Annotated in this window: 47 protein-coding genes (1 of these 47 running past the window's edge); 26 read left to right on the top strand and 21 right to left on the bottom strand. The window is 69.1% G+C overall.

What is annotated here, in order from left to right:
• The 5 genes from ACGFIV_RS30340 to ACGFIV_RS30320 form a co-directional block, all read right to left on the bottom strand.
• A protein-coding gene (locus ACGFIV_RS30340; protein ID WP_358552213.1) for a DUF3037 domain-containing protein crosses the window boundary here: on the bottom strand, positions 1-644 show its 5' portion. 232 nt of this gene lie to the left of the window's left edge; 644 of the gene's 876 nt are visible here — the first part of the coding sequence; its start codon is at positions 642-644; its stop codon lies beyond the left edge, outside the window.
• Positions 645-753: 109 nt separating this feature from the next.
• Positions 754-1,014, bottom strand: a complete 261-nt coding sequence (locus tag ACGFIV_RS30335; RefSeq protein ID WP_392838354.1) for a hypothetical protein — start codon at positions 1,012-1,014, stop codon at positions 754-756.
• Entirely contained in the window at positions 912-1,496 is a 585-nt protein-coding gene (locus ACGFIV_RS30330) for a HipA family kinase (protein WP_392838343.1), read from the bottom strand. Before ACGFIV_RS30330 ends, ACGFIV_RS30335 begins: the two co-directional genes overlap by 103 nt.
• Before the next feature lie 183 nt (positions 1,497-1,679).
• A complete protein-coding gene (locus ACGFIV_RS30325) occupies positions 1,680-2,327 on the bottom strand; it encodes an HAD family hydrolase (RefSeq protein WP_392838342.1) in 648 nt (215 codons plus the stop codon).
• Between the two features lie 119 nt (positions 2,328-2,446).
• The gene (locus tag ACGFIV_RS30320) at positions 2,447-2,917 is read right to left on the bottom strand and encodes an ATP-binding protein (protein ID WP_392838341.1); all 471 of its coding nucleotides are present in this window, start codon (positions 2,915-2,917) and stop codon (positions 2,447-2,449) included.
• Positions 2,918-3,121: 204 nt separating this feature from the next.
• Between ACGFIV_RS30320 and ACGFIV_RS30315 the strand changes: the two genes are divergently transcribed.
• Positions 3,122-3,988, top strand: a complete 867-nt coding sequence (locus ACGFIV_RS30315) for a helix-turn-helix domain-containing protein (RefSeq protein WP_392838340.1) — start codon at positions 3,122-3,124, stop codon at positions 3,986-3,988.
• Entirely contained in the window at positions 3,985-4,206 is a 222-nt protein-coding gene (locus ACGFIV_RS30310) for a DUF397 domain-containing protein (protein ID WP_392838339.1), read from the top strand. The genes ACGFIV_RS30315 and ACGFIV_RS30310 overlap by 4 nt, the downstream gene beginning before the upstream one ends.
• Positions 4,207-4,482: 276 nt before the next feature.
• On the opposite strand, the gene ACGFIV_RS30305 is transcribed toward ACGFIV_RS30310, so the two are convergent.
• The 3 genes from ACGFIV_RS30305 to ACGFIV_RS30295 all read right to left on the bottom strand — a co-directional run bounded on the left by ACGFIV_RS30305 (position 4,483) and on the right by ACGFIV_RS30295 (position 6,792).
• Positions 4,483-5,379: an HNH endonuclease gene (locus ACGFIV_RS30305; RefSeq protein WP_392838338.1), complete on the bottom strand. Its 897-nt coding sequence runs from the start codon at positions 5,377-5,379 to the stop codon at positions 4,483-4,485.
• A 524-nt stretch (positions 5,380-5,903) separates the two neighbouring features.
• A complete protein-coding gene (locus tag ACGFIV_RS30300) occupies positions 5,904-6,446 on the bottom strand; it encodes a DUF6879 family protein (RefSeq protein WP_392838337.1) in 543 nt (180 codons plus the stop codon).
• Positions 6,415-6,792: a hypothetical protein gene (locus tag ACGFIV_RS30295; RefSeq protein WP_392838336.1), complete on the bottom strand. Its 378-nt coding sequence runs from the start codon at positions 6,790-6,792 to the stop codon at positions 6,415-6,417. The genes ACGFIV_RS30300 and ACGFIV_RS30295 overlap by 32 nt, the downstream gene beginning before the upstream one ends.
• 365 nt (positions 6,793-7,157) lie before the next feature.
• On the opposite strand from ACGFIV_RS30295, the gene tgmA reads away from it, so the two are divergent.
• From tgmA to ACGFIV_RS30265, 6 genes are all read left to right on the top strand, one after another.
• Complete coding sequence (gene tgmA / locus ACGFIV_RS30290) at positions 7,158-7,421, top strand: putative ATP-grasp-modified RiPP (protein WP_392838335.1); 264 nt, start codon at positions 7,158-7,160, stop codon at positions 7,419-7,421.
• Positions 7,422-7,432: 11 nt separating this feature from the next.
• Positions 7,433-8,368, top strand: coding sequence for an ATP-grasp ribosomal peptide maturase (tgmB, locus tag ACGFIV_RS30285; protein WP_392838334.1), 936 nt, complete (start codon positions 7,433-7,435; stop codon positions 8,366-8,368).
• The gene (gene tgmC, locus ACGFIV_RS30280) at positions 8,365-9,513 is read left to right on the top strand and encodes an ATP-grasp peptide maturase system methyltransferase (RefSeq protein WP_392838333.1); all 1,149 of its coding nucleotides are present in this window, start codon (positions 8,365-8,367) and stop codon (positions 9,511-9,513) included. The genes tgmB and tgmC overlap by 4 nt, the downstream gene beginning before the upstream one ends.
• A gap of 150 nt (positions 9,514-9,663) precedes the next feature.
• On the top strand, positions 9,664-10,026 hold the full coding sequence (locus tag ACGFIV_RS30275; protein ID WP_392838332.1) for an ASCH domain-containing protein: 363 nt from the start codon (positions 9,664-9,666) through the stop codon (positions 10,024-10,026).
• A 529-nt stretch (positions 10,027-10,555) separates the two neighbouring features.
• Entirely contained in the window at positions 10,556-12,388 is a 1,833-nt protein-coding gene (locus ACGFIV_RS30270) for a Xaa-Pro dipeptidyl-peptidase (protein ID WP_392838331.1), read from the top strand.
• Positions 12,389-12,731: 343 nt separating this feature from the next.
• Positions 12,732-13,526, top strand: coding sequence for an NPP1 family protein (locus ACGFIV_RS30265; RefSeq protein ID WP_392838330.1), 795 nt, complete (start codon positions 12,732-12,734; stop codon positions 13,524-13,526).
• A gap of 100 nt (positions 13,527-13,626) precedes the next feature.
• Here the strand turns inward: ACGFIV_RS30265 and ACGFIV_RS30260 are convergent, their stop codons facing one another.
• From ACGFIV_RS30260 to ACGFIV_RS30245, 4 genes are all read right to left on the bottom strand, one after another.
• Entirely contained in the window at positions 13,627-15,495 is a 1,869-nt protein-coding gene (locus ACGFIV_RS30260) for a potassium transporter TrkA (RefSeq protein ID WP_392838329.1), read from the bottom strand.
• 271 nt (positions 15,496-15,766) lie between these two features.
• The gene (locus ACGFIV_RS30255; protein WP_358558862.1) at positions 15,767-16,192 is read right to left on the bottom strand and encodes a histone-like nucleoid-structuring protein Lsr2; all 426 of its coding nucleotides are present in this window, start codon (positions 16,190-16,192) and stop codon (positions 15,767-15,769) included.
• Positions 16,193-16,430: 238 nt separating this feature from the next.
• Positions 16,431-18,338: an adenylyl cyclase gene (locus tag ACGFIV_RS30250; protein ID WP_392838328.1), complete on the bottom strand. Its 1,908-nt coding sequence runs from the start codon at positions 18,336-18,338 to the stop codon at positions 16,431-16,433.
• 335 nt (positions 18,339-18,673) lie between these two features.
• Positions 18,674-19,117: a hypothetical protein gene (locus ACGFIV_RS30245; protein WP_392838327.1), complete on the bottom strand. Its 444-nt coding sequence runs from the start codon at positions 19,115-19,117 to the stop codon at positions 18,674-18,676.
• A 1,016-nt stretch (positions 19,118-20,133) separates the two neighbouring features.
• Between ACGFIV_RS30245 and ACGFIV_RS30240 the strand changes: the two genes are divergently transcribed.
• Together ACGFIV_RS30240 and ACGFIV_RS30235 are read left to right on the top strand one after the other, a co-directional pair.
• Positions 20,134-25,866: a ThuA domain-containing protein gene (locus tag ACGFIV_RS30240; protein WP_392838326.1), complete on the top strand. Its 5,733-nt coding sequence runs from the start codon at positions 20,134-20,136 to the stop codon at positions 25,864-25,866.
• 161 nt (positions 25,867-26,027) lie between these two features.
• Positions 26,028-26,570, top strand: coding sequence for a hypothetical protein (locus ACGFIV_RS30235; RefSeq protein ID WP_392838325.1), 543 nt, complete (start codon positions 26,028-26,030; stop codon positions 26,568-26,570).
• Here ACGFIV_RS30235 and ACGFIV_RS30230 read toward each other — a convergent pair.
• Together ACGFIV_RS30230 and ACGFIV_RS30225 are read right to left on the bottom strand one after the other, a co-directional pair.
• Complete coding sequence (locus ACGFIV_RS30230) at positions 26,567-27,655, bottom strand: BMP family protein (RefSeq protein ID WP_392838324.1); 1,089 nt, start codon at positions 27,653-27,655, stop codon at positions 26,567-26,569. The genes ACGFIV_RS30235 and ACGFIV_RS30230 overlap by 4 nt on opposite strands.
• 132 nt (positions 27,656-27,787) lie before the next feature.
• Positions 27,788-28,204: a DUF6157 family protein gene (locus ACGFIV_RS30225; RefSeq protein WP_392838323.1), complete on the bottom strand. Its 417-nt coding sequence runs from the start codon at positions 28,202-28,204 to the stop codon at positions 27,788-27,790.
• Positions 28,205-28,661: 457 nt separating this feature from the next.
• Here ACGFIV_RS30225 and ACGFIV_RS30220 point away from each other — a divergent pair, with 457 nt between their 5' ends.
• The 3 genes from ACGFIV_RS30220 to pgi are packed head-to-tail and all read left to right on the top strand — an operon-like array spanning position 28,662 to position 33,462.
• Positions 28,662-29,402 (top strand): beta-phosphoglucomutase family hydrolase, encoded by a 741-nt coding sequence (locus ACGFIV_RS30220; protein WP_358554633.1) that lies wholly within the window; start codon positions 28,662-28,664, stop codon positions 29,400-29,402.
• Positions 29,402-31,786: a glycosyl hydrolase family 65 protein gene (locus tag ACGFIV_RS30215; RefSeq protein ID WP_358554630.1), complete on the top strand. Its 2,385-nt coding sequence runs from the start codon at positions 29,402-29,404 to the stop codon at positions 31,784-31,786. Before ACGFIV_RS30220 ends, ACGFIV_RS30215 begins: the two co-directional genes overlap by 1 nt.
• A gap of 44 nt (positions 31,787-31,830) precedes the next feature.
• Complete coding sequence (gene pgi / locus ACGFIV_RS30210; protein WP_358554627.1) at positions 31,831-33,462, top strand: glucose-6-phosphate isomerase; 1,632 nt, start codon at positions 31,831-31,833, stop codon at positions 33,460-33,462.
• Between the two features lie 40 nt (positions 33,463-33,502).
• On the opposite strand, the gene ACGFIV_RS30205 is transcribed toward pgi, so the two are convergent.
• Complete coding sequence (locus tag ACGFIV_RS30205) at positions 33,503-36,394, bottom strand: AAA family ATPase (protein ID WP_358554624.1); 2,892 nt, start codon at positions 36,392-36,394, stop codon at positions 33,503-33,505.
• 127 nt (positions 36,395-36,521) lie between these two features.
• On the opposite strand from ACGFIV_RS30205, the gene ACGFIV_RS30200 reads away from it, so the two are divergent.
• The 4 genes from ACGFIV_RS30200 (at position 36,522) to ACGFIV_RS30185 (ending at position 40,044) form a co-directional block, all read left to right on the top strand.
• Positions 36,522-36,983: a PPOX class F420-dependent oxidoreductase gene (locus ACGFIV_RS30200; protein WP_358554621.1), complete on the top strand. Its 462-nt coding sequence runs from the start codon at positions 36,522-36,524 to the stop codon at positions 36,981-36,983.
• A gap of 188 nt (positions 36,984-37,171) precedes the next feature.
• Positions 37,172-38,473, top strand: coding sequence for a glycoside hydrolase family 18 protein (locus ACGFIV_RS30195; RefSeq protein ID WP_358554618.1), 1,302 nt, complete (start codon positions 37,172-37,174; stop codon positions 38,471-38,473).
• 160 nt (positions 38,474-38,633) lie between these two features.
• Complete coding sequence (locus tag ACGFIV_RS30190; RefSeq protein WP_358554615.1) at positions 38,634-39,116, top strand: HIT family protein; 483 nt, start codon at positions 38,634-38,636, stop codon at positions 39,114-39,116.
• A gap of 61 nt (positions 39,117-39,177) precedes the next feature.
• Complete coding sequence (locus ACGFIV_RS30185) at positions 39,178-40,044, top strand: NAD(P)-dependent oxidoreductase (RefSeq protein ID WP_358554612.1); 867 nt, start codon at positions 39,178-39,180, stop codon at positions 40,042-40,044.
• A gap of 16 nt (positions 40,045-40,060) precedes the next feature.
• Here the strand turns inward: ACGFIV_RS30185 and ACGFIV_RS30180 are convergent, their stop codons facing one another.
• Complete coding sequence (locus tag ACGFIV_RS30180; RefSeq protein ID WP_358554609.1) at positions 40,061-41,077, bottom strand: zinc-binding alcohol dehydrogenase family protein; 1,017 nt, start codon at positions 41,075-41,077, stop codon at positions 40,061-40,063.
• Between the two features lie 190 nt (positions 41,078-41,267).
• On the opposite strand from ACGFIV_RS30180, the gene ACGFIV_RS30175 reads away from it, so the two are divergent.
• The 5 genes from ACGFIV_RS30175 (at position 41,268) to ACGFIV_RS30155 (ending at position 47,905) form a co-directional block, all read left to right on the top strand.
• Positions 41,268-42,047: a DeoR/GlpR family DNA-binding transcription regulator gene (locus ACGFIV_RS30175; RefSeq protein WP_358554606.1), complete on the top strand. Its 780-nt coding sequence runs from the start codon at positions 41,268-41,270 to the stop codon at positions 42,045-42,047.
• Positions 42,048-42,148: 101 nt separating this feature from the next.
• Positions 42,149-43,687, top strand: a complete 1,539-nt coding sequence (locus ACGFIV_RS30170) for an amino acid permease (RefSeq protein WP_358554603.1) — start codon at positions 42,149-42,151, stop codon at positions 43,685-43,687.
• A complete protein-coding gene (locus ACGFIV_RS30165) occupies positions 43,684-45,135 on the top strand; it encodes an FGGY family carbohydrate kinase (protein WP_358554600.1) in 1,452 nt (483 codons plus the stop codon). The genes ACGFIV_RS30170 and ACGFIV_RS30165 overlap by 4 nt, the downstream gene beginning before the upstream one ends.
• The gene (locus ACGFIV_RS30160; protein WP_392838322.1) at positions 45,132-46,637 is read left to right on the top strand and encodes an NAD(P)/FAD-dependent oxidoreductase; all 1,506 of its coding nucleotides are present in this window, start codon (positions 45,132-45,134) and stop codon (positions 46,635-46,637) included. Before ACGFIV_RS30165 ends, ACGFIV_RS30160 begins: the two co-directional genes overlap by 4 nt.
• Positions 46,634-47,905 carry an FAD-dependent oxidoreductase gene (locus tag ACGFIV_RS30155; RefSeq protein ID WP_358560270.1) on the top strand — a complete coding sequence of 424 codons (1,272 nt, stop codon included), beginning with the start codon at positions 46,634-46,636 and terminating at the stop codon, positions 47,903-47,905. Before ACGFIV_RS30160 ends, ACGFIV_RS30155 begins: the two co-directional genes overlap by 4 nt.
• Here ACGFIV_RS30155 and ACGFIV_RS30150 read toward each other — a convergent pair.
• Positions 47,898-48,830, bottom strand: coding sequence for an acetate/propionate family kinase (locus tag ACGFIV_RS30150; RefSeq protein ID WP_392838321.1), 933 nt, complete (start codon positions 48,828-48,830; stop codon positions 47,898-47,900). The two genes, ACGFIV_RS30155 and ACGFIV_RS30150, sit on opposite strands and share 8 nt — an antisense overlap.
• A gap of 265 nt (positions 48,831-49,095) precedes the next feature.
• Here ACGFIV_RS30150 and ACGFIV_RS30145 point away from each other — a divergent pair, with 265 nt between their 5' ends.
• Positions 49,096-49,569, top strand: a complete 474-nt coding sequence (locus tag ACGFIV_RS30145; RefSeq protein WP_358560274.1) for a hemerythrin domain-containing protein — start codon at positions 49,096-49,098, stop codon at positions 49,567-49,569.
• A gap of 67 nt (positions 49,570-49,636) precedes the next feature.
• Here the strand turns inward: ACGFIV_RS30145 and ACGFIV_RS30140 are convergent, their stop codons facing one another.
• On the bottom strand, positions 49,637-50,551 hold the full coding sequence (locus ACGFIV_RS30140) for an aldose 1-epimerase family protein (RefSeq protein WP_358560276.1): 915 nt from the start codon (positions 50,549-50,551) through the stop codon (positions 49,637-49,639).
• Positions 50,552-50,641: 90 nt separating this feature from the next.
• Positions 50,642-51,931, bottom strand: coding sequence for an aspartate--tRNA(Asn) ligase (gene aspS, locus ACGFIV_RS30135; protein WP_358560278.1), 1,290 nt, complete (start codon positions 51,929-51,931; stop codon positions 50,642-50,644).
• A gap of 456 nt (positions 51,932-52,387) precedes the next feature.
• On the opposite strand from aspS, the gene ACGFIV_RS30130 reads away from it, so the two are divergent.
• Together ACGFIV_RS30130 and recQ are read left to right on the top strand one after the other, a co-directional pair.
• Positions 52,388-52,693 carry a hypothetical protein gene (locus tag ACGFIV_RS30130; RefSeq protein WP_358560280.1) on the top strand — a complete coding sequence of 102 codons (306 nt, stop codon included), beginning with the start codon at positions 52,388-52,390 and terminating at the stop codon, positions 52,691-52,693.
• A gap of 110 nt (positions 52,694-52,803) precedes the next feature.
• Entirely contained in the window at positions 52,804-54,642 is a 1,839-nt protein-coding gene (gene recQ, locus ACGFIV_RS30125) for a DNA helicase RecQ (protein WP_358560282.1), read from the top strand.
• A 17-nt stretch (positions 54,643-54,659) separates the two neighbouring features.
• Here the strand turns inward: recQ and ACGFIV_RS30120 are convergent, their stop codons facing one another.
• On the bottom strand, positions 54,660-55,643 hold the full coding sequence (locus ACGFIV_RS30120; protein WP_392838320.1) for a sulfite exporter TauE/SafE family protein: 984 nt from the start codon (positions 55,641-55,643) through the stop codon (positions 54,660-54,662).
• Between the two features lie 104 nt (positions 55,644-55,747).
• The gene (locus ACGFIV_RS30115) at positions 55,748-56,734 is read right to left on the bottom strand and encodes an alpha/beta fold hydrolase (protein WP_392838319.1); all 987 of its coding nucleotides are present in this window, start codon (positions 56,732-56,734) and stop codon (positions 55,748-55,750) included.
• Between the two features lie 476 nt (positions 56,735-57,210).
• Here ACGFIV_RS30115 and ACGFIV_RS30110 point away from each other — a divergent pair, with 476 nt between their 5' ends.
• Positions 57,211-57,585 (top strand): hypothetical protein, encoded by a 375-nt coding sequence (locus ACGFIV_RS30110; protein WP_358562202.1) that lies wholly within the window; start codon positions 57,211-57,213, stop codon positions 57,583-57,585.
• The last annotated feature ends 86 nt before the right edge of the window (positions 57,586-57,671 follow it).

The raw sequence follows: 57,671 nt of genomic DNA, 5'->3' as shown, positions 1-57,671 counted from the left end.
CGTTCGAGTGCGAAACCCCAGGCTTTCACCTGCGTGAGGAGTCTCTCCACCCCGGCGACTCGGAAGGACCAGCCTTGTGCCAGTTGTACGGCTTTGCCGTTGGCGATGGCTATGTCGATGGTGGAGTGCAGCTTGTCGCCGATGAATACGTCAGATTTAGGTCTTAGAAGGTGTGCTGGTATATCAGCCTGCTGATAGGCCTTTCGGAGATCCTGCACGACTCGATCTTTGCCGACGGTGACCTGCCGTGGTTGCGTCGCAGGATCGATGATCATTCGGTCGAAGATGACATCCAGGGCTGCTTCCGCGTGCCCAGCGACGATGGTGGCCGGTGGACTGAGCTGCACGATATTTCGATGATCATGATGGAGTTGGAGCAGCCAGTCATCGGCGAAAGGGTGGCTACCCTCCGTTTCCAGCACCTCGCGCGCCTCAGCCACTTCACTGCTCAGCCGGACCAAGAATCGGTCGGTAACGTCGATGGCCGTAGGTAGCGCGAACCTTTTGATCCGTTCAGTGTTGCTCAGGCGCCGGACGGCCCAGTCGCCCGTGTTCGGGTCACCGGCAATAGCACCGACGTTCACAAACTCCCCAGTGCGCGGATCAGGGAGACAGCGAACGATCGAGTAGATGTATCTGCTCACTGGTTTTTCACACTCCCTTCAGACCAGCGCTCGAAGACGATGTGCCACAGCAGGTGCTCGATATCTCCAGGAACCAACCGAGCGTCGCCAAAGCTTCGTCGCTCACAGGTCACGATGCTGGCACGGCACGCAGGATGTTGACGAGAGCATCACGATCTATCGTCTCAAAGGCCTTGGCAACAGCCTCAACCGCCTCTGGAGCCAACCCCTCCGGCGCATCCGGCAGCACGTTCGGTTCGTCAGCGGACAGTTTGAGAATCTCGTCGTCTATGACGCCGTGGCTGGGAGGGAAGTACAGGGCATGATCATGCGAGTAGATCGATCGGTCATCGTCGAGGTCATACAGCCACTGGGCGTCATCCCATAGCACCAGTCGTGCAGAGCGTACAGCCCGACGTGCCGGACGTGATTGTGATCCTGGTCGCGGTATGCGAGGTGATGGCGCTGCTCGTCAGCGTGCTCCAGGGCCTTGCTGGCGTGGGCGATGCCCGGAATAAGAGGGATGCCGGGACGGATTTCGTCGCCCGTGAACTCCTCGGGTATTCGGATCAAGGTGCTGTCACACACCGGTGCCCCGACCAGCTTGCCTACTTTGCCCACGATGTACTCGATGGCGATTGATCCCCGCGCCCAGTCTCGTCGGCAGGACTCCAAGGTCTTGACGAAGTAGTCATTCCCGTCGTCGGCGACGGCTCGGAAGGGGCTGGCCCAGCTTTGCCCGCCAGGGGTAACGACTGCGACCAAGCGAAGGGCATCGTAGTCGTCGGTGCGTCCGCGTACCAGGCCGCGCCAGTCAGCAAGTTCGACCAAGACCGCCTCCGTTCGCTCCCCGCTCGTCCACGGCGGCAGCATAACGGGCCATGAGCGCGTACGGCGGCTGGTTGTTTTCCAAGAAGAATGATTCTGAAATTTATGCCTAAATGTGCAATTTGCCGTCACGAAAGGGTGCAACTGGAACGGCGATCCACAAGAGAGCTTCGAGGAAGATCGTGAATCCCCCTCACGCCGTAGCGGGTGCATCCTTGGAAAGAGCAATCAGCCCAGCTGGGCGAGAAGCATGGAGAGCTCGGTGAGCGAGTCGATCCGCCAGTCTGCCGCATCACGGACCGTGGGGTCCTCGGCCCACAGATGTCCCCAGGGGCCTCGGCGGATGAAGGCGGTCCGCAGGCCGGCAGCCTTCGCCGGGATGATGTCGTTGTCGCGGTGATCACCCACGTACACGATTTCGCCCGGCTCGCCCGGAGCTATCTCGATGACGCGGGCGAAGAAGCCAGGATCCGGCTTCGCGACCCCCCACTCCGCGGAGGTAGCGATCTGGTCGACGGGCAGTTCAAGGTCCCGCAGCAGCTTCGCCGCCCGTGCGGTCTGGTTCCCCGCGATCCCTATCCATAGCCCGGCCTCGCGCAGTGTGGACAACGCGGGGCGCGCGTCCGGATAGAGATCCTCCTCCTCAATCTGCTCGCCCTGCCCGGCTTCCTCGCGAAGCGCGCGTTCAAGGTGCAGGTCGAACCCGGGGCGGAAGTACTCGAAGGTCTCCGCGTTGTTCCGCCCCTCCGCCGTGACCGCTCCCAGGACCGCGGAGAAGGTATGCCTGGGCACGCCGATCCAGTCTGCCCACGCGCCGAACTCCCGGCTGTCGTCCAGCAGCGTCTCCCCGACGTCGAAGACCACAGACACGATCATGTCGCCAGCCTACGCAGTTGGCGCGTCGCCATTGAAGTGCCCATTCGTCTGCTCGGCTGAACCGCATGATCGAGCTCTGGTCACGAACGGCTCGTCGTGTGGCGGGAGTTGGCGTGATCTCATCCGGCGATTCTGATCCGTACGGCCTCGGGTGCGGGGAGGAGGCATCTGACCTGCTTGCCGATGGGGGTGAGGGCGACGTCCCAGCCGGGGGCGAGCGCGTCGAGCAGCCACAGGCCGCGCCCGGACTCGGCCTGGTCGTCGTCGGGAGCGGTGTTCGAGCGGACGGGCAGGCGGGCCGGGTTGGGGTCATGGACCTTGACCCAGATGCCCTTGTCGTCCTGCTCGACCTCGACGACGACCGGCGCCCAGTTCCCGCAGGCCCGTACGGCGTTGCCGATCAGCTCGGACGCGATCAGCCGGGCCGATTCGGCGGTCTCGGTATCGACCCCGACAGCGGCCAGGACCTTGAGCGTCACCTCCCGCACGGCCCGCAGGTTCTCCTCACACACATTCATGTGCACGACGAACCCACCCGGCCTGACCGCCAGATAGAACCCCAACGCCGCTGTCGCCTGCTCGTCCGTCATGGTGGCCCTCCTGTACGCGGGCGCGGCTCCGCGAATCATCCGATTGTGTCACTTAGTGCAGCAAGGTTGCTACTGAGTGTGACATTGGCTTTCCGTAGATGATGAAGGCTTTCCTGTCATGGGCGCAAGCTTTCGACCTAACTCGGTGTCAATATTCGATGAAGGGGCCCATCCCGCTGGGTGATGGGGTGCCAGACTGCGCACATGCCCAACACGCCTATGGTTCCGACTGTCCGGAGACGTCGCCTCGGCTCGACGCTGAGACACCTCCGCAACCAGGCCGGCCTGACCCTGGACGAAGCGGCCGCCGCTATGGGCTGGAAGGCCCCAAAGATGTCCAAGATCGAGAACGCGTCCGCGACCATCCGCCCGCCGGAGGTCGCCGCCTTGCTCAAGGCGTACGGCGTGAGCGATCCCGAAGTCTTCGCTGCCCTGGAAAGTCTGGCCAGGGACGCTGGCAAGAAGGGATGGTGGCAGACCTACACCGGCGTAGTCTCGTCCGCCTACGCGGACTACATCTCCCTTGAATCCGACGCCGAGCGGATCTGCGAATGGTCGCCACTGTTGATCCCCGGCCTGCTACAGACCGCGGCGTACGCCCGTGAGAACATCGCGGGCATCACGCACTTCCGCACCCCGGACGAGATCGCCGCACTCGTCGAGGTGCGTCAAGCACGGCAGTCCGTCCTCAGCCGTCCCGGCAACGCAGTGGAACTCTGGGCGATCATCCACGAGGCGGCTCTGCACCAACGCTTCGCTGTACGTCCCGCCACCATGCGCGAGCAACTCCGACGCCTACTTGATGTTGCCGACCTGCCCAATGTGACCGTTCAGATCATGCCGTTGGACTCCACGGCCCATCCGGGCATCTTGGGCGGCTTCAGCCTCGTCACCTTCCCGGGACCGATCCCAGACCTCGTGCTATTTGAGAACCTCAGCGGCGCGACCTACGTCGAAGGCCACGACACGACAACCTTCGCAAAAGCTGTTGAACGCATACGTGCCTCCGCGCTATCAGTAGAGGACTCCCTCGCACGTATCGCGAAACTGGAAGAAGGCAGCAAGAGATGAACGGATACAACGCCGATCTCTACGCGTACGACCTCTCCACCGCTACCTGGCGCAAGTCCTCCGCCAGCGGCGCAGAGCACAACTGCGTCGAGATCGCCAACCTCCCCAACGGCGCCAAGGCTATACGCGACTCGAAGAACCTCAACCGCGAGCTCTTAAGGTTCACTTCTTCTGAGTGGGCCGTTTTCCGCCTCGGTGTGCTAGCTGGAGAAATCTGACCAGGTCGACCGCGCCACCTTTTGACTGGTGGTGGTTTCGCGAAGGCAGGATCATGTGAGCAAGACCCTGCTGGCGGCGGCCCTGCCAGCTGTGAGACTTAGCCTCGGCATCCATCAGTGATAAAATGCATGCGCTTGCTAAAATTGGACAACGCAAGAACAAACTTCTCAGTACCTCGCACCTGAGCTTAGGGCAGGAGAGTGGTGATGACGTGATCGCCACGATGAAGATCGCAGTCAAATGTCTCGGTGGGTGGCGTTTGCGTGCATGATTGGCTACGCGGCGGTGCGATGCATGCTCCAGTGCTCACTAAGCCACTTGAGGTGGGCAGGGGTGAGCGCTACGTAGAGCGGCTTGCCATGCATTCGCGCATAATTTGGGTAGTCAGTGAGTTCGGTGGACACGTCTAGCGTCTTCGTTGCAGTGTCGACAGCGATGAGCCCCAAATCGAACAATCGGTGGAGGTCACGACGCAACAACAGGCCTCCGCTCTTGTAGTGCCGGCCATTGGCGGCGTAACTGTATAAGTGGGCGGCTTCTAGAGCCTGTTCCGGTACTGGGCCGGTAAACGCACACGTCGCACCGAAAGTGCCCAGCAGGTGCCTGCGGAAGTCTGGCTGCCCGACGCGAGCCCGCACGGTGGTGCGGCGATGCCCGCCGGCGATGACCTCTTGCGTACTATCGACGAGGCCGAGCGGGGTTCTCGCCGCACCCTTTTCGATCCTCACTCGGAAGTCATCCCACCGCAGTGGCCTGAGGCTCAGTTGCGACTTCGGCTTCTCGCACAACTGGCGTAGCTCAGCGGCCGACAAGCTGCCGCGCAGGTCAATCCATCCGGCTTCGTGACGGCTGCGATAGGTCCTGACCGTCACCCGCTTGGTAGCTGGCTGGTCGAACTCCTTGTTGCACTTCCAGCACACATACTCGGGCGTCATCGTCTTGCGTGAGGCGACATCTGCCCGACCACAGAATGGACAGAACTTAACGTCCTTGTCCCCTTCACCGGTTTCGATGTATTCGATGACCGACAACCCGATCAGATCTACCCTGTCCCACAACACGATCACGTCGCCGACTGCAATTTTTGAGTGGTTCGGAACCTTGTTATCCCAGCTGTAGTGGCGAGATGGATCGTCGTCGTACCCGTCGCCAGCGCGCTTGCGCTTGTCCACGGCGATCACCAACCAAGCTGCCATCTGACCGCCTCGCCTCGCGAGCCCTCATCTGCCTACGTATGTCATGGAACGACACACCTAGGATCATGATATCGGGCATTGCTGACAATTCTGGTCGCATGGCGCATGTGCCACGAGACTCGTTTGTCAATGAAGTGCTGTCTGGGGGCGTGGGAGGGGTGTCAGCGCAAGGTCGTGGCTCGCCTGCCCTCGATTCTTCAGTTCGTGAGTGGCTATTTTTTGTCCGGTTGATGCCCGTTCGTCCCCTGGTAAGGGGGGAGTCTTCGCGTGTAGTGCGGCTGCATCCGGTTCCACGGCCGGAAGGTCTGGGTCCTTTCGTGTTGTCTGGGTGGGGGTCAGCCTGGCAGGCGGGTTGAGGTGGAACCACTGTCAGGCGGTCCCACCAGTTCAGGACGCAGGGGTTCACCCCGCTTCTCGCGTGGGCCCAGGGCCTATTTGGCTTGGAGGTCGGCGTGTGACGGTGAGGGCATGATGCTGCTCACCGGGGTGCCGACAGGGGATCAGGCGGGCGTGTAGTCGCTGTGGTTGATTCCTGCTGCCCACACCGCGTTGAACGCCCCCGCGCACAGTTTCACCACGTCGGGATCTTCGCACCACTCCACTCCAGCCCAGGCGCCGTCTCCGGTGAAGTGGTTGAACTGCACCGTCTCTCGGTCCAGTAGCCAGAAGTCGTTGCCGGGCAGTGCGATCCCGGACGCCAGGCGGCGAGGAAGCCACCGTCCCTGTTCGCCAGCCATGAGGTTGGTGAAGGAGATGTCGTACTCGAAGCGGATGTACTCGGTCACCGGCTCCGACACGATCCGGGCCCGCTTGACCTCCACGCCTCTACCGGTCGTCTCCCGCATCAGGCTCAGCCACGGCCGCCACCACGACGCCTCATCAGTCGGGTCGTAGCGGTGGCCCGCCTTCCACGCCGAGAACATCGGGTCCTCGGCGGATACGGCGTACAGGTCGCGCATCTCCAGGTGGACCGCCGACCGCTCGCACGAGCGGAACAACGCGGTCCACTGGTCAAACGTCGGCGCTTCGGCGCTCCAGCCCACTGGTCACCTCCAGTGCGGTCTTCGGGATCTCGATCACTGTCTCATGGCTGGGCATGTCCAGCTGTGAGAGCACAGCCGGATTGGTGATGAGCGGCCCTCGGAACACATACGTTTCATCGCGATCGAGCACCAGGGGCGACTCCGTCGGGACGGCCACGCCCTCCGGCAGGAACGCCATCAGCTCCTTCGGCACCTCGACGAGGGTCTCGTGGTCAGCGAGGACGACCTGGCCGAGCACGGTCGGATCGGTAACGATCCATCCTTGGAGCACGTATCTGTCGCCGTCCTCGAACAGCGTAGGCGAACCGCCGTCAATGGTGTCCTTGCCTAGGAAACGTAGCGCCACGGGGCTTCTCCTCCGATCGGGGAGCGGATGACTACGCCACCGAGTTTGTGTGCTGTGTGTTACCGCCTCAAGGAGTTTGCGCGAGTTTGCACGGCGTGCCGCGGCCGGTACCCGCCGCGCGGGCTGTTCCGCAAAGGCGCTCAAACTTGTTGAGCCGCAGGTAGAGGCTTTCTAACGTCAGGGCAGGCGCTCCCGCCCCTCCATCTGTCCGGGCGCTTTGCACTTCACTGCCAGTAACGTGCCTGATTCCATGAATGCCTGCGTGGCTACAACAGCCACTGTTACTCCGAAATCGGAGATAGCGCGTGGTTCGGGCGAATATGACCCTCCAACTCCTGGGACGTTCCTGAGAAAGGGACACAGCCATGAACAACTTGTCAGGGCAACCGTGGGGCCTCACCCGATCAGCCCCGTTCACGTCCCCGACTGCCGCGCCGTACAGCGTCGAACTCGACCCGGTCACCCAGACCGGGCTCTACCGCGACACGACGACCGGTCAGGTCGTCGAGGCCGGCAAGCACGGTACGAACAAGCAGACCAGCAAAACGCAGCGGACGGGCGGCAGCGGAGATGGGAAGGACCCTCAGCCTTCGGACCAGACCACGGTCACCGACTACGACAACGACTGACGGACGTCCCCGTGATCCTTGTGCTCACCTGCCTGGACGATCCGACAGCGGACATGGTCATCAAGCACCTGAACGAGCGTGAAGCACACGTTGCGCGGTTCGATCCCGGCGCCGACTTCCCCACCGACGCCGAGTTGTCGGCATGGTTCGGAGAGGTCCTCCCGCGCGGTGTGCTGACCACACGCTCACGGCGGATCGTCCTGGAGCAGGTGCGGGCCGTCTACTACCGGCGGCCGACGCCTTACCTGTCCGACCGCCCGTCGCAGGTCGAGCGGTTCGTCGGGACACAGTCCCGCTTCGGGGTCGGCGGAATCCTCGCGGCCCTGCCTTGCTCATACGTCAGCCACCCGTGGGCGGTCATGGCGGCCGAGTACAAGCCGCTCCAGCTCGCCACCGCGCGCCGGATCGGATTCGAGGTGCCCGCGACTCTGATCACCAACCGGCTGGACGACGCCCGCGTGTTCGCGGCCGAGCACGGTCCCATCGTCTACAAGCCACTGCGAGCCACCCCCTACACCGGTCCCAACGGGGAGCCCACCACCATCTGGACGGCTCAGGTCCAGTCCGGTGACCTGGACGACAGCATCGGTGGTGCCGCGCACCTGTTCCAAGCCCGTGTCGACAAGGCGGCCGACCTTCGGGTGACCGTTGTGGGGGAGCGGGTGTTCTGTGTCCGGCTCGATTCCGACCTGCTTGACTGGCGGCGGGACTACGACCGGCTCTCATACACGGTGATCGAGCCTCCTCCCCGTCTCGCCGAAGGTTGTCTCGCCTACCTCGGCGCGCTCGGTCTGCGCTTCGGCGCATTTGATTTCGCGCTCACCGGCGACGGTGTTCCGGTATTCCTGGAGTGCAATCCCAACGGGCAGTGGGCCTGGCTGGAGGATGCCACCGGATTGCCCATCGCCGCCGCCATCGCCGACATGCTCCTGGAGGAGCCGACGTGACTGCTCATGGAGCCGTACGGCTCCGCCGTGCCCTCGCCGACCAGCTTGCCCAGGCCGGATCCCTTGGCGGCCCAGAGTGGCGGGATGCGGTCGAGTCCGTGCCGAGGGAACGCTTTCTCGGCTCGGCGATCGCCGGGGCCACCGGGTACGGCGACCGATGGAAGGTGATCCATCGCGATGAGGTCACCGAAGACGAGTGGTTGGAGCTGGCGAACCGGAACGAGACCTGGGTGACGCAGGTCGACGGGAACTCGGTCGAGAATGCGCGCGGCACCATCGCGGGAGCGCCCACCTCCTCTTCCACGCTGCCCGGCCTGGTGGTGCTGATGCTGGAGGCCTCGCAGATCTCCGAAGGCGACAAGGTGCTGGAGGTCGGCACCGGCACCGGCTACTCGACTGCGCTGATGTGTCACCGGCTCGGCGACAAGGCCGTGACCTCGATCGAGTACGACCCGGCCGTGGCCGACCGGGCCCGTGACGCGCTCACCGCCGCCGGCTACACGCCCATGCTCGTGACCGGTGATGGTCTCGCGGGCTATGACAAGAACGCCGAGTACGACCGGCTGATCGCCACCTGCTCGGTGCGCTACGTTCCGATGCCGTGGATGTGGCAGGTCCGCGACGGTGGCACGATCACCGCTCCGCTGACCGGGTGGATGCGCGGAGCCGCGTTCGCGCATCTCACACTCGGTGACGACGGTACGGCGAGCGGGCGGTTCCTTAAGGACGACATCTACTTCATGACCGCCCGCCCCCACGGCCCGCCGCCGGTGGCCTCTCCCTACCTGGCGAGCGGGGAGGTGAGGGAGAGCCGGGTGGATCCGCAGGTCCTGGACAGTCCGGCCGGGCTGTTCGTGGCACAGCTCGCCGCGCCGTCGGCGATGCGGCTGGGCGGTGGCGACGAGGTCATCCTGTGGGATGTCGCCACCGGTTCGCAGGCCGTCACCGGGCCCGATCCGGCAGGCGGCTGGACGGTCCGCCAGCGCGGGCCGCTGCGGCTGTGGGACGCGGTTGAAGACGCCATCCTGGTCTGGCAGAGCGCCGGCTCTCCGCACCAGTCCGCGTACGGGCTCACCGTCACCGGGGACAGTCAGTACGTCTGGCTGGGCGAACCCGACGGGCCAAGATGGGAGCTGCCCGTCTGAGTGAGGTGGAAAACTCGGTGCGCGGAAGCGGACAGGCTCCGACCTGGAGGTAGGTCAGCTGCGTGTCGAAGTTGCTGATCAGGGGCTGGCCGATCCGAATCATTTCTGTCGCGGCTACACCACACCCGGACAATGACCAGGAGGCCCGCGATGACCCCAGGGATGCGCGCCCGCGAGATGAACCTCTACCGCCGCTACTTCGATCTGGTCGCCGCCGGCCGCAAGACCATCGAGGTCCGCGTCCAATACCCGAACTTGCGCACCCTCGCGGCAGGTGATCACATCCGGTTCGTCTGCGGCCGTGACGACTGCCTGACCCGCGTCAGGCGCGTCGCTGTGTACACATCCTTCGAGGAGATGCTCGACACCGAAGGGCCGATCAACGTCAACCCCGACAGTCCCCGCGAGCAGCAGCTTGCCAACATCCGCCGTATCTACGGACCCGAGAAGGAAGCTCTCGGCGTCCTGGCCATTGAGATCGAACGGGTAGCCGCAGCAGGTCCTGACCACTGACGTTGATCCGCCGAGTCCCGTCGGCACCGCCTGTGATGACCAGACGGAGGCTCTCCGTCGGTAACCAGAACTTTGCCGGGCATTGGGATCCCGGACGCCAGCGGGCGAGGAGGCCATCGTTCCTGTTCGCTCGCCACTGATCAGACGTCAGCGCTCCAGGCCACGGTCACCTCCTGTGCGGGCTTCCGGAACTCGATCACTGTCTCATGGCTGGGCTTGTCCAACTGGCCGATCGCGCTCGGATCGCCGTGGGGCTGGAGGGCCGGAGAATGTGCCGGAAATGTCGTGATCGAGACGATATTGAGACAAAACAGCCATCGTAAGACATTCTGCGAACTTAGATCATTCCTGGGACGCCTTTACGGTCTCTTGACCTGCTGGGCGGCGATTTTCCGCTTCTAAGCTGAGCGTTCAGGAAGGTTTGCCGATGTCTTTGCCGCGCCAGGGGATGGGTCATGGGGCCCAAGCCGCTTTCCGTAGTCCGGGATCAGCTCGCCGCGGCGCCGCGGCTCTGGGTCTCGCCGCCACCATGACCCTCGCCGGGGTCGCCACGACCTCGGCCACCGCTGACGCGGCGGCTCCCGTCGGACCGGTCATCCAGGACGGCATGGCCCAGCCGGTGTTCTCGACCAATCGCAACGACTGGATTCGCGAGGAGGTGTGGATCGAGACCCCGGTCGACAGTGACGGCGACGGACGGAACGACCGGGTACACGCCGAGGTCACCCGGCTCAAGGAGACCGAGACGGCCGGCCTGAAGTCGCCCGTCGTGTACGAGGTCAGCCCCTACTACGCGGGCGGCAACCCGATCACGAACCACAACGTCGATCACGACCTCAACGAGGCGGTCCGCCCGGGCAAGGGCTGGCAGAACCGCGGTGGTTCGGTGAGGAACCCGGCGACCGACGAGCGGCTGGCCGTCGCGGCCGACGCCGACGAGGCCCCCGTCGGCGCCGGCCCGCAGCCCGCCATCAGCACCAGCCACGAGTCCAACTGGCTGCCTCGCGGTTTCGCGGTGGTCCATGCCGAGTCGCTGGGCAGCGGCAAGTCCGAGGGCTGCCCGACCACCGGTGGGCGCAACGAGACCATCGGCGCGAAGTCGGTCGTGGACTGGCTGAACGGTCGCGCCAAGGCTTTCAACGCCAGCGGCGGGGAGGTCAAGGCGCCCTGGACGACCGGCAAGGTCGGCATGATCGGTACCTCGTACAACGGCACCCTGCCGAACGCGGTCGCGAGCACCGGCGTCGATGGTCTGGAGGCCATCGTGCCGATCTCGGCGATCTCCAGCTGGTACGACTACTACCGTGCCAACGGCGCCGTGGTCGCACCCGGTGGCTACCAGGGCGAGGACACCGACGTGCTCGGGGAGTACGTCTACACCCGCGCGGACAGGCAGGTCTGCCGGAGCGTCATCGAGGAGCTCGCGAAGGCGCAGGACCGGGTCAGCGGCGACTACAACGCCTTCTGGGACGAGCGCAACTACATGAACGACGTCGGCAAGGTCCACGCCGCGGTGCTGGTCGCGCACGGGCTCAACGACTGGAACGTCAAGACCAAGCACGCCGCGCAGTGGTACGAAGCGCTCAAGGCGCGCGGAGTGCCGCACAAAATCTATCTGCACCAGGGCGGGCACGGCGGCTCGCCCAGCGTCAACGTGCTCAACCGCTGGTTCACCCGCTACCTGTGGGGTTACGAGAATGAGGTGGAGAACGACCCGCGGGCGCTGATCCAGCGTGAGGACAGGACGCTCGTGGAGTACCCGGAGTGGCCGGAACCGGCCGCGGCGGCGACCGAGCTCAACCTGGCGCCCAGCACGGACGGGGCCTCCGGTGTCCTCACCGGAGACAAGACCCGCGTAGGCAAGCCGGTGACCGAGACGATCGTCGACGACGCGTCCAAGCGGGCGCAGACGCTGGCCGACGCCGTGACGTCTCCGAACCGTCTCGCCTACAAGTCCGGGACGCTGACCGGTGCGGTCCGGCTCAGTGGCACGCCGCAGGTGTCGCTGCGGATGAGCTACGACCGGCCGGCCGCGAACGTCACGGCGCTGCTCGTCGACTACGACCAGAACGGCAAGGCGAAGATCATCACCCGGGGCTGGGTGGATCCGCAGAACCGCAAGTCGATCTCGAAGACCGAGCCGGTCAAGCCGGGCAGCCCGTACCGCGTCGACTTCGACATGCAGCCGCATGACTACGTGTTCCAGGCGGGACACCGCATCGCGATCGTGCTGCTGTCGAGCGACTACGAGTACACCATCCGGCCCACCCCTGGCAGGACGCTGTCCCTCGACACGACGAAGAGCACGGTGACGCTGCCGATCGTCGGCGGAGCGGCCGCTTTCACCGCGGCGAACGGCTGACCCCGGATCCCGCCCACAGGCTGAGCGGGCTGCCAAGCGGCGGCCCGCTCAAGCCTGTGGGCGGGCGGATATCGCCTCGTCGGGCCTTCCCAGGCTTCGCTCGTGGGTCATCTTTCGGCCGTCGCTGATACATGTCGGTGTCATCTCGTTTGGGGACCTTGATCAGGCGTCGGTCTCGTGGTGCCGTGAAAGTGCGAGGCGTACTCACATCGGCGCGGAGAACTCCGCCGATCGCATCCATGCCGACGCACCGCAGGTCAGGGAGCCAGTCCTTCGAGAAAGCGGAAGAATGCGAAAACTGTCGTCATTCACGTCCACCGCTAGGGCATCGAAGTCAGCGACCGTGTCAGAGAGGAGGACGTCACCCTTCAGGCGCAAGGGTTCCCGGCTCGGGATCGTGCTCGTCGCCACCGCTCTGGGGGTCGTGATCCCCGCGTCGGCCGCCTGGGCCGATCCGCCGCACAACCTTCCCCAGTCGGCCGGAGGGTACGAGTCGTCGTTCTCGCCGGCCTACGACTACGACGGCGACGGCTGTTACGCCACCCCCGCCATCGGGCCGGACGGGACCCTCGCGCCGGGGCTGAACCCGACCGGGGCGGTCAACGGCAACTGCCGGGACCAGTCGGACCTGGACAACTCGCAGACCTACGCCCGGTCCAAGTGCGACAACGGCTGGTGCGCGGTCGTGTACGCCAGCTACTTCGAGAAGGACCAGGCGCTGCCCGGCGTCAGCCTTGGCGGCCACCGTCACGACTGGGAGCACGTCATCTCCTGGGTGAACCAGGCGTCCAACCGGGTGGAGTACGTGTCGACCACGCAGCACAGCAGCGTCGTGACCTACACGCGCTCGCAGGTGCGCTTCGACGGGTCGCACCCCAAGGTCGTCTACCACAAGGACGGGGCGTCCACGCACTTCTTCCGGCTCGCCAACGGCAACGACGAGCCGCCGGAGAACCACTACCACAACTGGCGCTATCCCCCGCTCGTGGACTGGAACGGCTGGCCCAGCACCTCGCTGCGCGACAGGCTGATGACCGCGGACTTCGGCTCCGCGACCATCAAGATCAATGACGGGAGGTTCGGGGACCTGCTGGCGAGCGCCAAGCCAAGTGGAATCCCCTTCGACCCCCGGGCCTGACGACCCCGACAGCCTCTCCACGCACGGACCCGCGAGGCCGGGGCGACGTGAACCCCGTGCGTGGAGAAGCCGCGGCCGCCCTGCGCGGGGCAGCGCGTCGCTAATCCTCGGTGAGCACGATGACGTTGTCGTCCGCGCCGAGGGTCAGGGCCTCTGTTTTGGATGGATTGAGCCTGACTCCGTAGGAAGGAGGCTGGTCGCTGTGGCGCTTGAGCCGGTAGCCGATGGCCGTCTGTCCTCGCCGCTTGGCCGCCTCGATGACGGTGCCGAAGTTCGCCTCCACGCCGGGGCTGACGTAGTCGGACGCGGGCCTCAGGAAGATCTCCGCTCCGGCGGGGTCGAAAAGCTCGGCGAAGACTCCCTGTAGGTGGCGGTTCTCGGCGAGCTGGGTCATCAGCAGGCTGATCAGCTTGGTGCTGACGATGAAGTCGTCGGCCTTGGTGACCTGGAAGATCTCCCGGTTGCGGTCGTCGTTGATCTCGGTGACGATCGAGTACGGGTCGCCGAGCCGCACCTCGATGTCGCGCAGGTGGAGCAGGGTCACCAGCGTGCGGTCATCGGCGTGGTCGAAGTCGACGCCGTCGTCCGCCAGCACGATGATGTGCTTGTAGCTGCCCAGGTCGAGGGCCTCCAGTGATCCTCTGCTGGTCGGCTCGCAGTGCTTGTAGCCGGTGGTCAGGTTCCTCCGGGGGGTCTCCATGACGTCGGCGGGCCGGCGCGGCGCGGCGATGTCCACGACCGAGTTCGGCTCGACGAGACGGTCCAGCAGGTCGATGATCTTCGTCGCGCGGGAGTTCCAGCCGATCAGCAGGGTGCGGTCCGGCATCGGCCGCCGGTCGGGGACCGAGGTGATCGCCGCCTCCTCGATCGGGGGAGGGGAGTCGGCCAGCCGGATGAGCAGGTCGTCTTCGGCCAGCACGATCAGATGGTCGTGGGTACCGATGGTGGTGTCCATCGGGGGGTTGACGACCACCGCTCCGTCGATCCTGCGCAGCCCGACGGGGACGCCGAGATCGTAGGCGTTGAGCGCCTGGCCGTAGGTCGACCCGGCGAGTGAGGGCTCGGGGCGGATGTAGATCTCGTTGCCGGCGAAGTCGAGCAGGTCGCTGCAGACCGTGGACAGGCCTGACTGGCGGTGTGACTGCACGACGAGGCGGACGGCGATGTCATCGGCGTCGATCACCAGAGCGGCCTCTCCACCGGCGAGACGGGCGGCGGCGAGGTTCTCCGAGTTCTGCACAGCGGTTACCACGTGTGGGCGGGAGCCGCGCCAGGTGCGGTTGTTCAGCAGCAGCAAAGCCTTGATCACGTCGATGTCGGCGTCTGGGCCCGGGGGTGGCAGTACCATGATCGACTTTGCCGTGTCCGGGCTCACCAGTTCCAGGTCGGCTCGCTTGAGCGCGCTGCCGGACCGGCAGATCACCCGTGTACGGCCCGTCTCGCCGACGCGGGCGCGGATCTCGTCGTCCATGTCCGCCTTGTCGCGGTCGGCGAGGATCACCACGCAGGAGCGCCGGTGGCCCTGGTTCGCTTTGACGAGCTCCTCGATGACGGTGAAGACCTGCTCCGACCAGCCGAGCACGATCGTGTGCCCGCGCTCGATGAGGCGTGACCGGCCCTTGCGCAACTGGGCGATCCGGTTCTCCAGGCCGGCGGTCAGCACACCGATCAGCGAGCTGACGATGAAGATGCCGCCGATGGTGACCAGGAGCATCAGAGCCAGGAAGAGGGGACTCCCGGCGTCGCCGCCCAGGGTGCCGGGGTCGATGGCCCGCATCAGGCTCATCCAGGTGACGCCGAGCCAGCCGCCGTCCTTCACGGGGTCCTCGGCGGGGACGAGGGTGACGACCAGCGCGGTGACCATCGCGATGAGCACGACGGAAGCGAGGCCGAGCCAGCCGATCAGCGCCGGGGTCCCGCGATCCATCGTGCCGTCGAACCAGTACCGCAGGCGATCCCGCAGTTTCATGTGCACCGCTCCAGATGTCCCAGCTCATTGGCGTCACAGCGAACCGGCGCGTGGAGCCACCCGGTTTGCGATCACAGGCGCGGTGGCAGCGCACCCAGGGTATCGGTGATCTCCGGCAGGCTATCGTCTCTTCCGACGGCCAGGAGCGTTGATTGCGGGGACGGACGCGGGGACTGGTCGGCCCGCCGTGGCGGCCACCTCGCCGAGGGGCGACTGAGTGGGGGCCGCCATCCGGGCAGTCATCCGGCCGCCATCCGGGCCGTCCTTCGACTCAGGTGCCGGCGTCCGGCTCCGCTCCGTCCTGGGCTTCACCGCCCGCATGTTCCTCCGACGACGACCGCGTGGAGGTCGCGTCGGGGTGGGCGGCGACGAACTGCTCGACGAGCTCGTCGGGGATCTTGCCACGGGCGGGTACGTCCAGCTCTTGCTCGCGTGCCCAGGTGCGGACGTCGGTGAGGGTGTAGCCCTGCAGCCGGGGCGAGAGCTCGGGGACCTTCTTCGACCGTGACGCCTGCTTCACTTCGCGGGAGCTCTCCAGGACCTCTTCGAGGAACGCGAGAGCGTCGCTCAGCCGCTGCTGGTTGGCATCCGACAGGTCGATGGCGAAGGTACGGTTCAGCAGCGGGAACTCCCGCCTCGCCACGTCTTCGCCCTCGGAGGAGTCGAGGTCGTCGACCAGTATCACCTTCTGCGCCACGTGCGGCCCTTTCCGAGTCGATCAGCGTCTGTCTGGACCGTGGCATCATACTGGCGTTCGAGAAACGGATCGCGTTGTTGACCGTGTCGACGCACCCACCGCGTACGTGATCTCGACCTGACCGGCAGCGGCCGCGCTCGGCCGCGCTCGGCCGCGCTCGGGCGAACGCGGGCGAACGCGGGCTCACGACGGTGGGCCGGAGTCGAAGGACTCCGGCCCACCAGGTCAGCGGGGTGTTCTACGGGGCCGGGTACTCCTTGACGAACACCGGTGAACCGACCTTGGTCGTGTCGGCCGGGTCGCCCACGCCGTTGACGACGTGGTCGATGATTCCGGCGCTGAGGTTGACCGTCATGATGTGGTGCAGCTTGACGCCCGGGGTCTCCGGGACCTCGAAGCCGTTCTCGGTGTGGATCGACGGGTTGTTCTGGTTGAAGACGTAGACGCCACCGCCGTACAGGTTGTGGGTCTTCACACGATTGCCGACCTTGTAGCCGGCGTAGCCCTCGACGGCGCCGTTCATCCAGTCGGCCTGGGTCGGCGGGTCGTACGGCAGCTCGTTCTGGTACAGGATGGTCGTGCCGTCGTCGCCGTTCCAGACGGTGTTGTACCGCTGGAAGTGCTCGACGAACAGGCCCGTCGCGGTCACGTGGTCACCGTTGATGACGGCTCCGTAGCGGCCGATGTTGGTGTTCCACCGTTGGGTGTCGGTGAAGCCCTCGACCCCGTGGTCGGCGCGCCACACCCAGGTGTGGTCGATGATCACGTTGTCGCTGTTGACCTCAAGCGCGGTGTCGGCCTTGCCGACGTGCGGTCCGCCGACGCGGAAGTACACGTCGGACAGGGTCGTCGGGTTGTTCGCCGAGCCCCCATGCCTGCCGTGATCGTCACCCCTGCCGTGGTCGTGGTCCTTGCCCACCCGCAGCAGTACCGGCGACTTCTGAAGGCCCGCGTCGATCGTGACGCCGGCGATGACGACGCCGGGGACGTCGGCGACGTCGAGCGGGGTCGAGCCGTTGACGGCGGTCAGCGTGGCGTGCCCGATACCGAGGACCACCGTGTCGGGGCGCTTGACCTCGATGTTCCGCGCGATGTCGTACACGCCGGGCGTGAGCAGCAGGTTCTTGCCGCGCGCGAGCTCGTTGTTGATGACCTTCACCGAGTCCGACGGCTTCGCGACGAAGAAGTCGGAGATCGGCAGCGTACGGCCCGGCGTCAGGCCGTTGGCCCACGTGATGCCACGCGTGTTCTTCTGGGCGGAGGGGACGCGGACGTTGTACTTGCCCTTCGCGTCGAGGAACAGGTACGGCTTCTCGCGGCTCACCGGAGTGGTGTCGAGCGTGGTGTAGGGCGGGTTGGGGAAGGCGGCGTCGCCCGGAGCGCCGACGACGCCCGAGAAGACCTGGTTCCACACCCCGTTGGACCAACCGGCGACCTCGGTGTTGCGGGTCAGCCACTGCTGCTGCGATCCGTTGGTGACGGACGGCAGCTTGGAGTCGGCGATGAAGCCGCCGCTGGCGTACTGCGGGCCGGCGGTGCAGTAGTCCATCAGCGACAGGTTGCCACCGCCGACGTTGAGGCGGCGCATGGACACGGCCTGGGAGACGGCCCAGAAGTTGGCCGATCCCCTGCAGCCGTCCTGGCCGGCGGCGTTGACGTTGATCGACAGATTGGACAGGGTGCGCCAGAAGTTGACGAGCGCGAGGCAGTTGCCCGTGCCGCCGTTCTCCAGGCAGCGGTTGTAGACCTCTACCTTGCCGTTGATGACGACGTCGGTGGGCGACGCGCCCAGGCCGGCGATCTCGGTGTAGTAGCCGACCTTGATCTGGAGCGGGTGTTCCGTGGTCCCGTACGTGCCCGGCTTGAACACGTAGGCGTGGCGATTGGTGCCCATCTCGTTGTCGACCTGCGTGGCGTGCGCCGCGTCGAGGGTCGCCTGGATCTCGCTGATCGGCATGCTCGGATCGAAGACGGTGACGTTCGGCCCGAAGTCCGGGGTGCGGGGTGCCGGCGAGGCGGTGGCGGCCGTTCCCGTCGTCAGGACGGCGGTCGTCAGCACGAGGCCGAGCGCGAACGCCCGCCCGAGCTGCCTATGGCTGGGGCTCCGCCTCGCGGAACCTTCATCGCCAGGAGGCAGGGTTGTCATACGGTTCGTCCTTTCCGCTCGGCGTGCGGCGCTACGTGGGCAGAAGACGTCAGGGGGATGGCGGGCATGAGGGCCAGGCGAATCGGCTGCTTCGACGAGCGCGGAAGCGCTCTCGCGTTTCTGGCGTTCACAATGGTCATCGACCTGTCTACTGGGGGGTGGACGGCCGGACGCTACGTCCCCGAAATGGGAGAGCGCTCTCTCGTTACGGGGGCGTGCATCCAGATGAGGAAGATGGATGTTGTTGGGATGTTTCTACCGTGTGAATCGGTCCAGCGCCATGTCCGCGCGGCGGTTGATTTTCGGAGACGGGCGTGCGGGCGTCCGCTCGGAACCTACTCGCACCAGTAGGGGCGGTAGGAGACGACGTTGCTCGCGTGCGACACGTTCCCGGCGGCGTCCCTCGCCCTGAGGTAGTACCGTGCGGTCCAGCAGCCCACGTGGTGATGGTCGACGAAGACCCTGTCGTGGGCCGAGGTGTGCCCGATCAACCGGTACCGCCCATGTCTGATCCCGTAGACGTCATAGGCCACGACGCCGAAGTTGTCCGAGGACGGGCCCCACTTCAGGACGATCGGTCCAAAGGGCCGCTTGAAGAGCATCAGGTGCCGTGGCCGCGTCGGTGGTTCGGTGTCGGGGGCGGGAGGATAGGGCCCGTTCGCGGTGTGGAGCGTCAGCGGGCCACGGGACTCGGCGGCGGCGGTGTCCGCTGTCCCGGCCAGCATCGCGCTTCCGACGGCGATCGCCAGCAGCGCGGGCAGTGCGTGCCTTCCAACCATTCCGAACACCCCCGATGGCGATGACTCCGGGCGCGGGATCTCGCTGCGCTTGCGATGTGTCCCTGGGGCCCGTTGTACGCGGGCCGATCCTCCGGTCGCTCGCACGGCTCATCGTGCTTACCGAATGATCATCCAATTTTCGGCGAACGGGAGGATCGCGGGGCCTGTCGCCGTCAGTAGCGGAGATTCCGGCGGCGGTAACATGGAATCGGGTCAGCGCACTCTCACGTGCGGTGGCCCGGAAGGGGCGGCCCCGGCGGTAACACACCGGGGCCGTTTCACGGCCGGCGGGGCGGGGGGTCCCGTCGGCGGCGTGTGCTGCTCCGCTCGACCGCGTGACCTGCCCTGCCTGGGCGAACCCGTTCGCGACCCTGGATCGCCGGTGCCGTGGGGGCTCCAGGAACGATCCGTTCGGTCATTTGGGTCTATACAGGCACGAAGGAGCTGTGTTAAAACCTCGTTAATTGATCTACAAGAAATAAAAAAGCCCGCCCCCTACGGCCCCCCACGCCCAGCACGCCGGAGACGGCACTTCTCCGGCCACCCCTCCCGCATCACCCGGCGACCAGCACGGCGGACACGGCACTCCTCCGGCTGCACCTCCGGAAACCCCGGCACCCACCCCGGCAGCAAGCGCGGCGGCGCGCGCCTTGCCTGATTGAGTCATGAGGTCAGGCCTACATGCATGTCTTCGTCCATTCCTGGTTGGACCCTGCCCGAGGTTCGGTGACCACGACGGCCGTCGTACCCCCGTGGCCGGCGGACCACGGTCGCCGGGCCCGCCCGGCGCCCCGGCCGGGAACCGGCTCCTCCTCCCGGCCGCCATGGCCCCCAGCGTCCGCAGGACGGGCGCGACCTTCCTCGCATCTCATCGCCGCTCCCCACTTCGAGGAAAACCCGATGCGCATCTCCCACCCGTACGTCCACAGGCCTTCCGGTGCCACCGGCAGCGTCCATGAGCCCACCCATGCCGGGGTCCTGCCCTCCCGCGCCCGCGACAGCGTGCGGGGTGGAGCATGAGAAGACTGCTGACGGCACTGCTGCTGGTCGTCTCCACCCTCCTGGTCCCCGTCACCGCCAACGCGTCGGCCACCCCCGCCGCGGCGCCGGGCGTCGTCCCGAGCGCGTCGGCCGCCGACCCGCCGTTCGCCGCCCTGGTCTTCTCCAAGACCACCGGCTTCCGGCACAGCTCCATCCCCGCGGGCGTCGCGGCCATCAAGCAGCTCGGCCAGGAGCACGGTTTCACCGTTGACGCCACTGAGGACGCGGGCGCCTTCACCGAGGAGAACCTGGCCAAGTACGCGGTGGTGGTCTTCCTGTCCACCACGGGCGACGTGCTGGACGCCGCCCAGCAGACCGCCTTCGAGCACTACATCGAGGGCGGCGGCGGGTTCGCCGGTGTGCACGCGGCCTCCGACACCGAGTACGACTGGCCCTGGTACGGCAAGCTGGTCGGCGCGTACTTCAAGCAGCACCCCGCGCCGCAGCAGGCCGTCGTCAAGGTCGAGGACCCCGCTCACCCCTCCACAGCGGGGCTTCCTGCCCGCTGGACCCGCACTGACGAGTGGTACGACTTCCGCACCGACCCGCGTGGCACGGTCCACGTCCTGACCTCCCTGGACGAGACGAGCTACAGCGGCGGCACGATGGGCTCCGACCACCCCAACAGCTGGTGCCAGAACTACGCCGGCGGCCGGTCCTGGTACACGGCGCTGGGCCACGACGACGCCTCGTACACCGAGCCGAACTTCCTGAAGATGCTGCTGGGCGGCCTGCAGACCGCCGCCGGTGTGGTGCCGTCCGACTGCTCGGCGAGCCTGGACTCGGCGTTCGAGAAGGTCACGCTCGACGACAACACCTCCAACCCGATGATGCTGGACATCGCCCCCGACAACACGGTCTTCTACATCGACCGGCTCGGCGACATCAAGGCGGTCAAGCCGGACGGCGGCGTCGTCACCTCGGGCCACCTAAACGTCTTCACCGCCAACGAGAGCGGGCTGCTCGGCATCGCGCTCGACCCGGCCTTCGCCACCAACCGCTGGGCGTACCTGTACTACTCGCCGCAGTCCAAGGTCGTGGACCGGCTCTCGCGCTTCACCATCAGGCCGGACCTGACGCTCGACGCCACCAGCGAGAAGATCGTGCTGGAGGTGCCCGTGCAGCGGGCCGAGTGCTGCCACCACGGCGGTGGCATGGTGTTCGACAAGGCCACCGGTGACCTGTGGCTGGCCAACGGCGACAACACCAACCCGTTCGCCTCCGACGGCTACACCCCGATCGACGAGCGGGCCGGGCGGGCGGCCTGGGACGCCCAGGGCAGCTCGGCCAACTCCAACGACCTGCGCGGCAAGGTGCTGCGCATCCACCCCGAGCCTGATGGGACGTACACCATCCCCGCGGGCAACCTGTTCCCGCCGGGCACGGCGAAGACCCGTCCGGAGATCTACGGGATGGGCTTCCGCAACCCGTTCCGCATCGGCATCGACCCCAAGACGCACAAGCTGCTGGTCGCCAACTACGGTCCGGACGCGGGCAACCCCAGCGCGACGCGCGGCCCGGAGAACACGGTCGAGTGGGACATCCTCAACGCCCCGGGCTTCTACGGCTGGCCGTACTGCGTGGGCAACAACAAGCCCTACATCGACTTCGACTTCGCGACGAACACCTCCAAGCAGGCGTTCGACTGCGCGGCGCCGAAGAACGACTCGCCCAACAACACCGGCATCACCGACCTGCCGAAGGCGCTGCCCGCCACCGTCTACTACCACTACTCGGCCGACCCCGCCTTCCCCGAGCTGGGCGGCGGCGGCGCGCCCATGGCCGGACCCGCGTACCGGTACGACCCCGCGCTGGTGTCCGACCGCAAGTGGCCCGCCTACTGGGACGGCAAGGCGGTCTTCGGCGAGTGGAACCAGGACCACCTGTACTCGTTCCAGCTCAGCGCCGACGGCTCCCAACTGGTCGACATCAACCCGATGCTGGCCTCGATGAGCTTCAAGAAGCCGATGGACATGAAGTACGGTCCCGACGGCGCCCTGTACCTCATCGAGTGGGGCTCCGGCTTCGGCGGTGACAACACCGACTCCGGCGTCTACCGGATCGACTACGTCCAGGGCAACCGGGCGCCCATCGCCAAGGCCAAGGCCGACAAGGCCTCAGGTCCCGCGCCGCTGGCCGTGAAGTTCTCCAGCGCGGGGTCGGCCGACCCCGACGGGACCGCGCTCACCTACGCCTGGGACTTCGACGGCGACGGAACCGTCGACTCGACCGAGGCGAACCCCTCGTACACCTACACCACGACGGGCAACTTCACGGCCGTACTGACCGTGAAGGACGAGGGCGGCAAGACCGCCACCGCGAACGTACCGATCGTGGTGGGCAACACGGCGCCGACCGTGAAGATCAACCTTCCGCCGGACGGCGGCCTGTTCGAGTTCGGCGACCAGGTGAAGTTCACGATCACGGTCACCGACCCCGAGGACGGCACCGTCGACTGCGCGAACGTCAAGGTGCAGGCCATCCTGGGGCACGACACCCACGGCCACCCGCTCGACCAGTACACCGGCTGCTCGGGAACCGTGCAGACCACCCTGTCCTCCGGGCACAGCGACGGCGACAACGTCTTCTACGTGCTTGAGGCCAGCTACACCGACAAGGGCGGCGCGGGCTCCTCGGGGCCGCTGACCGGCAGGGCCCAGGCGGTCCTGCAGCCCAAGCACAAGCAGGCCGAGTTCTTCACCGAGACGGGCCGCGTCCCCGGCGCCGCCGGCACCGGTGACCCCGGGGTGAAGGTGGAGACCACCACCGACACGCAGGGCGGCTTCAACAACATCGGGTTCATCGAGGACGGCGACTACTGGAGCCACGACCCGGTCAACCTGTCGGGGGTCAGCGGCCTGAGCTTCCGCGCGTCCTCCGCCTCCACGGGCGGCACGATCGAGGTCCACGCGGGCAAGGCCGACGGGCCGTTGGTGGGCAAGGTCGCGGTGACCAACACCGGCGGCTGGCAGACCTTCAGCGACTTCCCGCTGACGCTGACCGACCCGCCGACGTCCAGCGGACCCCTGTACTTCGTCGTCCGCAGGCCCGCGGGCAGCGACAACACCGGTGGGCTCCTCAACGTCAACTGGACCGACTTCATCGGCAAGGGCGTCACCGACAACCAGCGCCCCGCCGTCGTCGTCAACGCGACCCCGGACAAGGGCCCGGCGCCGTTGCAGGTCAGCCTGCACGCCGAGGCCAGTGACCCCGACGGCGACACGCCGCTCACCTACAAGTGGAACCTCGGCGTGGCCGGCGCCCCGGCTCCCACCACGCCCGACGCCTCCTACACCTACACCGCGCCCGGCAGCTACGACGCGTCCGTCACCGTGACCGACGCCAAGGGCGCGTCCCGCACCGAGCATGTCCGCATCACCGTGGACAGCCCCGGCACCACCTGCCTCACCGGCAAGTCCGACGGCTTCGACGGCGTCGCGCTCGACCGCTCGCGGTGGACCGTGCTGGGCGAGAACCAGGACCTGCGGGTGGCAGGCGGCGCCCTGCACATCCCCACGGCCCTCGCGGACATCTACGGCACCAGCAACACCCCGATCCCCAACATGGTGCTGCAGCCCACGCCGAGCGGGGCCTGGCAGGCCACGGCGAAGCTGACGATCGCCGCCAAGGACGCCTACCAGCAGGCGGGCCTCATCCTCTACGGCGACGACGACAACTACGCCAAGATGGTGATCCAGGGGCGTACCACCAACGACCCGGCCACGCGCATCTTCCAGTTCATCAGGGAAGAGGCGGGCGTGCCGAACGAGGTGGCGGCGTCCAACACCGCCAACCTCGGGGCCGCGTTCCCGAACACGGTCTACGTCCGGCTGGCCAGCAACGGCACCACCCTCACCGCTTCCTACTCGGCCGACGGGCTGACCTGGACGGCGATGCCGCAGACCGACAAGGCCATGGCCGGCATCGTCAACCCGCGCATCGGACTGGCGTCCTTCGCCAGCACCGGCGCCAGGCCCGTCATCGACGCCGCGTTCGACTGGTTCCAGCTCACGCCCGACGCCAGCGCGGGCCCGGTGACGCCGGACGACGAGTTCGACGGCACTTCCCTGGACGCCTGCCGGTGGTCCACCGTCGTCCGTCCCGACGCGGCGGCGACCCGGGTGACCGGCGGCAACCTGGAGATCGACACGAGCAAGGGCGACATCTACGGCACCGACAACAGCGGAGCGAAGAACTTCATCCTGCAGACCCCGCCGTCCGGGGACTGGAGCGTGGAGACGAAGATCGACGGCTCGGCGTTCAACGAGGCGTACCAGCAGGGCGGGCTGATCGCCTACCTCGACGACGCCAACTACGTGAAGCTCGACTACCTCGCCGACAGCGCCACCTCGCGCAGGGTGGAGTTCCGCAGTGAGATAGGCGACGCCGTACAGAACCCGCAGCCGCAGCTCAGCGACCTCACGCAGGGCGTGTGGTGGCTGCGGCTGACCAGGGCCGGCACCACCTACCGCGGGTTCGCCTCCTCCGACGGCAAGGCCTGGACCGAGATCGGCACCGGCCTGGTCAACGCGGCGGTGAGCGGCGGCAAGGTCGGCGTTTTCGCCTTCGGGGTCAACGCGGCGGCGTCCAAGACGGCGAAGTTCGACTTCTTCCACGCCTCGTGGGGGCAGCCGGCGGACACCACGCCGCCGAAGGTCTCCGCGGCGACCACCCCGGCGGCGCCCGACGGCGGCGACGGCTGGTTCGTCTCCAGCGTGGCGGTCACGGTGACCGCCTCCGACAGCGGATCGGGGCTGGCCTCCACCGAGGTCAGCGTGGACGGCGGCCCGTGGGCGCCGTACACCGACCCGGTGAGCGTGTCGGCCGACGGTGTGCACAAGGTGGCCTACCGGGCCGCCGACAAGGCGGGTAACACCGCCGACGGCACCATCGAGGTGAAGAAGGACGCCACGGCGCCGCTGACCACGGCGCAGTTCGCTCCCGCCAACGACGACGGCTGGCACGGCGCCACCGTGCCGGTCACGCTCGCCGCGTCCGACGGCGGCTCGGGCCTTGCGGGCATCGAGTACTCGCTCGACAGCGGCGCCTGGAAGTCGTACACCGAGCCGGTCAACGTCACCGGGAACGGCGGCCACACCCTGGCCTACCGGGCCAAGGACAAGGCCGGCAACGTCGAGACCGAGAAGGCCGCGGTCCTCAAGATCGACGGCACCAAGCCCACGGTCCTGGTGTCCGGCATCTCCGACACCCAGATCTACGGCGACAGCCAGGACCTGCGGATCACCTGGCAGGCCGTGGACAGCACCTCGGGGGTGAAGACCCTGACCGGCACGCTGGACGCGGGGGCCTACTCCTCGGGCAGGCTGCAGGCGCTGTACGAGCTGACGCTGGGCACGCACGCGCTGTCGGTCACCGCGACCGACTACGCGGGCAATGTCACCACCCAGAAGGTCACCTTCGGGATCACCACCTCGACCAGGGACCTGAGCCTGTTGATCGACAGGTTCGTCGCGACCAGCAGGCTCAGCCAGGCCGGCGGCAACAAGCTCCAGGCCCAGCTCACCAAGGCCCGCAAGGAGGAGGCGAAGAACAACGACGCCAAGACCGTCAAGGAGCTGGAGAAGTTCAAGACCCTCGCCGCCGACCCGAAGATCGTGCCGACCGCCGAGATCCGTGACGTCCTCGTCCGCGACACCGACGCGGTGATCGCCAAACTCTCGGGACCCGCCAAGAGCAAGAAGAAGTAAGGAGATCCCGGCGACGGGGACGCCTCGACCGTCCCCGCCGCCACCCCTTGTACGAGCGCACGGTCCTGACGACCGGCGCATGACATCCCACGGCGGCCCGGTCTCCTGGAGACCGGGCCGCTGCCTGTACTGCTTGTGTGAGGCGTCATACGATGCGGTCCGTGCCGAATATAGGGATCGCGGAGCTGCTGCTTCTGATCGTGATGGTGGCGGCCGTCGCCGCGGTGGTGGTGGTCATCGTGGCCGTGACCAGGTTCCCGCGAAAGAGGCGCGGAGCATTCGTCCCGCCACCGAGGCCGACGACGCCCCAGGACCTGCACCGCGTCGTCACCCAGTTGACCCTCCAGAGACAGCAGATCCACGCGATCAAGGAGCTGCGCCAGTACACCGGGCTCGACCTGCGGAACGCCAAGGCCGTCGTCGACGCCGTGGCCATGGGCGGTGACATGTGGAGCCATCCCGCCATGGCCCCGTTCAAACCCGTCGCCGACGCGGCCCCGCCGCTCGCCGCCCGTCCCGACCTGGCAGGCGCACGCGGGACGGGTCCAAAGCTCACCGCCTTCGTCGGGTTGGCCGTGCGAACCCTGATCAACCTCGGACTCACCCGCACGAGCGAAACCTGGACGCCGGTCTCCGAACCCGCCGGAGCTCCGGGTGCTACACAAGGGCGCCGCAGGCGAACAAGATCTTCGGTGGTCCGCTAGAGCCGGGTGGGGACCTTGATGGTGCCGGTGGCGATCTTTCGTTTGTAGGCGTCGAGTTTTGCCGTGATGTCGTTCACCTTGCCGCCCGTGGTGGCGTAGTCCACGCCTCCGGACTTCATGCCGTAGACCTGGATGCCCGGCTTCGTCTTCTTCGCGGTGAAGCGTTTGACGAAGTCGTACACCGCGACGTCGGCCCTTTTCAGTGCCGAGGTGACGATGACGTCGCGGACGGCGGGGTCAGCGCTCAACGCCTCGTCCACATCGGAGCCGATGGCCAGGCCGCCCGCGGTCTTGGCCGCGGCGAACACCCCGGAACCGGAGGCGCCGGCAGCGTGGAACACCACGTCGGCGCCCTTCTTGAACAACGCCTTGGCCTTCGCCTTCCCTCTCTGCGGGTCGGTGAAGCCACTGAAGTCCGGGTAGACGGAGACGAAGCCGGTGTCCACTTTGACGCGCGGCCGTGCCGCTCTGGCGCCGGCCTGGAAACCCGCTTGGTATTTCTGGTTGTGCGGGTCCTTGACGCCGCCCACGAAACCGACGTGGTGGGCGCGTGACTTCAGCGCCGCCGCCGCGCCGGCGAGGAAACCGGCCTCGTTCTCGGCGAAGAGCAGGTTGGAGATGTTCGGGCCTTTGAAGGTGGCGTCGTCCACGATCGCGAATGTCGTGCGGGGATACTTGGAAGCGACCTGCGCCAGCGGAAACGCATAGGCCAAGCCGACCGCGATGACCGGGTTGTAACCACCCGATGCGAGACGGCTGAGCAGCTTGGCCCTTTCGTCATCGGTTTCGCCGGCGCTCGCCTCCAGCTCCTTGACGGTCCCCAAGCGCAACTTGGTCACCGCTCGGTCGAGACCCGCCGCGACGCTGTCGTTCATCGCCCGGTCGCCGCGGCCTCCGATGTCGTAGGCGACCCCGACCTTCACTTTCCGCGCCATGACGCTTGAGACCTTCGCTCCGGCGGCCTTGCCCGTGGTGCTCCCGGTGTCCGCGGTGGCGGCGGCCGTACCGCCGTACAAGCCCACCGCGACGGTGAGGGTGAACGCGATGCTCGTGCGGAAGGCGACGTGTGCCCCGTGACGATACAAGTTGATCTCCCCGTGTATGCCCCTGAACGAACCTGCCGTTTCAAGCTAGAGGACGGATACGGATCACGCGGGGTCGTTGGTTCAACCCGGTATGGCGGAGTTCGGCCCGTTCGGCGTAGGTGGCGGGGTGGCTCAGGTTCGGCTGGAGCGTAGGGCCTTGAGCACCTTCGTGGCGTCGTCGGTGAGCAGGTCCTGGTACTCCCTGGAGTCCATCGGGCAGAGCGCCACCCTGCCCTCGGCGTCGAAGGCCAGGCCCCAGCCGTACTTCTTCGGCAGCGGCGAGGCGCGCAGGCAGGCCTGTGCCCTGGAGAAGAACTCGTCGCGCAGCCTGGCGATGTCGGCTTGCGTGGCCTCCGGCAGGTCCTGCCGCCTGAACCAGGACTCGAACAGCACGTCTTCCTGGGTGTGGACGTACGGGCTGCCGGTCAGCATCTCGTACTGCACGACGGCGACGGTCTTGCGCGCGCCGCGAGCCGAGGGGACCACGCTCTCTGTGACCGGGGAGTCGTCCGCCACCGCGATGAGGGTCTGGTAGTAGTTCAGGTCCACGGAGGCGACTCCTACCCAAAGACTCACTTGTGCTGATATTTCCGGATTCTATCCGGCGGCCTCCGCGCCGCGGCTCTGTCCTGGTTCGGAGACCCGGGGCTCGAAGAGTACTCCGGAGCGGATGGCACTGAGCGGATGGGTTCTGCCCGGGTGGTCACCGCTGCCGGAGCGGGTTATGGCGGACACGAGCTGGACGCCGCCCGCGAAGGGCGAGCGGGTGCTGCTCGTGTGCCTTCGGCACCGCCTACAACGACCAGCTCGACGTCTACCGGGCGTGTCTCGAAGGCTTCGCGGATTCGGACTGGCACGTGGTGATGGCGGTGGGCCGGCACATCGACCTGGCCGACCTCGGTCCGATCCCGCCGATCTTCGCGTGCCACCTCACCGGCAGCGGCCGGTGAGGTGGCGATGCCGAAGGTGGGTACGTAGGGGAGGAGATCATGGTCGGGGGGGGCCGATGCTCGGGTTGCCTGGTGGGGTGCGGGGGTGCCTGTTCGACATGGATGGGGTGCTGACGCGCACCGCGACGGTACACGCCGCCGCGTGGAAGTCGATGTTCGACGCGTTCCTGCGGGAAAGGGCCGAGCGTACGGGCGACCCGTTCGTGCCGTTCGACGCGACGGCCGACTATGACCGGTATGTGGACGGCAAGGAGCGGCTGGACGGGACGAGGAGCTTCCTGGCCGCGCGTGGCGTCACCCTCCCCGAGGGCTCGCCGGACGACCGTCCCGGCACGCTGACCGTGTACGGGCTGAGCAACCGGAAGAACGCGCTCGTACAGGCGATCATGGACAGGGACGGCGTGGAGGTGTATCCGGGGTCCGTGCGGTACGTGAAGGCCGTACGGGACGCGGGGACGCACAGGGCGGTCGTGTCGTCGAGCGCCAACACGGCGCGGGTGCTGGCCGCCGCAGGGATCGCCGACCTCTTCGAGGCGCGGATCGACGGGATCACCGCCCGCGAGCGGCATCTCGCCGGCAAGCCCGCGCCCGACATGTACCTCGCGGGCGCGGAGGCGCTCGGGCTCAGGCCGTCGGAGGCGGCGGTGTTCGAGGACGCGCTGGCGGGCGTGGAGGCCGGCCGCGCGGGGAGGTTCGCCTTCGTCGTCGGCGTCGACCGGGTGGGGCAGGCGGACGCGCTGCGCGAGCACGGCGCCGACATCGTGGTCACCGACCTCGCCGAGCTGCTGGAACGATGATGATCCGGCATCCGGCGTTCACGGTCGAGCCCTGGGCGGTACGGGAGTCCAGCCTCGATCTCGGCTTGCTGGCGCAGACCGAGTCGGTGTTCGCGCTGTCCAACGGGCACGTCGGCCTGCGCGGCAACCTCGACGAGGGCGAGCCGTACGGGCAGCCCGGCACCTACCTCAACTCGGTGTACGAGCTGAGGCCCCTTCCGTACGCCGAGGCGGGGTACGGGGACCCCGAGTCCGGGCAGACGGTGGTGAACGTCACCAACGGCAAGCTGATCCGGCTGCTGGTCGACGACGAGCCGTTCGACGTGCGGTACGGCAGGCTGCACGATCACGAGCGGGTCCTCGACCTGCGCGCCGGGACCCTGACCCGCCGGGTCCACTGGAGCTCCCCGACCGGGGCCGAGGTGCGCGTCACCTCCACGCGGCTGGTGTCGTTCACCCACCGCGCGGTGGCCGCGATCGTGTACGAGGTCGAGCCCGTCGAGCGGTCGCTCCGTGTGGTCCTGCAGTCGGAGCTGGTGGCCAACGAGACCACGGAGTACACCGACGGCGACCCGCGCGCCGCCGCGGCCCTCACGTCGCCGCTGGTCCTGGAGGAGAACGTCCCGGCGACCGACGGGGTGGCGATCATGGTGCACTCCACGCGTGCCAGCCGCCTCCGGGTGGCCGCCGCCATGTGCCACGAGGTCGACGGTCCCAAGGGCACGCTGATCGAGGCCCAGGGCAGTGGCGACGTCAACCGCGTGACGGTCGCCACACGGCTGGAGCAGGGCGAGCGGCTGCGGCTGGTCAAGTACTTCGCGTACGGCTGGTCCGCCAAGCGCTCCCGGCCCGCCATGCACGACCAGGTCGTGGCCGCGCTGGCCGCCGCCCGGATGGTCGGCTGGGACGGCCTGCTGGCCGACCAGCGGTGGTTCCTGGACACGTTCTGGGACGGCGCAGACGTGGAGGTCGAGGGGGACTCCGAGGTGCAGCAGGCCGTCCGCTTCGGGCTGTTCCACCTGGTGCAGGCCTCCGCGCGTCTGGAGGACCGCCCCATTCCCGGCAAGGGGCTGACCGGGAACGGCTACGACGGCCACGCCTTCTGGGACACCGAGATGTTCGTGTTGCCGGTGCTCACCTACACCCACCCCCGGGCCGCCGCCGACGCGCTGTCGTGGCGCAAGTCGATCCTCCCGAAGGCGAAGGACCGCGCCGTCCAGCTCGGGCTGCGCGGAGCGGCCTTCCCCTGGCGGACGATCAACGGCGAGGAGTGCTCCGGCTACTGGCCGGCCGGAACCGCGGCGGTCCACATCAACGCCGACATCGCCGACGCGGTCGTACGGTACGTCGACGCCACCGAGGACACCGGCTTCGAGCGGGACACCGGTCTGCCGCTGCTCGTCGAGACGGCCCGGCTGTGGTGCGCACTCGGCCACCACGACGCCGACGGAAGGTTCCGCATCGACGGCGTCACCGGCCCCGACGAGTACAGCGCCCTCGTCGACAACAACGTGTACACCAACCTGCTGGCCCAGCAGAACCTGTGCGAGGCGGCCGAGGCCGCCACCCGCCACCTCGACCGGGCGCGGGAGCTCGGGGTCACGCTGGAGGAGGCGGCCACGTGGCGGGACGCGGCCCTGGCGATGTACGTGCCCTATGACGAGCGGCTGGGCGTGCATCCCCAGGGCGAGGGGTTCACCAGCCACGCGGTCTGGGACTTCTCCGCCACCCGGCCCGATCAGTACCCTCTGCTGCTGCACTTCCCCTACTTCGACCTCTACCGCAAGCAGGTGGTCAAGCAGGCCGACCTGGTGCTGGCGATACAGGTGCGGGGCGACGCGTTCACGCCGGAGCAGAAGGCCCGCGACTTCGCGTACTACGAGGCGCTGACCGTCCGCGACTCCTCGCTCTCCGCCTGCACCCAGGCGGTGGTCGCCGCCGAGGTGGGGCACATCGAGCTCGCCTACCACTACCTCGGCGAGGCCGCGCTAATCGATCTGGACGACCTGGAGAAGAACACCGTGGACGGGATCCACCTGGCCGCGCTGGCCGGGGCGTGGATCGCCCTGGTCGCCGGTCTGGGCGGGATGCGTTCGGGTCAGGGGAGGATGTGCTTCGCCCCGAAGCTGCCCTCGGGCATCACGCGGCTGGCCTTCCGGCTGCGCTACCACGGCCGCCTGCTGCGGGTCGGCATCACGCCCGGCTCGGCGACCTACCGGCTCCTGGACGGCCCGCCGATGACGCTGACCCACTACGGCAAGGAACTTGCCGTGGACGGGCGGGCGGTCACCCGTTCGATCCCCGAGATCCCCGTGCCCGAGGTGACGATCCGTCAGCCGCCCGGCCGTGAGCCCGCGCCCCGCCGTGCGGGACGGAAGCCGCGCCCGCACGGGACTATTGCGTGAAGAATCTATGCACAAGACCGTGCCAGTGACCGGAGGAACCACCGATGCCCACCGTCCCACTCCGTGACCGCGCCTCGTGGAAGGCCCTTGAGCAGCACCACGCCGAGACCGGCGGTCGCCACCTGCGCGAGCTGTTCGCCGAGGACCCGGAGCGTGGTGAGCGCATGTGCGCGGAAGCGGCCGGGTTGTATCTCGACTACTCGAAGAACCGCGTCACCGACGAGACGCTGCGCCTGCTCGTCGAGCTCGCGCGGGAGTCGGAGCTGGAGGAGCGCCGGGACATGATGTTCCGGGGGGAGCCGATCAACACCTCCGAGGGGAGGTCGGTGCTTCACGTCGCGCTGCGCATGCCGAAGGGCGGCTCGCTGGTCGTCGGCGGTACGGACGTCGTCGCCGAGGTACACGAGGTCCTCGACCGCATGGCCGACTTCGCCGGACACGTCCGCTCGGGGCAGTGGAAGGGCTACACGGGCAAACCCATCAAGAACATCGTCAACATCGGCATCGGTGGTTCGGACCTCGGGCCGGTCATGGCGTACGAGGCGCTACGTCACTACAGCAAGCGTGACCTGATGTTCCGGTTCGTGTCGAACGTCGACTCCACCGACTTCGTGGAGGCGACCCACGACCTGTTCGCCGACGAGACGCTGTTCATCGTCTCCTCCAAGACCTTCGGCACGCTGGAGACCCTCGCCAACGCCCACTCGGCCCGCGACTGGGTGATCGGCCAGCTCGGCACCGACGAGGCCGTCGCCCGGCACTTCGTCGCGGTGTCGACCAACGCCGATCGCGTCGCGGAGTTCGGCATAGACACGGCCAACATGTTCGGCTTCTGGGACTGGGTGGGTGGCCGCTACTCGATGGACTCCGCGATCGGGTTGTCGACCATGCTGGCCATCGGCCCCGAGCACTTCCGCGAGATGCTGGCGGGCTTCCACGAGATGGACGAGCACTTCCGTACGGCCCCGCTCGCCGAGAACCTGCCGGTGATCATGGGCCTGCTCGCCGTGTGGTACGTGAACTTCTTCAGGGCGCAGACCATCGGCGTCATGCCGTACGAGCAGTACCTGAAGCGCTTCCCCGCCTACCTCCAGCAGCTCACGATGGAGTCGAACGGCAAGCACGTGACCCGCGACGGTCACGAGGTCGACTACGACACCGGGCCGGTCTACTGGGGCGAGCCCGGCACGAACGGCCAGCACAGCTTCTACCAGCTCATCCACCAGGGCACGAGGTTGATCCCCGTCGACCTGATCGGGTTCGGCAAGAGCCTCAACCCGCTGCGCGACCATCACGACCTGCTGTCGGCCAACGTCTTCGCCCAGGCGCAGGCCCTCGCCTTCGGCAAGACCGAGGAGGAGATCCGCGCCGAGGGCACGGCCCCTGACGTCGCGCCCCACCGGGTCATGGAGGGCAACCGTCCCACGAACGTGCTGCTCGCCGAGCGCCTCACCCCACACCTGCTCGGTGTGCTGGTGGCCCTCTACGAGCACAGCACGTTCACCCAGGGGACGATCTGGGGGATCGACTCCTTCGACCAGTGGGGAGTTGAGCTGGGCAAGGTGCTCGCGGGTCAGATCGCCCCGGAGCTGGTGAGCGAGGCCGAGCCCGAGCTCGCCCACGACTCCTCAACCAACGCGCTCATCCGCCGATACCGGACCCTGAAGGAGAGCTAGCAGCGCGTTCCCGGCGATGCCCGGGTCCAGGGCGCCATGGTCAGCGGTCGAACAGGTGGAGGCGGTGGGCCGTCGCCGCCGCCTCGCCCCGGGACGCGACGCCGAGCTTGGCGAGGATCTTGGAGACGTGCACGCTGACGGTCTTCGCCGAGATGAACAGCTCCGTGGCGATCTCGCGGTTGCTGCGACCGGTCGTGACCAGGCGGAACACCTCGTGCTCGCGGGCCGTGAGCCCGAGCCGTGCCTCCTCGGAGGCCGAGGCGTCCGGCGGACCCGAGGCGCCGGACGCCTCGGCGAGCGGGAGGCGCGCCCTCCTCGCCAGGGAACCGATCTCGGTGACCAGAGGCACGGCGCCGACCTGGCCGGCCAGGAGCGCCGCCCGTGAAAGCCGCCCGGCCGCCTCGTCGCGCTCACCCTCGGCGACGGCGGCGTGCGCGGCGGTGAGCAGGGCACGGGCCTCCGCGTACGGCTGGCGCAGCGCGGCCCAGGCGGCCACGGCCCGGTCGCACGTCGCGAGGTCGGCCGAACCGGACACCCGCGCCACCTCGGCGGCGAAGGTGAGACGGTGAGCCTCCTGAAGGTCGGCCTCCACCTCCTGCTCGGCCGCCAGAGCGCGCAGGTCACCGAGCAGGGGGCCGGCCACCTGGACGCTCGTCACGAGCACCGGCCAGACGTAGCGGGGGGCGGCGTTCGGGTCGTGGTCGCTCAGGGTCTTCTCTACCAGCGTGAACGCCTCGTCGCCGCGATCGTGCGCGATCAGCAGCTCGATCTCCCTGCGGAGCTGCGGCAGGATCGTCTGGTCGCGGTAGGTGCCGGCGCCGATGATGCTCCTCGACGACTGGAAGAGCGCACCGGCCCGGTCGAGCTCGCCCCGGGCCAGCGCGATGTCGGTGGCGAAGCCCTGCAGGCTCGCCCGGTAGGGCGCGGGCGGCATGACGTCGAGGGCGCGCTGGATGACGCGCAGCGCCTCCTCCCAGCGCCCCAGGGAGAGCAGCGGCTCGGCGAGGTTGATCGCCAGGAAGGCGCCCGAGGTGCGGGCCATGCCGTACGCCTCGGCGTCGGCTATGCCCCTGCGGGCGACCTTGGCGGCCTCCTCGTGCCACCCGGCTCCCTCCAGCGCGTCGGACTCGGAGATGGCGGCCCGCATGAGCCCGTGGTAGGTGGGGGCCCGGCTCGCGATCTCGCGTGCCCGCGTGTACGCGGCGCTCTGGGTCTCGAACTCGGAGTAGCGGCACTGGGCCCAGGTCAGCGTGATGAGGGCGTGCGCCTCGGTGTCGGCGTCGCCCACGTGGCGGGCTATGCGCATGGCCTCCTCGGCCAGCGCCACCTTCTCGGCCCGGGTGTCCGGCCCGTGGAGCGTGCGTGCGAGGTTCTCCAGCACCTTGCCGCGGAGCTCGGTCGGAGGGTCGGCGGGGACGAGCCGGGCGGCGGTGCGCAGGTCGTCGACGAACCCTGCCCGGCCCAGGTCGTACCGGGCGAGCCCGCGCTGTCGCAGCACCCGGGCCGCCCGGATGGGGTCGGCGTCGCTGTCGATCTCGCGCAGGGCCGCCTTGGCCAGGGAGATGCCGCGCTCGAACTCCCCGGCCAGGTGGGCCACGGTGATGGTCTGCCTGAGCACGTCGACATAGTCATGCCCGGTCTTCCCGGCGGCGTCGGGCACGGTGTCCCACAGTTCGAGCACCCTGGTCAGCATGCGCAGTTGCTCGTCGTAGGCCGCCGACCTTCTCGCGGCGGTCGCCGCCCGCCACGCGCTGATGAGCGCCGAGGGGGCGTCGTGCGCGGCGAACCAGTGGTAGGCCAGCTCGATGGCTCCGCGCAGGGCGGGAAGAATGCCGGGATCGCGCTCCAGGGTCTGCGCGAAACGGGTGTGCAGGCGGGTGCGCTCGCCGGGGAGCAGGTCGTCGTGGACGGCCTCGCGGATCAGCGCGTGCCGGAAGGCGTACCCCTCGCCGTCGACGATCAGGACGTTGCCCGCGACGGCCGGGCGCAGCGCGCGGGACAGCGCGCCGTCGTCGAGACCCGCGACGGCGGCGAGCAGGGCGTGCTCGATGCGGTCGCCGCCCGCGCTGGCCACGCGGAGCAGCTCCTGGGTGTCGTCGGGAAGGCGCTCGACGCCGGCCAGGAGCAGGTCGCGCAGCGACTCGGGCAGGGACTCTCTCTCGCCGCCGCTGAGCAGCGCCTCGACGAACAACGGGTTGCCCTCGCTACGGGTGTAGATCACGTCGACGTCGAGGGCGAGGGGCTCCCTGTCGAGGATGCCTGCGGCCTGCTCGACCACCTCGCGCCTGCTCAGCCTGCCCAGCTCCAGCCGGGCGACCCAGTCGATGCGGCTGAGCTCGGTCAGCAGGGGACGCAGGGGGTGGCTGCGGTGGAGCTCGTCGGAGCGGTAGGTGACAAGGGTCAGCAGGCGGGTGTCCGGCTGCTGGTAGCGGGTGAGGAACGACAGCAGGTCGCGGGTGGAGCGATCGGCCCAGTGGGCGTCCTCGATGACCAAGATGGTGGGCTCCAGCTCGGCGAGCCGCTCCATCAGGCCGAGGACCTGCTCGAACAGCCGGGCACGGGCCTCGGCGCCGTCGTCGTCGGGCTCGCCGAACTCCGGGAGCAGGCGGGCCAGCCCTCGTGTGCGCCCGCCGGGCACCAGCGCGGCGATGCCCTCGCGGCCGAGGTCGCGCGCGAGCGTGCGCAGCACCGCGGTGAAGGGGGCGAAGGGCAGGCCGTCGGTGCCGAGCTCCAGACAGCCGCCGACGAGGACCCGGGCGGTGCCCGCCCGCTGGAAGAACTCGTGGATCAGGCGCGTCTTGCCCACCCCGGCCTCGCCGCCGACGAACACGGTGGTCGCGGCTCCGCCGCGCACGCGGGCGAGGGACTCGCCGAGGAGGCCGAGCTCATCAGCCCGCCCGACGAACAGGGGGCTCACCGTATGCGCCGTCACGCCCCCAAGAATGCCAGCCACCACCGACATTCCCCCAGTCGGCCGGATAGTGGAGCCTTCGGCGATCCGGCGGTGGTGCCTGTGGTGGCGAAGTGAACGGCGAGCGGCATGGTCGTACAGTGAGGCCATGAGCCCGAGGATCGCGACCGCCGACACGGTCACCCGTGAGCAGCTGCTCGACTTCGTCCGTGAGCGCCACAGGGCGCTCGTCATCACGACGCGGCGTGACGGCGGCCCGCAGGCGTCCCCTGTGAGCTGCGGCGTCGACGAGCTGGGCCGCATCGTGGTGTCCACCTACCCCGAACGCGCCAAGACCAAGAACGCCCGCCGCGACCCCAAGGTGAGCGTCGTCATCCTGTCGGACGACTTCGACGGGCCCTGGGTGCAGATCGACGGGGCCTGCGAGGTCCTCGACATGCCCGAGGCGCTCGAACCGCTCGTCGAGTACTACCGGTCCATCTCCGGCGAGCACCCCGACTGGGACGACTACCGCGCGGCCATGGAGCGCCAGGGCAAGTCGCTGCTGCGCATCACGCCGGTGAAATGGGGCCCGGTCGCCACGGGAGGCTTCCCCGCGCGCCTCGCCTGACCACAGAGGAACGAACGACCCGTCAGTCGCCGGCGGGACGCACGCCCGCGCGCTGATTTCCCGTACCAGGACAATCCCGGCAGGGCCAAGGGAAGGCATTGACGCGCCGCACGGCGGACTCTACGATCCGTGAAAACTTATAGGAAACTTTCCTATAAATAAAGCTCATCGAGCAAGTGGAGATGGCCGTGCGACGTCCTTTCCAGCACGCACTCGCGGCGGCGATCGCCGTCGGCCTCGGCGCGGTGGCCGTGCCCGCCGGGGCCCTGGCGGCGACAGCCGTACCCGCGCCCGCCCAAGCGCATCCGGACGGCGGTGACCGGTTCAAGCGGGTCGCCTACTTCATCCAGTGGGGCATCTACGGACGCGACTACCACGTCAAGGACGTGGACACCAGCGGTGCCGCGGCCAAGCTGACCCATATCAACTACGCCTTCGGGAACGTCGGCGCGGACGGCACGTGCGTCTCGGCCGACGCCTGGGCCGACTGGCAGCGGCCGGTCTCCGCCGAGGAGAGCGTGGACGGCGTCGCCGACCAGCCGGGCCAGGCGCTCAACGGCAACCTGAACCAGCTCAGGAAGCTCAAGGCCAAGAATCCCGGCCTCAAGGCGCTGATCTCCCTCGGCGGCTGGACCGGGTCGAAGTACTTCTCCGACGCCGTCAGCACCCCCGAGGCCCGTACCGCGCTGGCCGCCTCCTGCGTGGGCCTCTGGCTCAAGGGCGACCTGCCTGGCCTGGCCCCGGGCAGCGGCGCGGGCGTCTTCGACGGCATCGACCTCGACTGGGAATGGCCGGGCTCGGAGGGCAACGCCGGCAACGTCATCCGGCCGGAGGACAAGCGCAACTTCACGCTCTTCACCGCCGAGCTGCGCCGGCAGATGAAGGCCTACGACGCGAAGAGCGAGCTCACCGCGTTCCTCCCCGCCGCCGCCGCCAAGATCGACGCCGGCTTCGAGGTCCGCGACGTGTTCCGCAACCTCGACTTCGCCACGATCCAGGGCTACGACCTGCACGGTCCCTGGGAGAGCAGGACCGGCCACAACGGCAACCTGCTCACCGACCGCAAGGACCCGAACCCGGTCAAGTACAGCGTGGACGCCACCGTCCGCGACTACCTGGCGCGCGGCGCCCCCGCCAAGAAGATCGTGGTCGGCGTCCCCGCGTACGGGCAGGGCTGGACAGGCGTGAAGTCCACGGGCAACGGCCTGTACGCCCAGGCGACGGGCCCGGCCCCCGCGACGTGGGCGCCCGGCACCGAGGACTACAAGATCCTCGTCAACAAGCCGGGCAAGCGGTACCGCGACCTGCTCACCGGCACGCTGTGGCTGTACGACGGCAACGAGTTCTGGTCGTACGACGACCCGGCGTCGCTGCTGGAGAAGGCCGCCTACATCAGGCTGAAGGGGCTCGGCGGCTCGATGATGTGGTCCATCGACCAGGACGACACCAAGGCCTCCCTCACCTCGGCCCTCTACAAGATCCTTCGCTGACGCCGGCGCGCGAGGACGGGCCTGCGGCGTACTGCTGTTCGAGTGGTACGCCGCCGGCCGACCCATGCCGGAGGTCTCCCAGGCCGGGAGGCCAGGAGGCGCTGACTCTTTGTGCCACCCCGGAAGGGATGATCCGGTCGGGGGAGAGAATCATTGAGGGATGGACACAGGCGATCCTTGCGTGTTCTGCGACATCATCGCGGGCCGGACCGAAGCGAGCGTGGCCTTCCAGGACGATGTGGCGATCGTGGTCATGGACGGCAACCCGGTGAACCCGGGCCACGCCCTGGTGATCTCACGTGTGCACGCCACCGGGCTTGAGGACCTCGACGAGCAGGTCGGGGCCCACATGTGGCGGGTGGCCCATCGGGTGGCGCTGGGGCTGCGCCGTTCGGGACTGCGCTGTGAGGGCGTCAACGTGCTGGTCGGCGATGGGGAGGCCGCGCTCCAGGAGGTGTTCCACACCCACATACACGTGTTCCCGCGCTTCGAGGGGGACAACGTCGTCGTCGACGCCGACTGCGAGCCGCGGGATCGCCGGCTGCTGAACCAGGAGGCGTGGGCCCTGCGGGAGGCCATGAAGGCATTCGTGTCCGAGGCGTCCACCTCGGTGATGCTCCCGCATCGCGCTCCGACGGCGTAGGTACCCGGCTGCCTCCGGGCCCGTGGAGGGCCCGGACGACCACGGCAAGGGGGGATGACAGATGCGTGTGGCCGTACTGGGAACGGGTCACATGGGCCGGGCGGTGGCGAGAAGGCTGCTCTCGCACGGCTACGACGTCAGGGTCTGGAACCGCACGCCTGGCAGGGCCGCCGAGGTGGTCGAGGCCGGTGCGGTCGAGGCGTCCTCGCCGGTGGAGGCCGCGCGCGGCGTGGAGGCCGTGCTGCTGTCGCTGGCCGACGACCAGGCCGTTCTCGGCGTCATGGGACGGCTGGCCGAGCTGGACTCCGATCCGGACTGGCCGATCGTGGTCGACCTGAGCACCGTCTCGCCGGACACCTCCCGCGAGCTCCGCGACCTCGCACCCGGACGGAGGTTCGTGGCCTCGCCGATCCTCGGGGCTCCGCAGACCGTCCTCGACGGCATGGCCTCGGGCCTGCAGGGCGGTGAACGGCGGCTCGTGGACCGGCTGGAGCCGATCTGGCCGCGGGTCTTCTCCTCCTACTGGTACTGCGGCGAGGATCCCGGGAGCGCGTCGGCCTTCAAGCTGCTCAACAACTACCTGATGATGTCCGGAGTCGCCGTCATCGCCGAGGCGGTGGGCACGGCCGAGGCGGCCCGGCTCGACAAGAAGCTGCTGCGCGAGCTGCTTCACCGGTGGCCCACCGTCGCGCCCGGCCTCCACGACCGCCTCGACGACCTCCTCTGCGGCGATCACAAGGGCTGGTTCGCCGCGCGGCTCGGCGCCAAGGACGTGCGGCTCTTCAACGAGGTGGCGGAGTCGGCCGGGCTTTCGCCGCCCATCGCGCGCCTGGTCGAGCGGCGCTACGAGGAGGCGGCGGAACGCGGCTGGAGCGAGGCCGACATCACCGCGATCGTGGAGCTGGTCCGCGCGGAGCGCCGCACCTGAACCCGGCGGCGGCCGGTCAGCCGCCGATGTGGAGTACGGCCGCGCCGGTCACGCGGTCGGCCGCGAGATCGGCCAGGGCCATGTCCGCCTGGTCGAAGGGGTACGGGGTCGTGGTCACCTCCAGCGGGTGGAGCGTGGCGATGCTCAGGAACGTGCGGCCGTCGTTGCGGGTGTTGGCGGTGACGCTCCGCAGGGTGCGCTCGTAGAACAGGTGACGGTGGTAGTTCAGCTCGGGGACGTCCGTCAGGTGGATGCCCGCCACGGCGAGCGTGCCGCCCCGGTCGAGGGCGTCGAGCGCCACGGGCACCAGGTCGCCGACGGGCGCGAACAGGATGGCGGCGTCCAGGGGCTCGGGCGGAGCGTCGTAGGCGCCGGCCGCCGACGCCGCTCCGAGGTCCAGCGCCAGCTCCCGCGCCTTCTCCGAGCGGGTCAGCACGTGTACCGAGGCGCCCTGGGTGATCGCGACCTGCGCGATGAGGTGCGCCGAGGCGCCGAAGCCGTAGATGCCCAGCCGGCCACGCGTCGGCAGCTCCGCGTGCACCAGAGCCCGGTATCCGATGATCCCCGCGCACAGCAGCGGGGCCAGTTGCTCGGCGGGGCGGTCCTCCGGCAGCTCGTAGACGTAGTCCTCCAGAGCGGTTGTGTACTCGGCGTACCCGCCGTTGACGTCCCAGCCGGTGTACTTGGAGTTGGGGCAGAGGTTCTCCGCGCCGCGAAGGCAGTAGCGGCACTCTCCGCAGGTGAAGTGGAGCCACGGCACCCCGACTCTGGTGCCGACCTCCAGCCGGTTCGCGTCGAGGCCCCGGGCCGCGACCCGGCCGACCACCTCGTGCCCCGGGACGGTGCCAGGGCGTCTCGGCGGGAGGTCCCCCTCGGCCAGGTGCAGGTCGGTGCGGCAGACGGCGCACACCTCGACCCTGACGAGCACTTCTCCGGGGCCGGGCTCCGGCACGGGAAGACGGACGCGCTGGAGTGGCCGCGTGTCCATGGGACCGGGGTGGCGCACCACCCAGGCGGTCATCGTTTCGGCCATGCCCCCATGCTCACACGCCGGTCCGGACGGCCCGCCACAGCCCCGCACCGAACACGCTCCGGCCCTCCGGTTCCCCTTGCCCACCTCAGCGGCACCGAAAAAATCAGACAAATCACCTCTTGACGTGCGTTAACTCGCATATCCATACTTCCAGTCAACATTCCACACGTTTCCACAAAGAGGAGGCCGGGTGCTGCCCGCGGAACGTCGTCGCCGCATCGCCGCCGAGGTGGCCGCTCGTCCGAGCGTCAAGACCGAGGAGCTCGCCGAGCTCTTCTCGGTCTCCGGGGAGACCATCCGCCGCGACCTGCTCCGCCTGCAGGACGACGGCCTGGTGGAGCGCGTACACGGCGGCGCCACTCCCGCCGAACGCCCCCGGGCGGTCGAGGACAGCTACGCTCAGCGCAGGGCCCTGAACGTCACCGGCAAGCAGGCCATGGCCAGAGCCGCCGTCTCCCTGCTGCGTCCGGGCGACACCGTGATCTTCGACGTCGGCACCAGCGTGGCCGAGGTGGCCCGCGCCATCCCGGTCACCTGGACCGGCCGCGTGCTGACCAACTCGCTGCCGGTGGGCGCGGAGCTGGCCGACCGGCCCGGCATCGAGGTGCTGGTCTCCGGCGGGCGCACCCGCTCGGGAGACCTCGCGCTGGCGGGAGGCCAGACGGTGGCCTTCTTCGCCGACTACTACGCCGACCTGGCGTTCCTCGGCTCGGGCGGGGTTCACCCGGGAGCCGGGCTGACCGACTTCCACTCCGACGAGGTCGACGTCCGCCGGGTCATGCTCGACCACTCCACCCGCTGCTACGCGATCGCCGACGCCACCAAGCTCGGTGTGATCGCGGCGCGGCACGTCTGCGCGCTCGATCGGCTCACCGGCCTGATCAGCGACGGAACCCCCGACGAAGGTCTCGCCGAGGCGCTGGCGACCGCCGGTGTGCGCCTCGTCGGACCGCACGACACCGGCCTTTGATGACCCCCGCCCCATGATCCCGATCCCGATGACGAACCACCGGCGCGACCACCGCACGACGGAGGCGACGCTCCCGCTTCACCTTGCTCCAAGGAGTGTTCATGTCCGAGGACTACCCGTCCACCACTTCAGCGCCTGAGCCGTCCCCGGTTCCCGGCACCGCCGCGTACGCCCCGAGGGCCGGCTCGGCGGACATGACCGACGACGAGCTGGTCTCTTCGTACGGCTACACCCAGCAGTTCGCCCGCACCCTGCGCTCGTTCGAGTCGTTCGCGGTCGCGTTCTCGTTCATCTCGATCACGACCGGCCTGTTCAGCACGTTCGGGTTCGTGCTCGGCGCGGGCGGCCCGCGCGGCATCTGGACCTGGCCGATCGTCGTGATCGGGCAGGTCTTCGTCGCGCTCGTCTACGGCATGCTCGCCTCGAAGATCCCGCTGTCCGGCTACTCGTACCAGTGGGCCTCGCGCCTCGCCAACCCCCGCGTGGGCTGGTGGTTCGGGTGGGTGTCGTTCGCGTTCCTGTCGATCGTGACGGTCGCCGTGGACTACGGGCTCAGCCAGGCCGCGCTGCTGCCGCTGTTCGGCATCGAGTTCAGCCCCGGCAAGGCGATGCTGGTCACCCTGGTCGTCCTCGTGATCCAGGCGATCCTCATCATCTGGTCCACGCCGATCACCGCGAAGATCAACAACTGGGCGGTGGGCGCCGAGGTCATCGGCATGGTCGGGCTGACCCTGGCCCTGCTCGCGGCCGCCCTGTTCGCCGGCAAGGGCGACTGGTCCCAGCTCGGGTCCACCGGAGCGGTGGCCGACGCCGGCTACTACGGCTGGCTCGGCCCGTTCATGCTGGCCACGCTGCTCGGCGCGTACACGATCGTCGGCTGGGAGTCGGCGTCCAACCTCGCCGAGGAGACGCACAACCCGCGCCAGGTGGTGCCCCGCGCCATGGTGCGCTCGATCCTCGTCGCGGGCGGCCTCGGCATGCTGTTCCTGATCGTGCTGGTGGCGACCGCCCACGACATCCCCGCCCTGACCGGCGACAGCGCCCCGGTGGCGACGATCATCGGCCAGAACCTGGGCCCGGTCATCAAGGCCATCGCCCTGGTCATCGTCTGCGTGTCGATCTTCGCCTGCGGGCTGGTCATCATGGTCACCAACAGCCGCCTGATCTACAGCATGGCCCGCGACGGCCGCCTCCCCGCCGCCAAGGTGCTGACCCGGGTGCCGCGCGCCACCGGCGGCCCGATCTGGGCCACGTTGCTCGCCGGCGGCCTCAGCGCCGCGATCGTCATCGGCTTCGGGCTCAACGCCAACGCCCTGGCGAACCTCCTCGGCGCGGCCACGCTCATGCCCGCCATCCTCTACGCCGGCACGGTGCTGCTTTACTGGTTCACCCGCAACCGCATCCCCGCCCGACCCGGGGACTTCGTCCTCGGCAGATGGGAGAAGCCGGTCGTCGCCCTCGCGCTGCTGTGGCTGGCGTACGAGCTGGTCATCCTGATCGGCCCGGCCGACTTCCGCCAGGCCCAGTACTACGCCGTCGGCACGCTCGTCGTGGGCGCGCTGGTCTACGGGGGCATGCTGTGGAGGGCCCCGGGATCCCTGCGGCACGAGCCCGGCCTGTCCCGTGGAGGTGGCCGGTGACCTCGGCGAACATCCTGGCGATCGACCAGGGCACCTCGGGCACCAAGGCGCTGTTGGTCTGCCCGGAGCGCGGGATCATCGGCTCAGGGGAGACCTCCGTGCGCCCCCGGTACGGCTCCGGGGGCCTGGTCGAGCAGGATCCGGGCGAGCTGCTGCGGTCGGTGCTGGACGCCGGACGGGAGGCCGTCGCCGCGGCGGGAGAGTCCGTCGCGGCCGTCGGCCTGGCCAACCAGGGCGAGACCGTGCTGGCGTGGGACCCCGAGACCGGTGAGCCCCTGACCGACGCCATCGTCTGGCAGGACCGGCGCGCGCAGTCCGTCTGCGACGAGCTGACGGGCGAGGCCGGGCGCCTCGCCGGGCTCAGCGGGCTGCCGCTCGATCCCTACTTCGCCGCGCCCAAGATGGCCTGGCTCCGCCGCCACCTCACCCGGGAGGGCGTCGTCACGACGAGCGACTCCTGGCTCGTCCACCGGCTGACCGGCGTCTTCGTCACCGACGCGTCCACGGCGTCGCGCACCATGCTGCTCGACCTCGACGCCACCGAGTGGTCGCCGGAGGCGCTGGAGATCTTCGGGCTCGCGGGGGAGCGGCTGCCCGCCGTCGTGGACGCGGCCGGCGCCTTCGGCGAGACGGACGCCTTCGGCGCGGCCGTCCCGCTGACCGGTCTGCTCGTCGACCAGCAGGCGGCACTGCTCGCCCAGGGCTGCGTCGAGCAGGGCAGCGCGAAGTGTACCTACGGCACGGGAGCGTTCCTGCTCGCCAACGCCGGCCCGCGTGCCGTCCGTTCCTTCGCCGGTCTCGCGGCCTGCGTCGCCTGGCGGTTCGCGGGACGGCCGGCGTACTGCCTGGACGGGCAGGTCTACACGGTCGCCTCCGCCGTCCGCTGGCTCACCGAGCTCGGGGTGATCGGCGGGGCCGAGGACCTCGACCGGCTCGGCGGCAGCGTGCCCGACGCGGGCGGTGTCACCTTCGTCCCGGCCTTCGCGGGCCTTGCGGCCCCCTCGTGGCGGGGCGACGTACGGGCGTCGCTGTCCGGGCTGGGCCTGGACACCACCCCGGCCCACGTCGTACGGGCGCTGTGCGACGGGATCGCCGCGCAGGTCGTCGAGCTGGCCGGGGCCATGGCGAGCGACCTCGGCCGCCCGCTGACCAGCCTTCGCGTGGACGGCGGCCTCACCCGCAGCGCGGTGCTCATGCAGACCCAGGCCGACCTGCTCCAGCTCCCGGTCGAGGTGTACGCCTCGCCCGACGCCACCGCGCTCGGTGTCGCGGCGGCGGCGAGAATGGGCCTGGACCCGGGCCTGACGGTGGGCGAGGCGACGGGGAGGGGGGCGCCCTCGGCCGTCTACGAGCCCCGCGCCGGAGCCGACGAGGCCGCTGACCGGCTGGGCTCGTACGCGGCGGCCGTGCGGGCGCTGCTCACCGAGGACACGAAGGAGAACCTGTGAACGACGGCCCGGGGGGTCCCGGCGACCAGGCGGCGTATGACGTCGTGGTCGTCGGGGCGGGCGTCGTGGGCACCGCGATCGCCCGCGAGCTGGCCCACCACGACCTGCGGATCGCCGTCCTGGACGCCGCCGCCGACGTCGGCGACGGCACGTCCAAGGCCAACACCGCGATCCTGCACACCGGCTTCGACGCGACCCCCGGGACCCTTGAGTCCCGCCTGGTACGCCGTGGCTACGACCTGCTGGAAGGCTACGCGGCGGCGACCGGCATCCCTGTGGAGCCGCTCGGGGCCCTGCTGGTCGCCTGGGACGACGAGCAGCTCGCCGCCCTCCCGAAGCTGAAGGCCAAGGCCGAGGCCAACGGGTACGACCGCACGCGCGTCATCGGCGCGGACGAGGTCTACCGGCGCGAGCCGCGACTCGGCCCGGGCGCCCTGGGCGCGCTGCACGTGCCGGGGGAGAGCATCATCTGCCCCTGGACCACCACCCTCGCCTTCGCCACCGAGGCCGTCCGGGCGGGCGTCGACCTGCGCCTTTCGACCCGGGTCGGCGAGGTGGTCGCGGGCGACGGCGACCGCCCGCACGAGATCCGCACCAGCCGGGGCGTGGTGCGCGCCCGCTACGTGGTCAACGCCGCCGGACTGTGGTCCGACGAGCTCGACCGGCGGTTCGGGCACCGGGGGTTCACCGTGACGCCCCGCAGGGGCGAGCTGATCGTGTTCGACAAGCTGGCCCGCCCGCTGGTGAACCACATCCTGCTGCCCGTCCCGACCGCGCGCGGCAAGGGCGTCCTGGTCGCCCCGACCGTGTACGGGAACGTCATGCTCGGGCCGACCGCCGAGGACCTGACCGACAAGACCGACACCGGCTCCTCGTCCGATGGCCTGGCGTTCCTGCGGGACAAGGGCGAGAAGATCATGCCCGCGCTCCTCGACGAGGAGGTCAGCGCGGTGTACGCGGGGCTGCGCGCGGCGACCGAGCACGGTGACTACCAGCTCCGCTCCCATCCCGAGCAGCGGTACGTCTGCGTGGGCGGCATCCGGTCCACCGGTCTGACCGCTTCCCTGGCCATCGCCGAGCATGTGATGGGCCTGCTGGTGGAGGCAGGACTCGCCGCAGGGCCGCGCCGCGAGCTCGAACCACCCCGGATGCCCAACATCGGCGAGGCGTTCCCGCGCCCGTACCAGCGGGCGGACCTCATCGCCGCCGACCCCGACTACGGGCGCATCGCGTGCCACTGCGAGCGGGTCACCCGGGCGGAGATCCGCGACGCCATGGGAAGCGCCCTCCCGCCACGGACCCTCGACGGCCTGCGCCGCAGGACCCGGGCGCTGAACGGCCGGTGCCAGGGGTTCTACTGCGGGGCCGAGGTACGGGAGCTGTTCGACCACCCCCCGGCCGCCTCCACCGGGGGCCAGGTCCACGCGGACGGCGACGGCCACGCACGTACCGGGGACGCGCGCCCGGACACCGAGACGACTTCCGGCGGGACAAGCCCATGACGACTCCCGAGATCCCACCCGCCTCCCCAGGCCGCCGCGAGCGGTCCGTCGAGGTCCTCATCGTCGGGGCCGGGCCCGCCGGCCTGGCCGCCGCCGCCGAGCTGGCGCGCGCCGGCGCCGGTCCCGTGGAGGTGATCGACAGGGAGGAGCAGGCCGGAGGCATCCCGCGCCACTCCCACCACACCGGGTACGGGATCCGCGACCTGCACCGCCTGATGACGGGCCCCGCCTACGCCCGGCACTACACCGGGCTCGCCACCGCGTCCGGCGCCACCGTCCGTACGGGCGTGACGGCGACCGGCTGGGCGGGCCCCCTCACGCTGGAGACGACCAGCCCTTCGGGCCTGGAGAGGATCACCGCCCGGGCCGTCGTGCTCGCCACGGGGGCGCGGGAGCGCCCGCGCAGCGCCCGGCTCGTCCCCGGCTCGCGCCCGGCGGGCGTCTACACCACCGGCATGCTCCAGCAGACGGTCTACCTGCGCGGGCAGAGTGTGGGACGCCGCGCGGTGATCGTCGGCGCGGAGCACGTCAGCTACTCCGCCGTGATGACCCTCGACCACGCCGGGGTGAAGGTCGCCGCCATGGTGACCGACCTGCCGCGCCAGCAGTCGTACGCGGCCTTCCGGCTCGGCGCCGGGGTGCGCTACCGGTTCCCCCTGCTCACCGGGACCACGGTGACCCGGCTGATCGGCCGGGGCAGGCTCCAGGGCGTCGAGGTACGGCGTGCCGACGGGCGCACCGAGGTGATCGAGGCCGACACGATCGTGTTCACCGGCGACTGGGTGCCCGACTACGAGCTGGCCAGGCGCGGTGGACTCGCGGTCGACCCGGGGACCCGGGGGCCGTCCGTCGACACCGCCCTGCGGACGTCGGTGCCCGGGGTATTCGCGGCCGGCAACCTCCTGCATCCGGTCGAGACGGCCGACGCGGTGGCGCTCGACGGGCGCCACGTCGCGGGTTCGGTGACCGCGTACCTCTCGGGCGTGCCCGAGGCGGCCGGGGTGCCGGTCCACGTGCGCGAACCGCTCAAATGGGTTGCTCCGGGGCGGGTGGGTCCCGCCGGGCCGCCGCCCCCGCGTGACCGGTTCATCCTGTGGACCGCCCGGTTCGTGCCCAGGCCCGCCGTCGAGATCGTCCAGGACGGGCGGACGCTGCACCGGCAGGTCGCGCGCCGCACGCTCGTACCGAACCGCCCGATCTACATCCCGGCCGCCTGGCGTGCCGCCGTCAACCCCGAGCGAGGGCCGGTCACGATCACCGTCAGGTGATCCGGGACACCGTGGCCAGGGCCTCGCGGGCGAGCTGCAGCTCCTCGCGTGGCCTGACCACCAGCACGGGAACGTCCGCGCCCGGCGCGCTGACGATCATGTCGTCGTCCACCTGGTCGCGGGCCGGCGGCACGATGCCGAGGAGCCCGAGCCTCTGGCACACGTCGTGGCGGACCTCCGGCTGGTCCCAGCCGATCTCGCCGGTGAACACCAGCGCGTCCAGCCGGTCGAGGCTGGTCGCGGCGGCGGCCATCTCGCGGCCCACCCTGTGGGCGAACACCGCGAGCGCCAGCGCCGACGCCGGGTCACCGGCGGCCACCAGGTCGCGGGTGTCGCCCGACCTACCGTCCGACAGCCCGAGCAGCCCCGACCTGTGCTGCAGCCCGTCGCTCAGCTCGTCCAGCGTGAGCCGCTCGCCGGACAGCAGCCACAGGAGCATGCCGGGATCGACGCTTCCGGACCGGGTGCTCATGGGCACCCCCTCCAGCGGGGTGAAGCCCATCGAGGTGTCCACGCTGCCGCCGTCGCGCACCGCGCACACCGACGACCCGCCGCCCAGGTGGGCGAGGACCGCCTGCGTCGTCTCGGCCGGGCGCCCGAGAAGCCGTGCCGCCCGCTGAAGCGCCCAGGCGTACGAGAGGCCGTGGAAGCCGTAGCGGCGCAGCCCGTACGTGCTCCGCCAGCCGGCGGGCAGGGCGTACGTCGCGGCGACCTCGGGCATGCGCGCGTGGAAGGCGGTGTCCGGGCACAGCACCTGCGGGACGCCGGGCAACCGGCGCCGGGCGGCCTCGACCAGCGCGAGGGCGGGCGGCACGTGCTGGGGCGCCAGGTCGGCGAACCGCCGCACCGCCTCCAGCACGCCGTCGTCCGCGACCGTCGGAGCGCGTACGGCGTCGCCGCCGTGCACGAGCCGGTGAGCGGCCACGGCGACCTCGCACGGGGGGGCGTCGCGCAGGAATCCCTCGATGGCGGTCGATGGCGGACGGGCCGGGGGCCTGCCGCTCGACGTACAGCTCGTGGATCACCTCGTCGTCGCGGACCAGGTCGAGCCGCAGGCTGGAGGACCCGGCATTGACGGTCAGCGCGACAGGGGACACGGTCCGAGGCATCCCCACGCTCACACGTTTAAATCGCTCACAGGAGGTAGCGCTCTAACGACCCGACCACACCTACGAGGGGAAGGCGGCTCGATGGACGCCATCGTGCTCCTGAAGGACGACCACAAGACCGTGGAGAAGCTGTTCAAGCAGTTCGAGAAGGCGGGTGAGCGAGCTTACAAGGAGAAGCGGCAGATCGTCGATCAGATCATCCACGAGCTCACCACCCATGCCTACATCGAAGAGGAGATCTTCTACCCGGAGGCTCGTCAGGACGTCCCCGAGACCACCGACCACGTCCTGGAGAGCGTGGAGGAGCACCACGTCGTGGTGTGGATGCTGTCGGAGCTCAAGGACCTCGACCCCGAGGATGAGCGGTACGACGCGAAGGTGACCGTCCTGATCGAGAACGTCCGCCACCACGTGGAGGAAGAGGAAGAGGAGTGGTTCCCGCAGGTGCGGGAGGCCATGGGCCGCAAGAAGCTCCAGGAGCTGGGCGAGCGGATGGAGAAGGCCAAGGCCGACGCGCCCGGCGACCCCCTCAAGGTGAGGAGCGCCAAGCAGTAGAGCCTGTCGCCGGTATCCGAACCGGTGTCGACGCCGCTGTTCGGGGGCCCATCGGCAGGGAGTCGGGCTAGATCGGGCCGATGCCCCAGCGGTGGGCGACCTCGTCTCCGGGGGCGAGCCGGACGACGTCCTCGCCGGTGCGGAAGGCGTTGGGCGGGCAGCTCATCGGCTCGACGGCGAGCCCGGCTCGGCGCTGCTCTCCGGCCAGGGTGTCGCCCGTGTAGAGCTGGAGCCAGTCGATGCCCTCGGCCCCCCACAGCTCGACGCCGCGTGAGCCGTCCCCGGCGGTGAGCCTGACGCGGACGAGCCCGTCGGCGCCGCGTGCCAGGCCGGTGAACGCGGTGTCGAGCACCGTCTCGCCGATCGGGCGGGCGGTCCTGAAGTCGTACTCGGTGCCCTCGACGTCGCGCCTGCCGACGGGGATCTTGCGTTCGTTCACCGGAAGCCACTGTGCGGCGGGAAGTTCGAGCACGGCGGCGTCGACGGGCTCCCCGAGCGTGAGGTACGGATGGGCGCCGAAGCCGTACGGCGCGGCGGTGTCCCCGACGTTACGGGCGGTCGTCTCGACCGCGAGGCCGTACGGGCTCAGCGTGTAGGTGACGGTGAGGTCGAGGATGTGGGGGTAGCCGATCTGCGGGAACAGCCGCAGCCCGAGCGCCACCGACCCCTCCTCGCGCGCGACGACCCGCCATGGGAACGATCGTGAGAAGCCGTGCGCGGCGTTGCCGGTCCTGGGCTCGGTCAGCGCGAGTTGCCGCTCCTGGCCGTCGAACGTGTACCGCCCGTCCTCGACGCGGTTCGGCCAGGGGATCAGGGGCAGCCCCGCCGAGCCGAACGGGGCGTGGTCCTCGGGGTAGCCGACGATGAGCGGCCGTCCCCCGTGGGTCAGGCTCCGCAGGCCCGCCCCGACCTCGGTGACGACGGCCTGGAAGCCGCCGGCCTCGATGCTGTGCTGGGCCCCGGTAGGCGCGATCGTCGTCACCAGGCAATTGAACACTATGGCGTTACATGTCCGCCGACGTCCCGGCACCGCTGGGGATGTCGCGGTGCCGGGCGCCGGGCGGGCCTGCGGTCAGGGGCTCAGGCGGTGCAGGTCGCGCGGGAACAGGGTGGTCTGGCGGACGTTCGCGGCGCCCGTCAGGCGCGAGGTCCAGCGTTCCAGCCCGATCGCGAAGCCGCCGTGGGGGGGCATGCCGTGGGCGAAGGCGGCCAGGTACCCCTCGTAGGCATTCGGGTCCTCGCCCCGGGCGGACAGGGCGGCCAGGTAGTCGGCGTGACGGTGCAGCCGCTGGCCTCCCGTGACCAGCTCCAGGCCACGGAAGAGCAGGTCGAAACTGCGGGAGTACTCGGGCCTCTCGGGGTCGGGATGGGTGTAGAACGGGCGCTTCACCATGGGATATCCCGTGACGAACAGGAACTCCGAGCCGTGTTCGCGCAGGGCCCACTCGCCGAGCCGGCGCTCGTGGGCGGGCGCGAGGTCGGGCTCGCCGCGCGGGTCCTCCCCGGTGTGGCGGGCCAGGAGCTCCTGCGCGTCCGCGAAGTGGATCGCCGGAATCTCCTCCGGCACGCTCGGGATGGCGATCTCCAGCAGGGCGGTGGCGGCTCCGGCCCGTTCTTCGACGGACGCGTGCATGCCGGCGACGGCCTTCGTGAGCACGGCCATGACGTCGCGATGGTCGCCGACGAAGCCCAGCTCGGCGTCAAGGCTCGTGTACTGGGCGAGGTGCCTGGCCGTGTCGTGCGGCTCCGCCCGGAAGACGGGCCCCACCTCGTACACCCGCTCGAACACCCCCACCAGCGCCTGCTTGAAGAACTGCGGCGACTGGGCCAGGAAGGCGGGCTTTCCGAAGTAGTCGATGCCGAACACGTTGGCGCCCGACTCCGTCGCCGAGGCGACGATCTTGGGCGTGGACGTCTCGACGAACCCCAGCCCGTCGAGCGTGGCCCGGAACCCGGCCACGCCCGCGGCGGCGATCTCGAACGGAGCCCGCAGGCGCGGATGCCGCAGCGCCACCGGGGCGTGGTCGAGGATCGTGGGCAGCGTGCCGCCCACGACGGGCCGGTACAGGTCGAAGGGCGGCGGTTCGACCGGGGCCGAGAGCACCTCGACCGCAGGGCCGACCAGTTCGGCGCCGCCGGGAGCCTGCGCGTTGGCGGCGACCGTTCCCGTCACCTCGATGACGGTCTCCTCGGCCAGGTGCGGGTGGGGTTCGCGCAGGACGACCTGCGCGAGCCCGGAGCGGTCCCTGAGCACGAGGAAGGAGACGGATTTCAGGTCGCGGCGGCGGTGCAGCCAGCCGGCGAGACGGACGTGGTGGCCGACGTGCATGGGCAGGTCGGCGGCGAGAACTCGCGAGATCATTTCACACTCCTGCGGGAATATGAGCGATCCCTTGGGAGCGCGGGGGAGAAGGGGACTCCCGGTGCCACCGCGCTTTCGCCGCCGCCTCGGCGGCGGCCTCGAACGGCCCGATGACGGGGGCCGGCCGGCGGGGCATTGGGCGTTCCGCGCCGTTCCTCCCCGCACTCAGGAGGGTCTTCACCCGGGACGCGAGACCGCCTTCACAGCTGCCGGCGGCTCTCTGGACTCGCGCGACCCCGGAGCTACTCGTCTCCGTCGTCGTGTTGCACAGAATCCTATCTCCCTGATCAGCGTGACTCCCGGTACCCCTGCGGCTAAAAGGCCAGGTGGTGTGTATTTCGGGATGAATTACCGCTTAGGGGGAGGGTGTGCCGTCACTGAGGGGCGGCAGAGGGGTCTTCTTGAGTGAGATGCGGTGTTTGTCTTGAATTAGGCAAAATTCGGGGAAGGAACGGCATGGACGCGATCATCGTGAAGGAGGCGGCCGGCGGCATCGCTTCCGAGGTCACCGAGGAGTGGACCAAACTGCTGCGGCTGCGTGACCATCTGACCGGTCTCGGCGTGGACGCCGACCTCCGGGCCAGCATGCCCGCGCTGCTCGTGCACCGCCCGGACGTGGGCCTGCCGTTGTGGGTCTTCGTGGGGTACGGCGGCGCCTACTACTCCTGGCAGTCCGCCGAGAAGCGGCACCCGGTGACCGACGCCGAGGGCGCGGCGCTGGTGCTCGCCGACTACATCAGCGGAAGGGTCTTCCGCATCTGAGGACGGCATGGCGGGGGTCCCCCGCCTGCCCTCCTGTGGACGACGGCACCTTGTCCACAGCTCGCCTCTTGTCGCCCGTCATGGCGGGCCGATGCTCGTAGAATGACGCGATGACCTCCCCCGACAACGGCCTTGAGGCGAGCGACGCGCTGCGCGTGCTGAACCGCGTCTTCGGCTACAAGTCGTTCCGCGAAGGCCAGCAGGAGATCATCGATCACGTCGTCGAGGGCCGTGACGCGCTCGTGCTCATGCCGACCGGCGGCGGCAAGTCGCTGTGCTACCAGATCCCCGCGCTCGTGCGCGAGGGCGTCGGCGTCGTCGTCTCACCGCTGATCGCCCTCATGCAGGACCAGGTCCACGCCCTCACGGCACTCGGCGTGCGCGCGGGGTTCCTCAACTCCACGCAGGATCCCGACGAGCGGCGGCAGGTCGAGTCCGCCTTCGTGGCGGGCGAGCTCGACCTGCTCTACCTCGCGCCCGAGCGCCTGCGCGTCGACTCGACGCTGCGGCTGCTCGACCGGGGCACGATCTCCCTGTTCGCCATCGACGAGGCCCACTGCGTGGCGCAGTGGGGGCACGACTTCCGGCCCGACTACCTGGCCCTTTCGATGTTGCACGAGCGCTGGCCCGACGTCCCTCGCATCGCGCTCACCGCCACCGCCACCGAGGCCACCCACGCCGAGATCGCCGCCCGGCTCAACCTGCGGGAAGCACGCCATTTCGTGGCCAGCTTCGACCGCCCCAACATCCAATACCGCATCGCGCCCAAGAGCGAGCCCAGGCGCCAGTTGCTCAAGCTGCTGCGCGGCGAGCATCCCGGCGACGCGGGCATCGTCTACTGCTTGTCACGGGCGTCCGTCGACAAGACCGCCGAGTTCCTCGTCGAGAACGGCATCCCCGCGCTGCCGTACCACGCGGGGCTCGACGCGCGCACCCGAGCCGCGAACCAGGCGCGCTTCCTGCGTGAGGACGGCATCGTCATGGTCGCGACCATCGCCTTCGGCATGGGCATCGACAAGCCCGATGTGCGCTTCGTCGCCCATCTCGACCTGCCCAAGTCCATCGAGGGCTACTACCAGGAGACCGGCCGTGCCGGGCGCGACGGCCTGCCCTCCACGGCCTGGCTGGCCTACGGCTTGCAGGACGTGGTGCAGCAGCGCAAGATGATCGACACCTCCGAGGGCGACGACGGTCACCGCCGCCGCCTCGGCGGGCACCTCGACGCCATGCTCGCGCTCTGCGAGACGGTCGAGTGCCGGCGCGTGCGCCTTCTCGCGTACTTCGGGCAGCAGAGCGGCGCCTGCGGCAACTGCGACACGTGCCTGTCGCCGCCGGAGTCCTGGGACGGCACGATCGCCGCCCAGAAGCTCCTGTCCACCGTGGTCCGTCTGGCGCGCGAGCGGCGCCAGAAGTTCGGCGCCGGCCAGATCATCGACATCCTGCTCGGCAAGAGGACCCCCAAGGTCGTCCAGTTCGACCACGACTCCCTGACCGTGTTCGGCATCGGCACCGAGCTGAGCGAGGTCGAGTGGCGTGGCGTGGTGCGCCAGCTCCTGGCCCAGGGCCTGCTCGGGGTCGAGGGAGACTACGGCACGCTGGTGCTCACCGAGGCGAGCGGCGAGGTGCTCGGCAGGCGGCGCGAGGTGCCGCTGCGCCGCGAGCCCGAGCGCCCGGCCAAGCTTCCAGGGGCCGCCAAGACCCGCCGCACGGCCCCCGCCGCCGAGCTGCCCGAGGAGGCCGTGGCCGTCTTCGAACGGCTCCGTGCCTGGCGGGCCGCCACCGCCAAGGAGCAGGGCGTGCCCGCCTACGTCGTCTTCCACGACGCGACCCTGCGCGAGATCGCGACAGGGTCGCCGTCCTCGCTGGCCGAGCTCGGCAAGATGAGCGGTGTCGGCGAGAACAAACTGGCGAAGTACGGCCAGCAGATCCTGGACACCCTGGCGGCGTGACCGGCCGGGGCGTCAGCTCATTCGTCGGTCTTCCTGGCGGCGGCGGTCTCCTCGCCGGCGGTGGTGGGCGCCCAGGGGAGCGCGGGGAGGCCGTGCCGGGTGCGCAGGAGCATCCAGAAGAGCGGGGCCGCGAGCAGGACGCCGACGAGCACCCAGACCGTGACGGTGTTGCCGACGCCGAACATCTTCAGCGCCGAGGCCAGCAGCACGAACGCCAGCGCGCGGCGGATCAGCCCGCCGGGGGCGCGGGAGGAGATCCGCGAGCCGATGTAGACGCCGGGGATGGATCCGACGAGCAGGGCGGCGGTGACCGAGAGCTTGAAGTCGCCGAACAGCAGGTGGCCCAACGCGGCGGACATGACGAGCGGCACCGCCTGCACCAGGTCGGTTCCGACGAGCTGGTTGGCCTTGAGCCGCGGATACACGGCCAGCAGCGCCACGATGATCAGTGAGCCGGAGCCGACGGAGGTCATGCCGACCACCAGCCCGCCCACGACGCCGATCAGGACGGTCGGGACCCGGCGCACGGTGACGGCGGGCAGGCCGGTCGCGGCGGGTTCGCCCGGCTCCGCGGTACGCCGGCCGGTCGCCGCGGTACGGCCCTCGGCCCGGTCCTTCATCGCGAGATAGCCCCGTATGGCAAGGCCCGTCGCGGCGATCAGGAGCGCGACGCCCAGGGCCTTCTGGATCACTTCCTGGACGTCCTGGCCGTCGCCGAACGCCCTGGCGATCAACACGCCGCAGAACGCCGCCGGGATGGACCCCGCGCACAACCAGCGGACCAGCTTGAGGTTGACGGTCCCGTGCCGCAGATGGACCAGGCTGCCCACCGGTTTCATCACCGCCGCCGCGACGAGGTCACTGGAGACCGCGGCCAGCGGCGGCACGCCGAAGAAGGTGACGAGCATGGGAGTCATGAGCGCGCCGCCACCCATGCCGGTCAGCCCGACGACGATGGCGACCAGGAACGATCCGATCGCCATGGTGTAGTCGAAATCCACCCAGTCAACCTATCGAATCCCTAGGAAAAAGGGCCTATCCCCCCGGAGCAGACAGCGGGGCCGCGCGGAACGGCGTTCCGCGCGGCCCCGCTTCGAGAGGGGTGCTACCGGACGCAGCCGGCGAGTTCGGGCCGCTGGGCTGGGGTGTTCTGGGCGCCGAAGAACAGGTTGGCGCAGTCGCTGAGGAAGGTCGGGTTCTCCTCGGGGATGAAGTGGCCCGCGTCGGGTGCGACGGCCGGGCGGACGTCGTCGGCGACCTGGTTGAACGAGTCGGCCACGCCGGTCCCGAAGGAGTACTGCCCGCCGATCGCCAGCACCGGCATGCTCAGCCGGGTGGAGGCGTTCGCCTGGTTGTTCGTGGCGTCCGCGGCGAACGCCCGGTAGTACTCGTATCCCGCGTGGCGCCTCGCCGGGTTCGCGTACGCCTTGTAGAAGGCCTCACGGTCGATGCCCTGACCGTTGTGGCTGAAGTTGAACATCATGTTGAGATAGGTGCTGACGTCCTTGTTGTCCATGATCGTCTCGGGGATCGGAGACGGGGACATGTTGAACCGGAAGTGCCAGCTGAGGTGGTACAGCTCTTCGAGACCGAAGCCCGGGAGCGGCGACTCCAGCACGGCGAACCGGGTGACCTCGCCCGGGTAGTCGCGTGCGTACGGGTAGGCGATCAGGGTGCCGAGGTCGTGGCCGAGCAGCTGCACCTGGGTGTAGCCCAGAGCGTGGACGGCCTGCCGGATCCGCTGCGCGGTGGTGGCCTTGTCGAAGCCGCCGGTCGGGATGGACGAGTTGCCCAGTCCCGGGAGGTCGAAGGCGATCACGGTGTGCGAGGTGGCGAGCGCGGGCATCACCTGGCGCCACATCTTCCAGGTCTCCGGCCAGCCGTGCAGGAGCACGAGGGCCGGGCCGGATCCGCCCTTGACGTAGTGGAGGGTGGTCCCGGACACCGCCACCTTGCCGTGGGTGAAGCCGGGGGCGAACGCGGCGGGCCCCACGGTGGGCTCCTCGGGGAACGCGCTGGCCCCGGCGCCGGCGGTGGTGGTGATCATGCCGACCACCAGGGCGACGGCCGTACTGAAGACGGCTCGCCTCAATCTCCTCGCGCTGAACGCTCTTCTCGCCGGTCGCGCGGTTACGTGCAAGGTCGTTTCGTCCTGCGGCATTTCGAAATTCCCTTTCCATGAGCAGAGAACCACGTGGTGACCCGGCATTCGAGCGGCATGATTCCTTCTCCGCGGCAGGGCGGATCAGCGATCGGCGTATACGGCGGAAGTGTCGTTCTGGGCGGCGCCCGCCGAGGCGGTAGATCGCCGACGTGGTCGAACGAAGCTTGTCCGACCCGGGACGCCGGCGTCTTCTTCCAAAATGCCTTTACCAAGCTAGCGACACTTTGGTGCGTTCCCCTGTCAGGGCGAAAACGGATAAATCGTCCTATCTCACTATTCATTTGGGCAAGTCGCCAAGGTCTGTCACGCCGGACGGGGGCGGCGGCCACGCGGTGCGAGGCCGCGGCCGAGATCTACGGGCATCGGGTGAGCGGTCGAGACCCGGCCGCATTATGTTGGGAGAGGTGGAAGAGAACCGGGCACGACGGGTCGTCGACGCGTTGCGCGAGCGTGGCATCGACGGCCACCTGGCGAGGGTCGGCATCGACCAGTTCGGGATACGGGTGTCACTGCCGGGCGGGCGCGAGGCCGAGTGGGACACCGACGGCACCGCGGGCCTCGAAGCCCAGGTGATGCGCGACGGGATGCTCGTCGGATACGTCCCCATGATCGAGGGCTCCGAGGACTTCGACGAGGAGCAGGTCGTCGACGCCATCGCGCGGACCGACTACGAGCGGCCCATCGCCCGTCAACGCCCGGTCGCCCCGCCACCGGGCCCGCCCCTGCCCCGCGCCGGCGGCCTCTTCCGCCGCTTCCTCGACGGGTTCCGCTACCGCTAATGGAAGCTACCGGGTCGGCTGATCGGGCAGACTCGGTGCCTGGTAGCCGCGAGTGAGTGAGTACTTCCAACCGCTGGACCGATCTT

This window comes from Sphaerisporangium sp. NPDC049003, assembly GCF_043197795.1.
Lineage (GTDB): Bacteria > Actinomycetota > Actinomycetes > Streptosporangiales > Streptosporangiaceae > Sphaerisporangium.
This window is presented reverse-complemented; position numbering and strand designations above follow the sequence as displayed.

What these genes read in the sequence shown, in the direction of transcription:
- ACGFIV_RS30310 (WP_392838339.1), top strand. Translation starts at nt 3,985, where the DNA reads ATGAACGGATACAACGCCGATCTCTACGCGTACGACCTCTCCACCGCT.
- ACGFIV_RS30250 (WP_392838328.1), bottom strand. Translation starts at nt 18,338, where the DNA reads ATGACAACCCTGCCTCCTGGCGATGAAGGTTCCGCGAGGCGGAGCCCC.
- ACGFIV_RS30330 (WP_392838343.1), bottom strand. Translation starts at nt 1,496, where the DNA reads ATGCTGCCGCCGTGGACGAGCGGGGAGCGAACGGAGGCGGTCTTGGTC.
- ACGFIV_RS30145 (WP_358560274.1), top strand. Translation starts at nt 49,096, where the DNA reads ATGGACGCCATCGTGCTCCTGAAGGACGACCACAAGACCGTGGAGAAG.
- ACGFIV_RS30240 (WP_392838326.1), top strand. Translation starts at nt 20,134, where the DNA reads ATGAGAAGACTGCTGACGGCACTGCTGCTGGTCGTCTCCACCCTCCTG.
- ACGFIV_RS30260 (WP_392838329.1), bottom strand. Translation starts at nt 15,495, where the DNA reads ATGAAACTGCGGGATCGCCTGCGGTACTGGTTCGACGGCACGATGGAT.
- ACGFIV_RS30200 (WP_358554621.1), top strand. Translation starts at nt 36,522, where the DNA reads ATGAGCCCGAGGATCGCGACCGCCGACACGGTCACCCGTGAGCAGCTG.
- tgmA (WP_392838335.1), top strand. Translation starts at nt 7,158, where the DNA reads ATGAACAACTTGTCAGGGCAACCGTGGGGCCTCACCCGATCAGCCCCG.
- ACGFIV_RS30220 (WP_358554633.1), top strand. Translation starts at nt 28,662, where the DNA reads ATGCTCGGGTTGCCTGGTGGGGTGCGGGGGTGCCTGTTCGACATGGAT.
- ACGFIV_RS30245 (WP_392838327.1), bottom strand. Translation starts at nt 19,117, where the DNA reads ATGGTTGGAAGGCACGCACTGCCCGCGCTGCTGGCGATCGCCGTCGGA.
- ACGFIV_RS30275 (WP_392838332.1), top strand. Translation starts at nt 9,664, where the DNA reads ATGACCCCAGGGATGCGCGCCCGCGAGATGAACCTCTACCGCCGCTAC.
- ACGFIV_RS30180 (WP_358554609.1), bottom strand. Translation starts at nt 41,077, where the DNA reads ATGGCCGAAACGATGACCGCCTGGGTGGTGCGCCACCCCGGTCCCATG.
- ACGFIV_RS30190 (WP_358554615.1), top strand. Translation starts at nt 38,634, where the DNA reads ATGGACACAGGCGATCCTTGCGTGTTCTGCGACATCATCGCGGGCCGG.
- ACGFIV_RS30170 (WP_358554603.1), top strand. Translation starts at nt 42,149, where the DNA reads ATGTCCGAGGACTACCCGTCCACCACTTCAGCGCCTGAGCCGTCCCCG.
- ACGFIV_RS30215 (WP_358554630.1), top strand. Translation starts at nt 29,402, where the DNA reads ATGATCCGGCATCCGGCGTTCACGGTCGAGCCCTGGGCGGTACGGGAG.
- ACGFIV_RS30320 (WP_392838341.1), bottom strand. Translation starts at nt 2,917, where the DNA reads ATGACGGACGAGCAGGCGACAGCGGCGTTGGGGTTCTATCTGGCGGTC.
- recQ (WP_358560282.1), top strand. Translation starts at nt 52,804, where the DNA reads ATGACCTCCCCCGACAACGGCCTTGAGGCGAGCGACGCGCTGCGCGTG.
- ACGFIV_RS30315 (WP_392838340.1), top strand. Translation starts at nt 3,122, where the DNA reads ATGCCCAACACGCCTATGGTTCCGACTGTCCGGAGACGTCGCCTCGGC.
- aspS (WP_358560278.1), bottom strand. Translation starts at nt 51,931, where the DNA reads ATGATCTCGCGAGTTCTCGCCGCCGACCTGCCCATGCACGTCGGCCAC.
- ACGFIV_RS30130 (WP_358560280.1), top strand. Translation starts at nt 52,388, where the DNA reads ATGGACGCGATCATCGTGAAGGAGGCGGCCGGCGGCATCGCTTCCGAG.
- pgi (WP_358554627.1), top strand. Translation starts at nt 31,831, where the DNA reads ATGCCCACCGTCCCACTCCGTGACCGCGCCTCGTGGAAGGCCCTTGAG.
- ACGFIV_RS30155 (WP_358560270.1), top strand. Translation starts at nt 46,634, where the DNA reads ATGACGACTCCCGAGATCCCACCCGCCTCCCCAGGCCGCCGCGAGCGG.
- ACGFIV_RS30185 (WP_358554612.1), top strand. Translation starts at nt 39,178, where the DNA reads ATGCGTGTGGCCGTACTGGGAACGGGTCACATGGGCCGGGCGGTGGCG.
- ACGFIV_RS30325 (WP_392838342.1), bottom strand. Translation starts at nt 2,327, where the DNA reads ATGATCGTGTCTGTGGTCTTCGACGTCGGGGAGACGCTGCTGGACGAC.
- ACGFIV_RS30270 (WP_392838331.1), top strand. Translation starts at nt 10,556, where the DNA reads ATGACCCTCGCCGGGGTCGCCACGACCTCGGCCACCGCTGACGCGGCG.